The organism is Microvirga arabica (genome assembly GCF_016811235.1).
Taxonomy (GTDB): domain Bacteria; phylum Pseudomonadota; class Alphaproteobacteria; order Rhizobiales; family Beijerinckiaceae; genus Microvirga; species Microvirga arabica.
Window position 1 is genome coordinate 1 of the sequence record NZ_JAFBID010000015.1, and the last position, 56,897, is coordinate 56,897.

50 protein-coding genes (1 of these 50 running past the window's edge) are annotated in these 56,897 nt (G+C 64.7%); 22 read left to right on the forward strand and 28 right to left on the reverse strand.

Going from position 1 to position 56,897, the window contains the following annotated elements; translation table 11 throughout:
- Positions 1-344 precede the first annotated feature (344 nt).
- Positions 345-1,640: an NAD(P)/FAD-dependent oxidoreductase gene (locus tag JQC81_RS10110; protein ID WP_203271697.1), complete on the forward strand. Its 1,296-nt coding sequence runs from the start codon at positions 345-347 to the stop codon at positions 1,638-1,640.
- Between the two features lie 27 nt (positions 1,641-1,667).
- Here JQC81_RS10110 and JQC81_RS10115 read toward each other — a convergent pair whose 3' ends face one another.
- From JQC81_RS10115 to JQC81_RS10125, 3 genes are all read right to left on the reverse strand, one after another.
- Positions 1,668-2,780, reverse strand: a complete 1,113-nt coding sequence (locus JQC81_RS10115) for an amino acid ABC transporter permease (protein ID WP_203271698.1) — start codon at positions 2,778-2,780, stop codon at positions 1,668-1,670.
- Between the two features lie 3 nt (positions 2,781-2,783).
- On the reverse strand, positions 2,784-3,956 hold the full coding sequence (locus tag JQC81_RS10120; protein WP_203271699.1) for an amino acid ABC transporter permease: 1,173 nt from the start codon (positions 3,954-3,956) through the stop codon (positions 2,784-2,786).
- A 66-nt stretch (positions 3,957-4,022) separates the two neighbouring features.
- Positions 4,023-5,060 carry an amino acid ABC transporter substrate-binding protein gene (locus JQC81_RS10125; RefSeq protein ID WP_203271700.1) on the reverse strand — a complete coding sequence of 346 codons (1,038 nt, stop codon included), beginning with the start codon at positions 5,058-5,060 and terminating at the stop codon, positions 4,023-4,025.
- A gap of 188 nt (positions 5,061-5,248) precedes the next feature.
- Here JQC81_RS10125 and JQC81_RS10130 point away from each other — a divergent pair, with 188 nt between their 5' ends.
- Positions 5,249-6,886, forward strand: coding sequence for an amidohydrolase (locus JQC81_RS10130; protein ID WP_203271701.1), 1,638 nt, complete (start codon positions 5,249-5,251; stop codon positions 6,884-6,886).
- An 86-nt stretch (positions 6,887-6,972) separates the two neighbouring features.
- On the opposite strand, the gene JQC81_RS10135 is transcribed toward JQC81_RS10130, so the two are convergent.
- The 4 genes from JQC81_RS10135 to hydA form a co-directional block, all read right to left on the reverse strand.
- Positions 6,973-8,424, reverse strand: a complete 1,452-nt coding sequence (locus JQC81_RS10135; RefSeq protein WP_203271702.1) for an amidohydrolase family protein — start codon at positions 8,422-8,424, stop codon at positions 6,973-6,975.
- A gap of 49 nt (positions 8,425-8,473) precedes the next feature.
- Complete coding sequence (locus JQC81_RS10140; RefSeq protein WP_203271703.1) at positions 8,474-9,145, reverse strand: aspartate/glutamate racemase family protein; 672 nt, start codon at positions 9,143-9,145, stop codon at positions 8,474-8,476.
- Between the two features lie 7 nt (positions 9,146-9,152).
- Positions 9,153-10,601, reverse strand: coding sequence for an amidohydrolase family protein (locus tag JQC81_RS10145; protein WP_203271704.1), 1,449 nt, complete (start codon positions 10,599-10,601; stop codon positions 9,153-9,155).
- A gap of 69 nt (positions 10,602-10,670) precedes the next feature.
- Positions 10,671-12,134: a dihydropyrimidinase gene (gene hydA / locus JQC81_RS10150; RefSeq protein ID WP_203271774.1), complete on the reverse strand. Its 1,464-nt coding sequence runs from the start codon at positions 12,132-12,134 to the stop codon at positions 10,671-10,673.
- A 1,519-nt stretch (positions 12,135-13,653) separates the two neighbouring features.
- On the opposite strand from hydA, the gene JQC81_RS10155 reads away from it, so the two are divergent.
- A complete protein-coding gene (locus JQC81_RS10155) occupies positions 13,654-13,914 on the forward strand; it encodes a hypothetical protein (RefSeq protein ID WP_203271705.1) in 261 nt (86 codons plus the stop codon).
- A 92-nt stretch (positions 13,915-14,006) separates the two neighbouring features.
- On the opposite strand, the gene JQC81_RS10160 is transcribed toward JQC81_RS10155, so the two are convergent.
- The gene (locus JQC81_RS10160) at positions 14,007-14,576 is read right to left on the reverse strand and encodes a M10 family metallopeptidase C-terminal domain-containing protein (RefSeq protein ID WP_203271706.1); all 570 of its coding nucleotides are present in this window, start codon (positions 14,574-14,576) and stop codon (positions 14,007-14,009) included.
- 187 nt (positions 14,577-14,763) lie between these two features.
- On the opposite strand from JQC81_RS10160, the gene JQC81_RS10165 reads away from it, so the two are divergent.
- Positions 14,764-16,068 (forward strand): NAD(P)H-dependent oxidoreductase, encoded by a 1,305-nt coding sequence (locus JQC81_RS10165; protein WP_203271707.1) that lies wholly within the window; start codon positions 14,764-14,766, stop codon positions 16,066-16,068.
- 1 nt (position 16,069) lies between these two features.
- Here JQC81_RS10165 and JQC81_RS10170 read toward each other — a convergent pair whose 3' ends face one another.
- The 12 genes from JQC81_RS10170 to rpsF form a co-directional block, all read right to left on the reverse strand.
- On the reverse strand, positions 16,070-16,813 hold the full coding sequence (locus JQC81_RS10170) for an SDR family NAD(P)-dependent oxidoreductase (RefSeq protein WP_203271708.1): 744 nt from the start codon (positions 16,811-16,813) through the stop codon (positions 16,070-16,072).
- Between the two features lie 6 nt (positions 16,814-16,819).
- Entirely contained in the window at positions 16,820-18,307 is a 1,488-nt protein-coding gene (gene purF / locus JQC81_RS10175) for an amidophosphoribosyltransferase (RefSeq protein WP_203271709.1), read from the reverse strand.
- 111 nt (positions 18,308-18,418) lie between these two features.
- Positions 18,419-19,027: a CvpA family protein gene (locus JQC81_RS10180; protein WP_203271710.1), complete on the reverse strand. Its 609-nt coding sequence runs from the start codon at positions 19,025-19,027 to the stop codon at positions 18,419-18,421.
- Between the two features lie 226 nt (positions 19,028-19,253).
- On the reverse strand, positions 19,254-20,270 hold the full coding sequence (curA, locus tag JQC81_RS10185) for an NADPH-dependent curcumin/dihydrocurcumin reductase (RefSeq protein WP_203271711.1): 1,017 nt from the start codon (positions 20,268-20,270) through the stop codon (positions 19,254-19,256).
- 183 nt (positions 20,271-20,453) lie between these two features.
- A complete protein-coding gene (locus JQC81_RS10190; protein WP_203271712.1) occupies positions 20,454-21,695 on the reverse strand; it encodes a hypothetical protein in 1,242 nt (413 codons plus the stop codon).
- A 146-nt stretch (positions 21,696-21,841) separates the two neighbouring features.
- Complete coding sequence (gene radA / locus JQC81_RS10195; RefSeq protein ID WP_203271713.1) at positions 21,842-23,233, reverse strand: DNA repair protein RadA; 1,392 nt, start codon at positions 23,231-23,233, stop codon at positions 21,842-21,844.
- Entirely contained in the window at positions 23,233-24,399 is a 1,167-nt protein-coding gene (gene alr / locus JQC81_RS10200) for an alanine racemase (RefSeq protein ID WP_210347129.1), read from the reverse strand. The genes radA and alr overlap by 1 nt, the downstream gene beginning before the upstream one ends.
- Positions 24,396-25,889: a replicative DNA helicase gene (locus JQC81_RS10205; RefSeq protein ID WP_203271714.1), complete on the reverse strand. Its 1,494-nt coding sequence runs from the start codon at positions 25,887-25,889 to the stop codon at positions 24,396-24,398. Before JQC81_RS10205 ends, alr begins: the two co-directional genes overlap by 4 nt.
- A 258-nt stretch (positions 25,890-26,147) precedes the next feature.
- Complete coding sequence (rplI, locus tag JQC81_RS10210) at positions 26,148-26,714, reverse strand: 50S ribosomal protein L9 (protein WP_203271715.1); 567 nt, start codon at positions 26,712-26,714, stop codon at positions 26,148-26,150.
- A gap of 23 nt (positions 26,715-26,737) precedes the next feature.
- The gene (locus tag JQC81_RS10215; RefSeq protein ID WP_203271716.1) at positions 26,738-27,700 is read right to left on the reverse strand and encodes a DUF2232 domain-containing protein; all 963 of its coding nucleotides are present in this window, start codon (positions 27,698-27,700) and stop codon (positions 26,738-26,740) included.
- 126 nt (positions 27,701-27,826) lie between these two features.
- Positions 27,827-28,087: a 30S ribosomal protein S18 gene (rpsR, locus tag JQC81_RS10220; RefSeq protein WP_036353512.1), complete on the reverse strand. Its 261-nt coding sequence runs from the start codon at positions 28,085-28,087 to the stop codon at positions 27,827-27,829.
- Between the two features lie 2 nt (positions 28,088-28,089).
- Positions 28,090-28,494, reverse strand: a complete 405-nt coding sequence (rpsF, locus tag JQC81_RS10225; protein ID WP_203271717.1) for a 30S ribosomal protein S6 — start codon at positions 28,492-28,494, stop codon at positions 28,090-28,092.
- A gap of 637 nt (positions 28,495-29,131) precedes the next feature.
- On the opposite strand from rpsF, the gene JQC81_RS10230 reads away from it, so the two are divergent.
- The 5 genes from JQC81_RS10230 to era all read left to right on the forward strand — a co-directional run bounded on the left by JQC81_RS10230 (position 29,132) and on the right by era (position 32,875).
- Positions 29,132-29,890 carry a pyridoxine 5'-phosphate synthase gene (locus tag JQC81_RS10230; RefSeq protein WP_203271718.1) on the forward strand — a complete coding sequence of 253 codons (759 nt, stop codon included), beginning with the start codon at positions 29,132-29,134 and terminating at the stop codon, positions 29,888-29,890.
- On the forward strand, positions 29,887-30,285 hold the full coding sequence (gene acpS / locus JQC81_RS10235) for a holo-ACP synthase (RefSeq protein WP_203271719.1): 399 nt from the start codon (positions 29,887-29,889) through the stop codon (positions 30,283-30,285). The genes JQC81_RS10230 and acpS overlap by 4 nt, the downstream gene beginning before the upstream one ends.
- A gap of 198 nt (positions 30,286-30,483) precedes the next feature.
- A complete protein-coding gene (lepB, locus tag JQC81_RS10240) occupies positions 30,484-31,260 on the forward strand; it encodes a signal peptidase I (protein WP_376772388.1) in 777 nt (258 codons plus the stop codon).
- Positions 31,261-31,263: 3 nt separating this feature from the next.
- On the forward strand, positions 31,264-31,974 hold the full coding sequence (gene rnc, locus JQC81_RS10245; RefSeq protein WP_203271720.1) for a ribonuclease III: 711 nt from the start codon (positions 31,264-31,266) through the stop codon (positions 31,972-31,974).
- Positions 31,961-32,875: a GTPase Era gene (gene era / locus JQC81_RS10250; RefSeq protein WP_203271721.1), complete on the forward strand. Its 915-nt coding sequence runs from the start codon at positions 31,961-31,963 to the stop codon at positions 32,873-32,875. The genes rnc and era overlap by 14 nt, the downstream gene beginning before the upstream one ends.
- 203 nt (positions 32,876-33,078) lie before the next feature.
- On the opposite strand, the gene JQC81_RS10255 is transcribed toward era, so the two are convergent.
- Positions 33,079-34,827, reverse strand: a complete 1,749-nt coding sequence (locus JQC81_RS10255; protein ID WP_203271722.1) for a methyl-accepting chemotaxis protein — start codon at positions 34,825-34,827, stop codon at positions 33,079-33,081.
- Positions 34,828-35,144: 317 nt separating this feature from the next.
- Here JQC81_RS10255 and JQC81_RS10260 point away from each other — a divergent pair, with 317 nt between their 5' ends.
- Entirely contained in the window at positions 35,145-36,935 is a 1,791-nt protein-coding gene (locus tag JQC81_RS10260; RefSeq protein ID WP_203271723.1) for an adenylate/guanylate cyclase domain-containing protein, read from the forward strand.
- Positions 36,936-36,985: 50 nt separating this feature from the next.
- Here JQC81_RS10260 and JQC81_RS33045 read toward each other — a convergent pair whose 3' ends face one another.
- Complete coding sequence (locus JQC81_RS33045) at positions 36,986-38,926, reverse strand: OmpA family protein (protein WP_246520339.1); 1,941 nt, start codon at positions 38,924-38,926, stop codon at positions 36,986-36,988.
- 196 nt (positions 38,927-39,122) lie between these two features.
- On the opposite strand from JQC81_RS33045, the gene recO reads away from it, so the two are divergent.
- Positions 39,123-39,854 (forward strand): DNA repair protein RecO, encoded by a 732-nt coding sequence (recO, locus tag JQC81_RS10270; protein WP_203271724.1) that lies wholly within the window; start codon positions 39,123-39,125, stop codon positions 39,852-39,854.
- A gap of 66 nt (positions 39,855-39,920) precedes the next feature.
- Positions 39,921-42,167, forward strand: coding sequence for a DNA topoisomerase IV subunit A (parC, locus tag JQC81_RS10275; protein ID WP_203271725.1), 2,247 nt, complete (start codon positions 39,921-39,923; stop codon positions 42,165-42,167).
- Positions 42,168-42,425: 258 nt separating this feature from the next.
- Here parC and JQC81_RS10280 read toward each other — a convergent pair whose 3' ends face one another.
- From JQC81_RS10280 to hemB, 6 genes are all read right to left on the reverse strand, one after another.
- On the reverse strand, positions 42,426-42,659 hold the full coding sequence (locus JQC81_RS10280) for a hypothetical protein (RefSeq protein ID WP_203271726.1): 234 nt from the start codon (positions 42,657-42,659) through the stop codon (positions 42,426-42,428).
- Positions 42,660-42,795: 136 nt separating this feature from the next.
- Positions 42,796-43,542 carry an arginyltransferase gene (locus tag JQC81_RS10285; protein WP_203271727.1) on the reverse strand — a complete coding sequence of 249 codons (747 nt, stop codon included), beginning with the start codon at positions 43,540-43,542 and terminating at the stop codon, positions 42,796-42,798.
- A 121-nt stretch (positions 43,543-43,663) separates the two neighbouring features.
- Positions 43,664-44,143 carry an RDD family protein gene (locus JQC81_RS10290; RefSeq protein WP_203271728.1) on the reverse strand — a complete coding sequence of 160 codons (480 nt, stop codon included), beginning with the start codon at positions 44,141-44,143 and terminating at the stop codon, positions 43,664-43,666.
- A 10-nt stretch (positions 44,144-44,153) separates the two neighbouring features.
- Positions 44,154-45,398 carry a threonine ammonia-lyase gene (locus JQC81_RS10295; protein WP_203271778.1) on the reverse strand — a complete coding sequence of 415 codons (1,245 nt, stop codon included), beginning with the start codon at positions 45,396-45,398 and terminating at the stop codon, positions 44,154-44,156.
- A gap of 25 nt (positions 45,399-45,423) precedes the next feature.
- Positions 45,424-46,755 carry a branched-chain amino acid ABC transporter permease gene (locus JQC81_RS10300; RefSeq protein ID WP_203271729.1) on the reverse strand — a complete coding sequence of 444 codons (1,332 nt, stop codon included), beginning with the start codon at positions 46,753-46,755 and terminating at the stop codon, positions 45,424-45,426.
- 51 nt (positions 46,756-46,806) lie between these two features.
- Positions 46,807-47,850: a porphobilinogen synthase gene (gene hemB / locus JQC81_RS10305; protein ID WP_203271730.1), complete on the reverse strand. Its 1,044-nt coding sequence runs from the start codon at positions 47,848-47,850 to the stop codon at positions 46,807-46,809.
- A gap of 438 nt (positions 47,851-48,288) precedes the next feature.
- Here hemB and JQC81_RS10310 point away from each other — a divergent pair, with 438 nt between their 5' ends.
- The 10 genes from JQC81_RS10310 to thiL form a co-directional block, all read left to right on the forward strand.
- Positions 48,289-49,341, forward strand: coding sequence for an enoyl-CoA hydratase/isomerase family protein (locus JQC81_RS10310; protein ID WP_203271731.1), 1,053 nt, complete (start codon positions 48,289-48,291; stop codon positions 49,339-49,341).
- Entirely contained in the window at positions 49,341-49,799 is a 459-nt protein-coding gene (locus JQC81_RS10315) for a DUF6163 family protein (RefSeq protein WP_203271732.1), read from the forward strand. The genes JQC81_RS10310 and JQC81_RS10315 overlap by 1 nt, the downstream gene beginning before the upstream one ends.
- Positions 49,800-50,055: 256 nt before the next feature.
- The gene (locus tag JQC81_RS10320; RefSeq protein WP_203271733.1) at positions 50,056-51,327 is read left to right on the forward strand and encodes a L,D-transpeptidase family protein; all 1,272 of its coding nucleotides are present in this window, start codon (positions 50,056-50,058) and stop codon (positions 51,325-51,327) included.
- Positions 51,328-51,503: 176 nt separating this feature from the next.
- On the forward strand, positions 51,504-52,808 hold the full coding sequence (gene glyA, locus JQC81_RS10325) for a serine hydroxymethyltransferase (RefSeq protein ID WP_203271734.1): 1,305 nt from the start codon (positions 51,504-51,506) through the stop codon (positions 52,806-52,808).
- 15 nt (positions 52,809-52,823) lie between these two features.
- The gene (nrdR, locus tag JQC81_RS10330; RefSeq protein ID WP_203271735.1) at positions 52,824-53,333 is read left to right on the forward strand and encodes a transcriptional regulator NrdR; all 510 of its coding nucleotides are present in this window, start codon (positions 52,824-52,826) and stop codon (positions 53,331-53,333) included.
- On the forward strand, positions 53,330-54,478 hold the full coding sequence (ribD, locus tag JQC81_RS10335) for a bifunctional diaminohydroxyphosphoribosylaminopyrimidine deaminase/5-amino-6-(5-phosphoribosylamino)uracil reductase RibD (protein WP_203271736.1): 1,149 nt from the start codon (positions 53,330-53,332) through the stop codon (positions 54,476-54,478). The genes nrdR and ribD overlap by 4 nt, the downstream gene beginning before the upstream one ends.
- A complete protein-coding gene (locus JQC81_RS10340; protein WP_203271737.1) occupies positions 54,478-55,113 on the forward strand; it encodes a riboflavin synthase in 636 nt (211 codons plus the stop codon). The genes ribD and JQC81_RS10340 overlap by 1 nt, the downstream gene beginning before the upstream one ends.
- Positions 55,114-55,290: 177 nt before the next feature.
- On the forward strand, positions 55,291-55,779 hold the full coding sequence (gene ribH, locus JQC81_RS10345) for a 6,7-dimethyl-8-ribityllumazine synthase (RefSeq protein WP_203271738.1): 489 nt from the start codon (positions 55,291-55,293) through the stop codon (positions 55,777-55,779).
- Positions 55,780-55,783: 4 nt separating this feature from the next.
- Positions 55,784-56,266 (forward strand): transcription antitermination factor NusB, encoded by a 483-nt coding sequence (gene nusB / locus JQC81_RS10350; protein ID WP_203271739.1) that lies wholly within the window; start codon positions 55,784-55,786, stop codon positions 56,264-56,266.
- 25 nt (positions 56,267-56,291) lie between these two features.
- Positions 56,292-56,897, forward strand: partial view of a thiamine-phosphate kinase gene (gene thiL, locus JQC81_RS10355; protein ID WP_203271740.1) — the 5' portion only. 384 nt of this gene lie beyond the right edge of the window; the window shows 606 of its 990 coding nt (coding positions 1-606); the start codon lies at positions 56,292-56,294; its stop codon lies off the right edge, out of view.

A 56,897-nucleotide genomic window follows, 5' to 3' on the forward strand; every position in this document is an offset into this window, starting at 1 on the left:
CCGGCGGCTGGCGTCCTGAGGTTCTGGTCATCCCGCACCTCCTCACAGGCACAGAAGACCCCCACCACCGCACTCTATCAGACAGCCGGCTTTGCCGTCCTAGTTTTTTTTGGATTTTGTCGGCTTCAACGCTTCTGCGCTTACATCCGTTTGGCTAAAAGACATCGAAAGTCTGATCGAAAGCAGCCTTTCAATCCTCGTACGCAGTGACGGGCATGATGCTGATTGCCGAGTTGCCGGGAAGATTGCATCACTTTCGGCTGTGTACATGACTGTTCAAAGGGCCTTTGCAGCAGAGGGCTCTCCCGTTACGCTCTTGATTAAACTCAAGGAGCGGGGCGTTCATGACCGGATATGGAGATACCTACTACGCCCGCACGCTCGCTGATGGGTCGCAGCGGCCTTCTCTCAAGGGAGCAGTGACCTCCGACGTAGCTGTCGTCGGCGGTGGTCTCGCGGGTCTTACGGCGGCACTCGATCTGGCACGGGCAGGGCGCTCCGTGGTGGTTCTGGAGGCTGAAAAGGTCGGCTGGGGCGCGTCCGGACGGAACGGGGGCTTTGTCGGGCCCGGATATGCGACGGGTCATGCCAATATTGCACGCATGGTGGGGCAAGAGAGGGCGCAGGTTCTGCACCGTCTCTCAATCGAGGGAGCCGGGATTGTCGAGGAGAATATCGACAGCCTTGCCATGAGCGGCAACAAGCGGGTCTACGGCAAGATGAGCGTGCTCCGGTATCATGATCCGGATAGTCTCGAGCGCCATTGCGAGATGATGCAGAGGGAGTTCGGCTACCATCTCGAAGTGATGCCGACCGATGCCGTGCGGGCCGTCCTGCGGTCGCCAAAATACTATCAGGCGGTTTACGACCCGGCGAGCTTTCACTTTCACCCTCTCAACTATGCGCGCTCTCTGGCACAGGCCATCGAGGCCCTGGGCGGACGGATCTTCGAGAAGTCCCGCGTTACGGGATGCGATCTCGACCAGGCGGAGAAAACCGTCAGGACGGCGCAGGGTGAGGTGAAGGCGCGAGACGTGGTCTTGGCCGGAGGAGGGTATACGGACGCTCTGGTGCCCCGCTTGCGCCGAAGCATCCTGCCGATTGCAACTTACGTGCTCCTGACGGAGGAGGCCCCCGAGAAGCTCGCGGAGGCCGTGCGCACGCCTATGGCGGTCAGCGACAACAGGCGTGCCGGAGACTATTACCGCCTGGTCGACGATGGACGGCGCCTTCTCTGGGGCGGCCGGATCACGACGCGCACCACCGAACCCCGCCGTCTTGCAGAGATGATGCAAAGGACGATGGTCTCCACTTATCCTCAGCTCAACGGCGTTCGCGTCGACACGGCATGGTCCGGCCTCATGGCCTATGCCCGTCACCTGATGCCGCTCATCGGGCAGCTTCAGCCTGGGGTGTGGTATGTGTTCGGCTTTGGCGGGCGCGGCATGAACACGACGGCCATCGGAGGGCGCGTGATCGCGGAGGGGATCCTGGGATCTAGCGACCGCTACCGGCTCTATGAACCCTTCGGCCTCACATGGAACGGCGGTCCGTTCGGCGTCGCCGCAGCGCAGCTCACCTACTGGACCTACCAAGCCATGGATCTCGCCAAGGAGCGTCGTGCCTCCCGAGCGGCCTGACAAGGATCTCGGCTTTGGCAGGGGGCTCTAGTCGTAGCCGAGACGCATGCGGCGCTCCAGGAACCGGCTGTAGGCGCCCATCCCGTAAGAGAAAACCAGGAACACGACGGCTGCAAAGACGTAGCCTTCCAGCACGGCGATACCTACCCAGTTGGGATCCGTCATCGCCGTGCGCACGGTGGAGAGAAAATCCAGAAGGCCGATGATCGTGACAAGGGTCGTATCCTGAAAGAAGCCGATGGAAATGTTCACCAGCGGCGGGATCGCGATCTTCAGGGCCTGAGGCAGAACAACGAAACGCATGGACTGCCAGTAATGCAGTCCCATGGCGCTGGCGGCTTCATGCTGCCCCCGTGGAATCGCCTGCAGCCCGCCGCGCACGGCCTCTGCGATATAGGCGGCGGCGAAGATGATGATCGCGATCTGGGCCCGCAGCAGCTTGTCGACAGTGATCCCGCTCGGCATGAAGAGCGGCAGCATGACCGATGCCATGAACAGGATGCTGATGAGCGGCACGCCTCGGACCACCTCGATGAACACGATGGCGATCACCCGGATGGCGGGAAGCTTCGAGGAGCGTGCCAATGCCAGCACGACGCCGAGAGGAAAGCCGAGGGCCAGGCCGACAGCCGAGAGCAGGAACGAGAGCGGCAGGCCGCTCCATTGCGTTGTGGGCACATAGGAGAGGCCGAACACCCCGCCGCTGATCAGCACTCCCGTCGCCGCAATGACAAAGGCCCAGAGAACGAGGAGCTTGCCGGTCCAGAAGCGCGGGATCATGGAGATCGCAATCGCGCCGAGAAAAAGGATCATCGCGAGCGCAACGCGCCAATGCTCGTCGTAAGGGTAGACGCCGAAGATCATGAAGCGGATCTTGGCTTCATAGTAAGGCCAGCAGGCACCTTGACCCACTTTGCAGGCCTGGGCGCCTCCTTCAGTCACGGCCCGGGTCACGAGCCAGCCCCAGGCGCCCTTGACTCCGAGCCACATGACCCAGAGGCAAACCAGTGTGATCACCGCATTGACCGGGGTGCCGATGAGGGGCTTGAGCGTGCGATGGAACAGGCGGCGTTCCACGCTCGGGTCGCGCTGAACCGGCATCTTCAATTGCGCTTCGGCAATGTCGGTTGCAGTCGTCATAACCTAGCGCTCCTTCAGCGCGACGCGGCTGTTGTACCAGTTCATGAACAGGGAGATCGCAATCGACAGGCCAAGATAGACCAGCATGAAGATCGCAATGCCTTCGATCGCCTGCCCGGTCTGGTTCATGGTCGTGTTCGAGACCATCACGAGATCCGGGTATCCGATCGCGATGGCGAGCGACGAGTTCTTGAACAGGCTCAGGTAACTGCTGGTGAGCGGAGGAATGATGACCCGCAGCGCCTGGGGAAGAACGACGAGCCGCATGGTCAGGCCGTCCCTCAGACCCAAAGCACGCGACGCCTCCCATTGCCCCTTGCGCACCGACAGGATGCCGCTTCGCACGATCTCGGCGATGCCGGCCGAGGCGGAGAGGGCGAGACCGACCAAGAGGGCCGTGAATTCCGGAGTGAGCTGCGAACCGCCGGTCAGGCGGAAACGCCCTTTCTCGGGTATGCTGACAGTGAATTCAGGCTGCAGGATCAGCAACGCGAGAACTGGCGGTATCAGGAGAGCAGAGGCAACCCATGGCCACGTGGCTCGCGCCCTGCCGGTTCTGATGCGCTCTGCGGTCATGCGGCGGTGAACGGCAACCGCAAGAACTCCCCCGAGAACCAGCGCGGCGAAGATGATCGTATGAGCACGGGTCCAGACCAGGGAAGGCACCGTCAGTCCGCTATTGCTCACGAACACGTGGGGAAGAACCTCCCATGCCTCCCGGACCGCCGGCAGGCCGGTGACGATCAGGGCATACCAGAGGAAGAGATAGAGGAGGAGAGGAACGTTCCGCAGCGCCTCCACGTAGACGAAGGCGAGGAGGGCGAGCAGCGGATTGCGTGACAGACGCGCGATGCCGACGACGAGGCCCAGGAGTGTCGCAAGCACGACGCTCCAGGCGGAAACCCAAATGGTGTTGACGATGCCTGCGAGGATGGCACGGCCATAGGTATCCGTCGGCTTGTAGTCGAGCATGGTCTGGCTGATGACAAAGCCTGCCTCACGGCTCAGGTACTCGAAGCCGGTGGCGATGTTCTGCTCTGCAAGCTTCTGCGAAACGTTCGAAAACAGATAGAGTCCTAGAAGGACGATGCTCCCGACAGCGAGAACCTGATAGAGAATGGCTCGGAAGCGAAGATTATAGAGAAGCCTCGTCCCGCTCATCGAATCTGCCCGCATGTCGATCCTTTCCGGGGAGCGCTGAAGAGGATACGGGCGGCCTTGCGGCCGCCCGCGGGTCTCAGATTAACGGAACGGCGGCGAGTAGAGCAGGCCACCTTTGTTCCAGAGCTCGTTCGGTCCGCGAGATAGGCCGAGACGTGTCTCAGGGCCGAGATTGCGCTCAAAGACTTCCGAGTAATTTCCAAGGGCCTTGATAACGTTGTAGCCCCACTTGTTGTCGAGACCGAGCATCTTTCCGAGGTCGCCGTTCACGCCGAGCATGCGCTGGACTTCTGGATCCTGGCTCTTGAGTTGCTCGTCCACATTGGCCTGGGTGATGCCCTTCTCCTCGGCGGCAATGAGAGCATAGACCGTCCAGCTCAGGATATCGCGCCAGTTCGGATCGTTCTGGCGAACGGTCGGAGCGAGCGGCTCCTTCGAGATCGTCTCCGGAAGGACCACATATTCCGAAGGATTGTTGGCGATCGCCCGCACAGAGGCGAGGTCCGACCGGTCCGAGGTGATGGCATCGCAGCGCCCGCTAAAGAATGCATTGCGCCATTCGTCGGAATTCTCGAACACCACGGATTCATATTTGATGTTCTTTGGCCGAAAGAAATCCTCCAGATTCTGGAGTGTGGTCGTGCCGGGCAGGAGACAGATCGCGGCATCGGCAAGTTCGCTGGCGCTCTTCACATTGAGCTTGGTCGACACCATCAACCCCTGGCCGTCGTAGAACACCACGGGGCCGAAATCGAGACCGAGGGACGCGTCGCGCGAAAAGCTCCAGGTGTTCTGGCGGGACAGCACGTCGACTTCACCGGATTGCACGGCCTGGAAGCGAACGTTCGTATTGAGCGGGACGAATTCGACCTTGTCGGGATCGGCGAAGATCGCCGCCGACATGGCACGGCAGACATCGACGTCGAAGCCGCGCCGGGCGCCCTTGTCGTCGGCATAGGAGAAGCCGGGAGAGACGGGCGAGACGCCGCAAAGGATCTTGCCGCGCTTCTTGACCGTGTCGAGGGTGGCCTGCGCAGAAGCCGGCGTGGCCGAGACAGCGGCAACACCGGCGATGAGGCCCATCGCGAGCAAACGGGTCAAAGATCTGGATTGTGTCATTGTATTCCCTCTTTCCGTGCGCCTTATCCGGCCGCTACCCTTCAAAGCTAGACCCTAAACAACCGAGGTTTCAAGGGTAGAATTTCCCAACGTCAGGCATTCCGGAACTTGCCGGTTGACCAAAAGGGATGCACAGTCGCGTTCCTTCCGCGGTAAGTCTTGCCGCTGCTCATCGTTCGCGAGTTGTCATGCCGATCCTGCCCAAAGCCGATATCGTCCTCACCAACGGCCGCGTCTTTCGTGGCCTTGCGGAACAGGTGACCGAAGCGGTCGCCCTCTGGGCCGGGCAGGTTCTGGCGGCGGGGTCGGCATCCGACATGGAGCCCCTCATCGGGCCGCGAACACGTGTGATCGATCTCGCCGGCCGCCTTGCCACCCCGGGATTGTGCGACTCGCACATGCATCTTCTCCCTTATGGTGTCATCATGGGACACGTGGATGTGCGCGCTGCCTCCGCGCCCACTCTTGCGGCATTGCTCGAAAGGGTTAGGCAGCGCGCCTCGGTTACGCCACCCGGCCAGTGGATCCAGGGACGCGGATACGATCAGTTCGAGCTCGACGTCAGGCGTCATCCCCTTCGCGAGGAACTCGATGCCGTTGCGCCCGATCATCCCGTTGCAATCGTGAGAGCCTGCGGTCACGTGACGATCTGCAACTCAAAGGCGCTCGAACTGGCAGGAATCGACGAACGGACTCCCGTTCCGCAGGGCGGCGCCATCGAGCAGCGGGACGGGCGTCTGACGGGCCTGCTGGCCGAAACAGGACGCGACCGTCTCAAGGCCGTTCTGCCGGAGCCGACGGATGAGGAGCTCGTTCAGGCCATCGACGATGCCGGCCGCGCATGCCTGTCTTACGGGATCACCAGCGTCATGGATGCGGGCGTCGGCATGAGGGCAGGCTACCGCGAGGTCGCGGCCTACCGCACTGCTCAGCGCCTCGGCCGCCTGCCGGTGCGGACGACGCAGTGCCTGCTTGGAGGTCCGGGCGGCATCCTGGAGCAGGCCTATGCGGACGGCGTGGTGACGGGCGTGGGCGACTCCATGCTGCGTGTCGGTCCCGTGAAGATCTTCACCGATGGCAGCGCCGGCGGCCGGACGGCCGCCATGAGCGAACCTTATGTCGGAGAACCGAAGACCACCGGCTTGATGCTCCTGCACGACAACGAGATGAACGACCTCGTGCATGACTATCACGCGAAGGGCTATCAACTGGCCGTTCACGCCATCGGGGATGCAGCCATCGAGCAGACCCTGAATGCCTTTGAGCGCGCTCTTCAAGCCATGCCGGATCCTGATCGCCGCCACCGGATCGAGCACGCAGGCTATGCAAGGACGGACCAGAACGCCCGCATGAAGCGCCTAGGCGTTCAACCGGTGCCGCAGCCTGTGTTCATCTACGATTTCGGGGACCTGTACGTTTCCGTCGTAGGCGAGGAGCGGGCAAAGCCATCCTATCCGCTCAAGACCTGGATCGATCTCGGCTTCAAACCTGCCGCCGGCAGCGATGCGCCGGTCTGCGACATCAATCCATTCCCGAACTTCTTCTCGATGCTCACCCGCAAGACGTCCCATGGCACCGTCATGGACGAGCGGGAGGTGGTTTCAATCGAGCAGGCCATCACTGCCTTCACGGAGTTCGGCGCCTACGTGAACAAGGCCGAGCATGAATGGGGCCGCCTCATGCCGGGCCTCGCGGCGGATGTGGCAGTGTTCTCGCGCGATCTCCTGACGGCCTCACCCGAGGAGATCCTTCACGACACCCGCTGCGACCTCACGATTCGCGGGGGCGAAATCGTGTTCGATCGCCACGGAGAGGCCGCCCGCTGACGCGACCTGTTTCGAAAGCTGCTGCCCTGACAAAGCAAAAGGCCCCGGGAGATCCCGGGGCCTTTCTGGTGTTGTGAGCCTGCCTCTTAATTGCGGATCGGGAAAACGCGTGGGCTCAATTCTTCGAGGGTCCGTCCCGCCCAGTCGCGCTGGGACGCCGATGCGATCGCTTCGGCTTGTCCCCGGCGCAGCATCTCGATGTCGTCGCTGATGTCGAAGTCCAGAACCTCACCATCGCGGACAACTTGGCGACCGTCGACATAGACGTCCCTGATGGCTCTGTCGTTGGCCGAGTACACGAGGCTGCGGATGGGCTCGTAGTCGGGCTGCATGTAGGGATTGCTCATATCGACGACCGAGAAATCCGCCTTGCAGCCGGGAGCAAGGCGGCCCAGGTCCGGGCGGCGGATCATGTCCGCGCCGACGGCCGTGGCCGCCATGAACGCATCTCGCGTGGTCGCAGCCGTGAAGCTGCACGCGATGATCCGGCCCGCGTAGCAGGCCATGCGCAGTTCATCGAGCATGTTGTGAGGGAAGCTGTCCGTGCCGATGCCGCAGCGGATGCCCGCCTTCATATAGCGGCTCAGGGTGTTCAGGGCGATGCCGCGCCGGGCGAAGACCACGGGGCAATGTGCGACCTGCGCGCCGCTGTCCCGCAGGCGCTCGAAATCGTTGGCATGTGGCCAGTGCAGCCAGGGATGGTCGTTCAGGAAGATGCAGTGGCCGATGATCGTGTCAGGCCCGAGCGCACCGATCTTGTCGAGCCATTCGATGGGCGTGCAGCCATAGCGCCGCATGATCTCCTGAAATTCTACAATGCTCTGAGCGGCATGGATTTGGATCGGCTGACCTCGCTCGCGCGCCGCATCGAGCGCATCGCGAATCTGCCCCTCCGTGCAGGTATCGATCTGGGCGGGGCCGATAAAGCCCGTGATGCGCCCGCTCGGATGCTTCGAGGCTGCATCGGCGATGTCGATCGCCTCGCGCAGCAAACGGTCTCCGGTGGCCGGATCGAGGCTGTATTCAACCGAGTGGCCGTTGGTTGTTTTCCAAGGGCCAGACCGGAACATCCCCCAGAGGACAGCGCGGATGCCTGTTTCCGCATATTCGTCAGCCCAGGTCTCGCGTGGCCTGCCGAGATCGCAGATGGTCGTGACGCCGCTCTTCAGGAGTTCGGATGCAGACACGCGAAGCGCAGGGCGCGTGTATTCCGGGCCGATCTGGAACACCGGCATGAACTCGTAGAGAGAGCTCTGGCCGAGGCGCGGGCTGCCCAACTCCTCCAGCATGCCCTTCCATCCGGGCTCATGGCCGGGATGGCTGTGGATGTCCACGAAGCCGGGGATGATCATCATGCGGCTGGCATCGATCTCCGCATCGGCCGAGCCGGAATACCCGCTCCCCACATGGAGGATGTCCGCGCTCTGGATCACGAAATCGGCGTTGCGTAGATAGACATGGGATTGAGCCGCCTCGTCCCAGGCGACGATCCAGTCGCAATTCCGGAAAAGGGTCGTCTTGGCGACGGCGCCGGTCATTTCAAACTCCATAGAAAGAGGGAAGGCCGATCAGAAGGTGTAAGTGTCATCAAAGCGCAGGAGTTTGCGTGAGACGGACATGGCCGACCGCCATAGTAACGGCTGCCTGGGTCGGCTCAACAACGGGAATTCCAACAGCATCCTCCAGGGCGGCGCGATAGCGAGCCATTCCGGCACAGCCCATCACGAGGACGTCGGCTCCATGGGCAGTCTTCAGCGTGCGGCCGACCTCGATCATCCGGCTCAGGGTCTTTCCCTCGTCGGACAAGTCGCCGACGCCCAGCCCGATCGGGAGGTCGGCCGCGAAGCGATCCATGACGCCCATCGCGCCGAAATAGCGCAGATGCCTTGGAACGGAGGCTGGCAGAATGGCGATGACCCCGAACCGCTGCCCGAGCGTGAGTGCCGTCAGCACGCCGCATTCGGCAATCCCGAAGACGCGACGGCGGCTCTGCTCGCGCAAGGCATGGAGGCCCGGATCCGAGAAGCATGCGATCACGAAGGCGCCTGCGCTCTCCTCTAGCTCGGACGCCTTGCGCAGCATCGGCATGATGACGCCATCGACGTCTCGTTGCGACTGGATGCCGGGCGGGCCTTCGGCCAGCGAGAGGCATACGATGCCTGGCCCATCGGCGCTGCGGAGAGGCGACACGGCCTTGTCGATTTCTGCCGTGACACTTTGAGAGGAATTCGGATTGATCACATAGACTGACGAACCCATGACGATCTTATCCTCGGCGGGCGAGCGGCAGGGAGTAGGGGACGAGAGTGGCGAGCGAGCGGCCTTGAGGATCGTCCTGCTCAGCTCGTCGGCAGGCGCGCCTTTGCGCATCCTGCAGTTCGCGAACGGCTCCATCGTAGTCCAGGTTGAGGACGCGATGGTCCTTCACGACGGCTTGACCGTCCACATAGACGTCGCGGATGGCCCGTTCTGCCGCGCAATGGATCAGGTTTCGCAGGGGATCGTGGACCGGCTGCATGGCGGGATGGCTCAGATCCACAAGGGTCAGGTCCGCCTTGGCGCCCTGCGCCAAACGTCCGATATCGCTGCGGCCAAGAGCTTTTGCTCCACCGGTCGTCGCGGCAGAAAACAGGCTGCCCGTGTCGAGATCGAAGACGCTGCGCCCGGCGACGCGCGAGCAGATCAGCGCCTCTCGAAGCTCCTCGAGCATGTTGAAAGGGTAACTGTCGGTGCCGATACCGACATTGACGCCCGCGCGCTGATAGGCGCCGAGGCTTTCCAGCGTCATGCCGCTGCGCGCGAAGGTGACGGGGCAATGGGCCACCGAGGTGCCGCTCCTGGCAAGTCGAGCAAGGTCGTCCCGGCTGCGCTGCCGGGTCCAGGAATGATGGTCGAGGAAAATGCAATGTCCGAGGATCAGATCAGGCCCCAAGACGCCGAGGCGCTCCAGCATGACGGGCGCCGTCTCTCCCGTCCGCCGAAGCAGTTCCTCGTGCTCGGCCATGGTCTGCGCCGCATGGATGGTGATCCGCATCCCGCGACGGCGCGCCTCAGTTACCGCATCGACGATCAGTTCTTCCGAGCAGGTCTCGATCTGCGACGGTGCAATCACACCGTCGATGCGGCCGCTGGGGTGAGCGCGCGCCTCGTCCACAAAGGCGAGTGCTTCCGCATAGCGCTCCCGTCCTCGCGCCTCGTTCCATTCGAAGTCGAGACGATGGCTGCCGGCCATGCGCCATTGCGCCTCGCGGAAGCCGGGAGCGAGATAGGCCCGCAATCCGCTTTGGACCGCCAGGGCGAGCCATTGCGCATGGGGCGATGCGATGTCGAGATGCGTGGTGACGCCGCTGCGCATCAGGTCGCCCAGCATGATCGTCTGGCACGCGGCCTTGGCATCCTCATCGGAGTCGATCAGAGCCGAATACTCATAGAGCGCATTGCCCCAGAGCGCCGCGGTGCCGACATCCTCGAACAGGCCTTTGGCGATAGGCTCGTCCCCGGAATGGCAGTGAACGTTCACGAAGCCGGGCATCACCATCATGGAGGCGCCGGCAACTTCCTCGTCGGCACGATCTTTGTAGGCGGGGCCCACATACAGAACTCCCGCCTTGGAGAAAGCCACGTCGGCATCCTGCATGTAGACGTGCTGCGAGGCGCCTTCGTCCCAGGCAACCACCCAGGCGGCCCTTCGAATAACCGTTACCGTGTCAGTCATGTTATCGGGCACCGATGCGGAGAGATGAATGCTCATGGGCCGGAAGGCCGTTTGAGTTTGATGGGGAGATCACAGGAGGTGAGCTCCGAAATTGGTTTCCGGATTGAATTCCGGGCTCAGGCGTCCGGTCGGGCGCATTGAGGCGGCCCGCTCGCGCAACTGCAGCTGGCCCGATCCAGGCGCAGCCTGGAGCATTCCGTCCGCAATGATCACCTCACCCCGGCGCAGAACAGTCTCCGGCCAGCCCCGCAGGGTGAGGCCGGCGAAGGGATTGTAGCCGACATTGTCGTGCAGCCCGTCGTCGGTGAGCACAACCTCCCGGTCCGGGTTCCAGATTGCGATATCGGCATCGGCTCCGACAGCGATGGCGCCCTTGCGTGGGTGAAGGCCGTAGATCTTCGCCGGTGCCGTCGCCGTCAGCTCGACGAATTTTTCCAGGCTCGACCTCCCCTGGCTCACCATGGCGTCGAACAAAAGCGGCAGGCGCGTCTCGAGGCCGGGAAGGCCGTTGGCGATCTGCTTGAAGTCGGAGTTTGGACCAGCGGAAAGCTTGCCGCTTTCGTCGTACCTATAGGGCGCATGGTCGGAGGAGACGACCTGAAGGTCGCCGAGCTCGAGCGCGTGCCACAATGCGTTCTGATCCTCCGTCGAGCGGGGCGGAGGGCTGCACATCCACTTGGCGCCCTCCAAACCCGGCCGGTCCAGATCCTGCGCTCTCAGGAACAGGTATTGCGGGCATGTTTCAGCGAAGACTTTGATGCCCTCGCCGCGCGCGCGCCGGATGACGGCAGCGCCTTCGGCGGTGGAGACATGGAACAGCATGATGGGCTGATCAAGCAGCTGGGAGAAGCGGATGAGACGCTCGAACGCCTCGATCTCGCACACCCGCGGATGGCTCACACCGTGAAATTTGGGCTCGATATAGCCGCGGGACACGAGCCTGTCGGCCATCCACTTGATCATCCCGTGGTTCTCGGCATGGGCGCAGACCAGGGCGCCGTGCTTACGGGCCACCATCATCACGTCCAGAACCTGCTCGTCGAGAAGGCGAACGCGATCGTAGGTCATGAAGATCTTGATCGACCGGTGGCCGGCCCCAATCAGCTCCGGCAGGTCACGTTCCAGCGTTTCCGGGGTGGGATCGGAAATCCAGAGATGAAAGGCATAGTCTGTCACGGCGCCGGACGAAGCAAGGCGCGAGTAGTTCTCGACAACGCCGCGTAGGCTGTCGCCCCGATGCTGGGCTGCGAAGGAGATGACCGTGGTCGTGCCGCCAAAGGCAGCAGACCGGGTCGCCGTCTCAAAGGTGTCGGCATTCATCAGCCCGCCGCCCGAGAGCTGCTGGATGTGGCAATGCGCATCCACGCCGCCGGGAAGAATGAGCTTGCCCGTGGCGTCGATGGTATGCCGACCGGGCGGAAAGTTGCGGCCAAGCGCGACGATCTGGCTGCCTTGAACAGCGACATCGGTGACCGAGACGCCTTCGGTAGTCGCAAGGCTTCCGCCTTTGATGACCAGATCGTACACGGTCAGTCGCTCCCCGGACCTTGAGACTAAGCTATGGCTCAATTTGTCCTCTGCGAGCAATTTAGGCAGATGGGTTGAAGCTGAGCAAGGGGGGAGCCATGAGTTCGGAGCTTCTTCTCGAATTCATCCTTCGCCTAAAGTTCTGGTCGCCAAGCTATCTCGGGCGCATTCCGGCATGACACTGTCCGCTTGGGTCATATGGATAATGTTACTACAAGCGTTGGGACTGAGTGATCGGCTGAGACGGCGAAGAAGGGTAGTGAAAAGCCAAGACCGGAGTGGAGCTGCGTCAGTACAAGTCGCCTGAGAGCCGATGCCGAGAATCGCCAGGATATCGGCGGGCTTGACCGACGGAAAGACGATGGTTGTGAGGACCAGCAGGCCATTGCGACGATGGACGACCGAACAAAGCCGGCAAGATGGGCGGCGAGATCCGAAGGCTTCTGAAACAGGTCATACCGGGGATGAACTCGGCTGCGAACCAAAGCTTGGAAAAGTTGGTATGACAGCGTTCCCGTGAATTGCCACTCCAAACGTGCTTGAGGTGGAAGCACACAACGCTGCTAGCGCGCAGCCTCCCGTATTCCAAAAGCCGAAAAGCAAACGAATAATCTGCTACTATGCCACTTGCTGAATTAACTTCTGATAGAGCTTGGTGAAATTCACTCATCAGATCGGGAGCATCCATCAATAGCTGCTGGTCGATCGCCTGAACAAAATCCTCGAAATCATCTACCTTAAAGTCAAATGGCATCTTATAACACGAAAACGATGGCCCGCTCCATCGCCAGATTTCAAGATGATCATTTGAACACTTGCCACATTGCCGGGCCAATAGCGTGTACTCTCGATCATCTATATTAATTGATTTTATGATCTCCGGTGAGCTTATTTATTATTAGACATCATTTGCGCTCCAGGAAATTTGCTAATGTTTGCTTAGGTATTGGCTTACAACTGATGAGAGTATCATAACCTTGATTTGCCAGTTGGATCATAAATCTTTATGAATATTTTCACCAGCCCGGCCTGACTCATCAGTTTCCACCTATGTATCCGCCCCCAATCAGGAAACAGGGCAAACGCTCAACTGTTCTCATTTTGTTCTTGTCAATCCTCCTAACTTCGGCTATATCATTGCCTTAGACCTGCCTCTGTTGAGGGGCGCGCTCGCGAGGCGTCGCAGTGTGGAGGCAGGCACGGTCTCGCAGGCTTGCCTCGCAAGCGGGTCTGGCGGGAGGCCCAGGCTGTGGGCCGGTGGTCGGAATCGGTCTCAGGCCCCCGTCGAGCAGACGGACCCCGCCTGAGGCGGTCACCGGGCTGGTCTCGCCTGAACGCCTAAAGAAGCCGTGCGCGAAGAGGCATTCCGGCTCTTCCCTTTCACCATTCATCATCGAGCCGGGCTGCCTGTCGCGCCACCCTCGATTGCCTCAAAGGCTCGGAGCCGAAACGGCTCCGGAGCCCGCAAGGTCATGCCTTGTTCTCCATCACTTCCATTCAGCTCTTTCATGCACGAGGTTTCATCATGAGCCGTGTTCGCACCATCCTGTCCCGCATGCCCGATGCCGACGATGTTCTGAGGCGTCTCGCCGACGTGATCCGGGTGCCGTCCACCTTCCGCCGGCGCCGGTGCCGCGAGCAGGGCTGCTGCCAGGGCGGCTATGGCCCGCCATGCTATTTCGAAGACCGCAAGCGCTTCGCCGATGCGGTGCTGGAGGACATGCACGGGCACCGGGAGTTCTGGATCGCCCAGCGCACCAGCTTCGAGGCCGTGCTGCGTCGGTGAGGGCGGGGGCACATGCCCATCGTTCGCTTACCCGTCCAACAAAAAAGCCCCTCCGTTGCCGGAGGGGCCTGTCTCCCTGCGCGATGGTAGGTTCAGTAAGCGATCACGAAGTCGTCGTGAACGAGTTTGACCTTGTTCGCGATCGTCGCAAACTTGATCTGCGCCGTGCCGCCGATGCCGTCCTTGTCGGAGTAGAGCGAGCCGGTTTTCTTGTCGTAGATGATCCGGTCGTCCTTATCGTGGGCTTTCTTGCCCGCGTAGAAGGCTGCTTCCTTCAGCTCAAGGCCCGCCTTGCCGGCTCTGCCGAAAATGGAGCGGGCCAGCTCGATCACGTCGACGCCGGACTTGAAGTCCATGATCTTGTCGACATTGGTCTTGGCGTTGAGCCGGGTGTCGAAGCGGAAGTGGTCCGAGCCGGCGCCGCCGTAGAGCCTGTCGTTGCCTGCGCCACCCATGATGGCGTCATTGCCGCCATAGCCATAGATGGTGTCGTTGCCGCCGAAGCCCGGAATGCCGTTGACGCCGCTGTCGCCCTTGAGCACGTCGTTGCCAGGGGTGCCGATGGGCGGAAGCGCGAAGGCGGCTGCGCCCCACAGGGTGGTGTTCTGCTCGTCCACGGCCGGCATGGTCCAACCGGTGCGCGAGGTGGTCCTGGTGCTCATGTCATGGTCCTCCAAATTTGGTCTGCCCGAATTCGAATCGGTTTGAATGAAAACAGACGCTGATTAACAGAATGCTATTACCTAACGAAAGATATGTGTCCAGGCGCACAGAGGAACCGATTGACACAGGGGGCGCCAGCTTCGAGCCTGGGGGATCACGGAACCCCCAGGCAGGAGCCCAAGGCCCATGAACCTGCACGAAATGCTTCGCCAGCGCTCCGACACCGGCCAGCCCGTTCGCGTGGCCCTGATCGGGGCGGGAAAATTCGGCTCCATGTTTCTCGCCCAGGTGCCGACCATTGCCGGGCTTGAGGTCGCGGTGATCGCGGATCTCGACCCGGACCGGGCCAGGGAGGCCTGCCGCAACGTCGGCTGGGACGAGGCGCGGATCGCCGGTACGCGCTTCGCGGCCGACGGGCTCGACGCCTGTCGGGCGGACGGCGTCGAGGTGGTGATCGAGGCGACCGGCCACCCGGAGGCCGGCATCCGCCATGCGCTTGCCGCCATCGAGGCAGGCCGGCACATCGTCATGGTCAACGTGGAGGCGGATGTGCTGGCAGGACCCCTGCTGGCCGAGAAGGCGCGGGAACGGGGCGTGGTCTATTCCATGGCCTATGGCGACCAGCCGGCCCTGGTGGCCGAGATGGTTGACTGGGCTAGGGCTGCGGGCTTCACCGTGGCGGCGGCCGGCAAGGGCACAAAGTACCTGCCGCATTTCCATCAGGTCACGCCGGACGACGTCTGGACCCATTACGGCCTTACGCCCGACCAGGCCAAGGCCGGGGGCATGAACCCGCAGATGTTCAACTCGTTCCTGGACGGCACCAAATCGGCCATCGAAATGGCGGCCATCGCCAATGCCTGCGATCTCGGCGTGCCGGAGGAGGGCTTAAAATTTCCGCCCTGCGGGGTGGACGATCTCGCCCATGTGCTGCGGCCGAAGAGCGTCGGCGGGCAGCTCGACCGCGACGGCATGGTGGAGGTGGTGTCGTCCCTGGAGCGTGACGGCCGGCCGGTATTCCGCGACTTGCGCTGGGGCGTCTATGTGGTGCTGAAAGCCCCCAACGATTATGCCGCCGCCTGCTTCAGGCAATACGGCCTCCCCACCGACTTAACCGGCCGGTATGCCGCCATGCACAAGCCCTTCCATCTGATCGGCCTGGAGCTGTCGATCTCGGTGCTCAGCGCGGCCCTGCGCGGCGAGCCGACGGGCTCCACCCGCGCCTGGCGCGGCGATGCGGTGGCGGTCGCCAAGCGCGATCTGAAAGCGGGCGAGATGCTGGACGGGGAGGGCGGCTACACGGTCTATGGCCGGCTCGCGCCGGCGTCGCGGAGCAAGGCCGGGCGCATGCTGCCGATCGGGCTGGCGCACGGCGTGCGCCTGACCCGCGATGTCGCCGCGGGCGCCGTGGTGACGGAGGACGATGTGGCTTTGGATGCCGAGCGGCTCGCCGTCCGGGTGCGCCGGGAGATGGTGGGCCGCTTCGGCTGATTTAAGCCGGCGGCTGCGGCTCGATGACTTTGCCGTCTTGCGTGAAGTCGTAGATCTTGCCGGTCTCGGTCCACGAGGGCAGGGCGAGCTTCACGATGTGAGGGGCGAGCTCTTCCGGCGTCTTGAGGGTCAGCGGATCCTCGCCCGGCATGGCGGCGCGGCGCATGTTGGTGCGCAAGGGGCCGGGGTTGAGCAGCATGACCTTCACGGGCGTCGTCACCGTCTCGGCCGCATAGGTGCGCACCAGGGCCTCCAGCGCGGCCTTCGAGACCGCATAGACGCCCCAATAGGCCTTGTGCTTGTGGGCCGCACCCGAGGTGATGAAGATCGCGCGGCCGGCGTCGGAGGCGCGCAGCAGCGGATCGAGGGAGCGGATCAGGCGGTAATTGGCCGTCACGTTCACCGCCATCACCTCGTCCCACACCGGCTGGTCGATATGGGCGAGCGGCGCGAGCTCGCCGAGCTGGCCCGCATTGCCGAGCAGGATGTCGAGCTTGCCCCAGCGCTCGTGGATCGCCGCACCCAGACGGTCGAGGGCCTCGAGGTCCTTCAGGTTCACCGGCACCAGGGTGGCGGAGCCGCCCTTGGCGCGGATCTCGTCATCGAGGGATTCGAGCGCGCCTTGGGTGCGAGCAAGCGCAATCACATGGGCGCCGGCCTCCGCCAGGGCGAGCGCCGCCGCGCGGCCGATGCCGCGAGACGCGCCGGTGATGACCGCGACGCGGTTCTGAAGAGGCTTGTCCATGGTTCCTCAGTCGGCTTCGGCGAGAACCGCGAGACGGCGCGGGGTGGCGACGGTGAGGTCCGTCAGCGGCGTCGGGTAATCGCCCGTAAAGCAATGGTCGGTGAATTGCGGCTGCGCGGCATTGCGGCCCGTCTCGCCCATGGCGCGGTACACGCCCTCGATGGACAGGAAGGCGAGCGAGTCGGCCCCGATATACTGGCGCATCTGCTCCAGGTCATGGGTGGCGGCGAGCAGCTTCTCCTTCTCCGGCGTGTCGATGCCGTAGAAATCCGGATGCGTGATCGGCGGGCTGGAGATGCGGAAGTGCACCTCCTTGGCGCCGGCCTCGCGCATCATGCGCACGATCTTCACCGAGGTGGTGCCGCGCACGAGGCTGTCGTCCACGAGCACGATGCGCTTGCCCGCAATCGCCGCGCGGTTGGCCGAGTGCTTCATGCGCACGCCGAGCTCGCGCACCGACTGGGTCGGCTGGATGAAGGTGCGGCCGACGTAGTGGTTGCGGATGATGCCGAGCTCGTAAGGCAGCCCGCAGGTCTGGGCATAGCCGAGTGCGGCCGGCACGCCGGAATCCGGCACCGGAATCACCACGTCCGCATCGGCCGGGGACTCCATGGCCAACTCGCGGCCCATGCCCTTGCGGATTTCATAGACGCTGCGGCCGTTCACGATGGAATCCGGCCGGGCGAAGTAGATGTACTCGAAGATATCGGGGCGGGGCGCCACCTGCGGCGCGTAGCGGAAGGACTCGATGCCCTCATCCGAGATCACCACGCATTCGCCGTTCTCGATGTCGCGGACGAAGCGGGCGCCGATGATGTCGAGGGCACAGGTCTCGGAGGCGAGGATGTAGCGGCCGTCGAGCTCGCCCAACACCAGCGGGCGAATACCCAAGGGATCGCGGGCGCCGATCAGCTTCTTGTTGGTGAGCGCCACCAGGGCGAAGGCGCCCTCGATCTTCTGGATCGCCTCGACGAAGCGGTCGATGACCCGCTCCTTGCGGCTGCGGGCGACCAGGTGGACGATCACCTCCGTGTCGGTGGTGGACTGGCAGATGGCTCCGTCGCGGATCAGGTTGCGGCGCAGCGTCAGGCCATTGGTGAGATTGCCGTTATGGGCCACCGCGAACCCGCCGCCGTCAAGCTCGGCGAAGAGCGGCTGCACGTTGCGCAGCACCGTCTCGCCGGTGGTCGAGTAGCGGGTGTGGCCGATGGCCGAGATGCCTTCCAGGCGCTCGATGGTCGCCCGGTCGGAGAAGTTGTCGCCCACGAGGCCGAGCCTGCGCTCGGAGTTGAAGACCGACCCGTTGAAGGTGACGATGCCGGCCGCCTCCTGGCCCCGGTGCTGCAGGGCATGGAGGCCCAGCGCCGTGATGGCCGCCGCGTCCGGGTGCCCGTAGATGCCGAAGACGCCGCATTCTTCGCGCAGGGTATCGCCGTCGAGGTCGAGGTTCACCTGCTTCGGGGTGACCTGCCACGTCTCAGACAAAGCAGACATCGATCATACCTTTGGGATTCGCGCCCGCACCGGCGCCGCCCCTATGTAGTCATCCTCAGCCCAAACGCCAACGCCTATTCTGGCGCTGTTCGAAACGTGATTGTCTCGAACTCAGCTGCGCCGTTGCGGAGCCTGGGGTGCCGGAGAAGTCGGAGCAGGCTGTGCCGGACGCTGCGGATCGGGCTCGGTCGGTTCGGCTTCTGGCGCAGCATCCTTGTTGCGCAGGCGCTGGATCAGGGCCTCGGCGTTCTCCGGCAGCATGGCGATGATGTTGTCGCGGGTGTTCTCCATGGCCGGGCGGGTCTTGGAGGCGGTCGCCCATTCGGGCTCCTTGCCCTGGAGCAGCCAGCTCAGGAAGGCCCAGCCGATCACGCAGATCAGGAAGCCGCGCGCCGCGCCGAAGAACAGGCCGAGCGTCCGGTCGAGGGCGCCGATGCGGGAATCGAGGATCAGGTCGGAGATCTGCACCGTGATGATCGACACGATGATCAGGGTGATGACGAAGATCGCCCCGATGGAAGCCACCAGCGCAACCGTGTTGCTGCTGATGTACTGCTGGGCGATGGGCAGGGCGGTCGGGTGCAGATACCAGGCAGCCGCAGCGGCCACCACCCAGGCCACGATGGCGAGCACCTCGCGGGTGAAGCCGCGCACGGCAGCAAGAAGAGCCGAGATCAGGACGATACCGATGACGACGAGGTCCAGAACGGAAAAGGGCATGGGCCGGGCCTACGCAGGTGAACAGGGGTGGAGCCGCCTTTGCGGGTTCGAAGCCTGGCTCTATAGCGTTAAGAAAGGCTTTCGTCACCCCGGGGAAACTCGGCAGACAACGCTCAGGCGTCATTCCCGTGAGGATGCGAAGCGGAGAGGAAGGGAATCGACGATCAGGCTCAGCGCCATGGATCCCCTTCCCGGACTACACCCGCCGGGGATGACACAGAGCAAATCAGCCTAACTCAATGATCAGCTTGCCGAAGTTCCGGCCCTCCAGCAGGCCGATGAAGGCTTCCGGCGCGCTCTCAAGCCCTTGGACGATGTCCTCCTTGTACTTGACCCGCCCGTCCGCGATCCATCCGCCCATGTCCCGCAGGAACGCGGGATACTGGGCGCTGAACTCGCGCTGGATGAAGCCGCGGATGGTCAGGCTCTTGGTGAGCACGTCGCGCATGAGGACAGGCAGGCGATCCGGGCCTTCGAACGGCCCCGTCGCATTGTATTGTGCGATCAGACCGCAGACCGGAATGCGGGCGAAGGTGTTGAGTAGGGGAAAGACCGCGTCCCAGACCTTGCCGCCCACATTCTCGAAATAGACGTCGATACCGTCCGGGCATGCCGCCCGAAGATCCTCGGCAAAGGTGGGCGAACGGTGGTCGAGCGCGGCATCGAAGCCGAACTCGTGCCGCACCAGTGCGCATTTTTCAGGTCCGCCGGCGATGCCGATAGCCCGGGCTCCCATGATCTTCGCGATCTGCCCGACGGCGGAGCCGACGGGGCCGCTCGCTGCAGCCACGACGACTGTCTCGCCCGGCTTGGGCTGCCCGAGGGTCAAAAGACCTGCGTAAGCCGTGAAGCCCGGCATGCCGAGAACGCCAAGCGCCGTCGTGACGGGTGCCTGGTTCGGGTCGAGCTTGCGAAGGGCCTTGGCATCCGCAACCGCATAGGACTGCCAGCCGGAATAGGACAGGACCATGTCGCCGGGCTTGTAGTCGGGATGGCGGCTCTCCAGAACCTCGGCCACCGTGCCGGCCTCCATGACCTGACCGATCTCCACCGCCGCCGCGTAGGATTTCGCAGCACTCATGCGGCCCCGCATGTATGGATCGAGGGAGAGGTAGCGGATTTTCAGCAGCACCTGACCGTCGTCGGGAGTGGGAACGGGCGTGCGCACGAGCCTGAAATTATCGTGGGAGGGGCGGCCGGTGGGACGTGAGGCGAGGAGGATCTGGAGATTTTGTTCTGACACCGATGAGGCTCCTGAAACCGTGCTGATGCTGCGATTGCCGCAGAGGCATGCAACGAAAGGCCTCTTAACGGTTGGGGGCGCAGGGCAGCAGCGTCAAGCCACGAACGTCGCCGAAAGCCGCCGTCACAAAGAAGAAGGCCCCGGCATGCCTGCCGGGGCCTGGAAAGGCCTGAACGCTCTTGCTTACATGAACAGGAAGTCGTCGGCGGTGAGCGTGGTGCCGGGCTTCACCTTGAGGATCTCGATGCCCTTGCCTTTGCCCGAGCCATCCACGTCCAGGTAAACGAAGCCGTTCTTCTTGTTGTAGAAGACGTAATCGTTCGAACCGTCCGGGGTGTCGTTGAGCTTGGTCCCGACGTTGAAGAACTTCTTCTCGAGCTTCTCGCCCTTTTTGAAGATCTTGTCGAAGCCGACGGATTTCTTCGAGCCCTTGTCGGGGCGACCGCCGCCCTTATCGTCCGGCTTGCCCTTGTCGTCGGAACCCTTCTTCGCCTGGACATCGCTCACCTTCGGACCCTTCACCTTGAAGGCCTTGAGGGCCGCCAGGCTGATCTGGATCGTGTCGTCGGATGCCTTGAAGTCCATGATCTGGTCGAAATGACCCTTCTTCACGGCCGTATCAAACACGAAGGTGTCCTGGCCGTCACCGCCGTAGAGCTTGTCCTTGCCTGCGCCGCCATTGATGATGTCGTTGCCGGCAAGTCCGAAGATCGTGTCGTTGCCGCCGAGGCCGTTGAGAATGTCCATATCGGCAGTGCCGACGAGCCGGTCGTTCTTGTTCGTGCCTGTCTTCGCCTCGGGAGAGTTCGTGACGGTGATTGTGACCTGCTCGATGCGGAAGAGGCTGGAATCCTGCGGATCGGCAACCTTCACGTACAGAATCTGAGGGCCGACTTGGTCGTCGAGGCTGGCGCTCAGCTTGATCGAATTGCCCTCGAGCGTGAAGAAGGGGCTGGTGGCTGCATTGCCCTGCGCATCGACGAGGCTGTAGGTGAAGGTGGCGCCCTGGTCGGCGGCATCGGGATCGACGGTCGCTAGCGTAGCGACGACGGTTCCCACGGACGTGGCTTCGGAGATGGTGCCGCCGGTCACTACGATGTCGGTCGGGGCTTCATTGACGTCGATGACGTTGACGGTCGTCAACGCTGTCTCATCGACCGTGCTCGGGTTCTCTGTAGCCTTGCTCGTTGCCTTGATCTCAAGTTCGAAGGATTTCGAAGTCAACGTTTCGAAATTGAACAGAACTCCATTCTTAATGCGGAGTTCTTTGCCCTGGATGTAGAAATAATCGCCTAGCTCTCCAATGAGTTCGTAGTCAAAATCTTCATTCCCTACGCCGCCGGTGACGCTAAGTGTCGCGATAACCTTACCGGTTTCTGGATTTTCTTGAACGTCTATATTCGGCTGAATAACGATCGAAGCCATTGTTGTTCCTTATAAACTTTCTCAATGTTACCAGTTGCCCCGCCGAGGTAGCCGAAAGGGTAGGGTCCTCAGTAAAGGTCTATCGAACTGTTCTAATGTGCCAACTTGGCTAAACAGCCTAGTCGTGGCCACCCGGCCGAGTTCGCCTACGATGCCTTTCGACGCCGCGCTGCAATGCCTGCCACGAGATCGGTGATATGGCCTATCGCCGAGGTAGCCAGGGGAAGCCGCTCGCTCTTCGAGCCCTTGGCCTTGTCCAGCCTCGGCTGCGGCGAGACCGCACTCGAGAAACCGAGCTTGGCCGCTTCTTTTAGCCGCGCCTGCTCCTGGGCGACGGGTCGGATAGCGCCGGAGAGGCCCATCTCGCCGAAATAGACGGTATCGGGCGGCAGGGGATTGCCCGAGAGGGAGGAGACCAGGGCGGCGGCTGCCGCTAGATCCGCAGCAGGCTCGGTGATGCGCAGGCCGCCGGCGACGTTGAGATAGACGTCGTGCATGCCGAGCTTGAGGCCGCCATGGGCCTCCAGCACCGCCAGCACCATGGACAGACGGCTCTGATCCCAGCCCACCACGGCGCGGCGGGGTGTGCCGAGGGAGGATGGGGCGACGAGGGCCTGGATCTCGACGAGGAGCGGGCGCGTGCCCTCCATGCCGGCGAACACGGCCGTACCGGCCGTCGCCATGTCGCGGCCGGCGAGAAACAGCTCGGAGGGGTTCGGCACCTCGCGCAGGCCCTGATCGGACATTTCGAACACGCCGATCTCATCGGTTGGTCCGAAGCGGTTCTTCACGGCGCGCATGATCCGGAAGTGATGACCGGTGTCGCCCTCGAACGATACCACCGCATCGACCATGTGCTCGACCACGCGGGGGCCGGCGATCTGACCGTCCTTGGTGACGTGGCCCACCAAAATAACCGCAGTGCCGGTGGTCTTGGCGAAGCGGATCAGCGCCTGGGCCGAGCCGCGCACCTGGGTCACCGTGCCGGGGGCCGATTCCACCGTCTCGGTCCACATGGTCTGGATCGAGTCGATGATGGCGAGCGCGGGTGGGCGGCCCTGGCTCAAGGTGGCGATGATGTCCTCGACATTGGTCTCGGAGGCGAGTTCGACGGGCGCCTGACCGAGGCCAAGGCGCTCGGCGCGCAGGCGCACCTGGGCCACCGCCTCCTCGCCCGAGATATAGGCCACGCGCTCGCCGCGCATGGCCAGCGCCGCCGAGGCCTGCATCAGGAGGGTGGACTTGCCGATGCCGGGATCGCCGCCGAGCAGGATGATAGAGCCATGCACGAAGCCGCCGCCGGTCACCCGGTCGAGCTCGGCGATCCCCGAGGGCGTGCGCGGGGCTTCCTTGGTCTCGCCCTGGAGGCCTTCGAGGGGGAAGATCCGGCCCTTGGCGCGCGAGGGGCGGGTGGCGGCGGGCCCTGTCTCTTCGACGATGGTGTTCCAGCCGCCGCAGGCCTCGCACTTCCCCTTCCAGCGGTTATAGACCGCGCCGCATTCCTGGCACGTGAAGGCGGGGTGACGCTGCTTGGCCATCAGCCTTCTCCCCCGCGATAGGCACGGGCGTAGCGCGCACCGAGATTGGTCAGGATTTCGTACCCGATGGTGCCGGCGCGGCGGCCGACCTCGTCGACGGTCAGCTCGCCGCCGATCAGCGTGACCGTGTCGCCGCGTTTCACCCGGCCCTCCGGCACGTCCGTGACATCCACGGTGATCAGGTCCATGGAGACATTGCCGGCGAAGGAGCAGCTTTGTCCGGCGACCAGCGCCATGCCGGCGAGCAGCGCCTCGCCGCTCTTGCCCCGCGCGCTCGCCGCGCGCGGATAGCCGTCCGCATAGCCCACCGAGAGCGTCGCGATGCGGCGCTTCTCCAATGCGAGCCAGCGGCCGTTATAGCCCACGGTGTGCTCCGCCTCGACCCAGCGCAGCTGTACGATGCGGCCTTCGAGGCGAACGACCGGACGCATCGGGTTGTCGCGGCTTGGCGTCGGATTGCCGCCATAGAGGGCATAGCCGGGGCGCACCAGCTCGTAGGCGGGCTTGTTGCGCAGGAAGATGCCAGAGGAGTTGGGCAGCGAAGCCGGAATGTCCGGCAGCGACGAACGCACAGCCTCGAAGGCTTCGATCTGCTGAGCATTCAGCGGGTTGTCGCTCTCCTCGGCGCTCACGAAATGGCTCATGAGCAGGGCGTTCCCGAAGTCCTCAAGGTCGCCCCGGTCCTTCAGCGTCAGGCCCTGCTGTACCGTGAGCCCGAGGCGGTTCATGCCGGTATCCACATGGATCGCGGCCTTCAGCTTGCGGCTTTGAGCCCGGCAGAACCCGACCCATTCCTCGATCTCCTCGAAGGAGCCGAGCACCGGGCGCAGATCGTGTTCAGCGTAAGTGGGGGAGGTGCCGGTGAAGAGCCCGTTCAGCACATAGATCATCGCTTCAGGGGCAACCGCTCGCGCACGGATCGCCTCGCTCAAATGTGCCACGAAGAAGGTGCGGCAGCCAGCTTGGCTGAGGGCAGGAACGGCCTTCTCGATGCCGGTGCCATAGGCGTTCGCCTTGACGACGGCCGCTGTCTCGGCGCTACCGGCGTGGTCGCGCAGTGTGCGCCAGTTCGCCGCCAGGGCGTCAAGGTCGATGTGAAGGACACCGCCGGCAGCTTGTTCGCGGATGTCGCCGGTGCTGTTGGTCTGAGAATTAAGCTTGGTCAATCGCCAATCCGATCGGGAAGTTTGTCTTCATCCGCAAGGTCGGTGAAGCGGGTGATGTCGGCCTGGAAGGCCAGCTGCACGGTGCCGGTGGGTCCGTGACGCTGCTTGCCGATGATGACTTCGGCCTTGCCGTGAACCTGGTCCATCTCCGACTGCCACTTGAAGTATTCCTCGGTGCCGGGCTTCGGCTCCTTGTTCTTCAAATAGTACTCGTCGCGGTAAACGAACATGACCACGTCCGCGTCCTGCTCGATCGAGCCGGATTCACGAAGGTCAGCGAGCTGCGGCCGCTTGTCGTCGCGCGATTCCACCTGACGGGAGAGCTGTGACAGGGCGACCAGCGGAACCGACAGCTCCTTGGCGAGCGCCTTGAGGCCGGTGGTGATCTCCGTCAATTCCTGCACGCGGTTCTCGCCCTTCTTGGAGGAACCGGAGAGGAGCTGCAGGTAGTCGACGATCAGCACGTCGAGGCCGCGCTGGCGCTTGAGGCGCCGCGCGCGGGCGGCGAGCTGCGCGATCGAGATGCCGCCGGTCTGGTCGATATAGAAGGGAATCGACTGCATCTCGCGGGCGGCTTCGGTGATCTTGTAGAAATCATCCTCGCGCATGTCGCCGCGGCGGATCTTGTAGGAGGGCACGCCCGACTGTTCGGCGATGATACGGGTGGCGAGCTGCTCCGCCGACATTTCGAGGGAGAAGAAGCCCACGATGCCGCCATTGACGGTTTTCAGGTTGCCGTCCTGCTGCTTCTCGGCCCGGTAGGCCTTGGCGATGTTGAACGCGATATTCGTCACCAGCGAGGTCTTACCCATGGCCGGGCGTCCGGCGAGGATCACCAAGTCGGAGGGCTGGAGGCCGCCCAGGGCCTTGTCGAGATCCTTCAGGCCGGTAGAAATGCCCGACAGGGCACCCTCGCGCTTGTAGGCGGCGGCCGCCATGTCGATGGCGGCGGTGAGCGCATCGGAGAAGCGCTGGAAACCGCCGTCGTAGCGGCCGGTTTCGGCAATCGCATAGAGGCGCCGCTCGGCCTCCTCAATCTGTTCGCGAGGCGAGGAGTCCACAGGGGCGTCGAAGGCGACGTTCACCATGTCCTCGCCGATATTGATCAGGTTCCGGCGGATCGCGAGGTCGTAGATGGCGCGTCCGTAATCCTCCGCGTTGATGACGGTGGTCGCCTCGGCCGCAAGACGTGCAAGATATTGCGATACCGTGATGCCGCCGAGATCCTGATCGCCCAGGAACGTCTTCATGGTGATCGGGGTCGCGACCTTGCCGGCCTTGATCAGGCTCGTGGCGACCTCGTAGATCCGCCTGTGCAGATCCTCGATGAAATGGACGGCTTCGAGGAAGTCGGAGACCCGGTAATAGGCATCGTTGTTGACCAGGATCGCGCCCAGCAGGGCCTGTTCAGCCTCGATGTTGCTGGGGGGCGTCCGAAACTGCGGTTCGGCGGTCTCAAGACGGGCGATCAGGGCGTTGGCGGTGGCCATCCGGCGCTCCGGGAAACAGGAGAAGGGTTAGAGTCTCTTAGACCGCAATTGGTGTCCTAAAGGTTGCCGTGCGGACACGAAGCCGGAGTTGTGTCCGAACTGTCCTCGCTGTCCTCGATTCTCACACCGTCCATCTTTTCGCGGGCGTTCCGCCTTGACTCTCCCGCAAGCCGGAAACCGCAAAGAAAAACGCTCCCCGTCGAATCGACGGAGAGCGCCATTTTAGAACAAAGCAAGAACTGGATCAACCGCTCCAGCTTAGAGCTCGTCGTCGCCGCCAGCTTCGGCCAGGGCCGCGCCGACTTCAAGGCCGAGATCGTCGAGGTTGGTTTCCTCGCGGGTCGTGACCGCCTCGCCGCGCGCCTGGCGCTCGGCTTCCTCGGGGCTGCGGGCGACGTTGATCGTCACCTGAACCTCGACCTCCGGATGGAGGGCGACCGGCACAGCGTGCAGGCCGATGGTCTTGATCGGCTGGTTGATGGCGATCTGGTTGCGATCGACCGTGAAGCCGTTCTGGGTCATGATCTCGGCGAGGTCGCGGGTGGAGACCGAGCCGTAGAGCACACCGGTCTCGCCCGACTGGCGCAGGATGATGAAGCTCTGGCCGTTCAGCTTCTCGCCGACGGTCTCAGCTTCCTTGCGGCGCTCAAGGTTGCGGGCCTCAAGCTGGGCGCGCTGAGCGTCGAAGTGCTTCTTGTTGGCCTCGGTGGCGCGCAGAGCCTTGCCGCGCGGCAGGAGGAAGTTGCGGGCATAGCCCGAGCGGACCTTCACGGTCTCGCCCATCTGGCCGAGCTTTGCGACGCGCTCGAGAAGGATCACTTCCATGGTTGTCTCCTTTAGGTTCGTGATCAGGTGGAAAGGGTTGGAGGCGGAGTCGGCCGCGTGCCGAAGCGGCGGCGCAGGCCGAAGGTGGAATCGGCAATGCCGAAGAGGGCCAGGGCCACCATCAGGATGCCCTGGGTGACGAAGATCAGGACGTACATGGCGCTCAGAAGGAACGCCCGGCCCGACTTGCCGCGGGTGCGGTCATGGACTGCGGCGAGGCCCTGCAGGGCAAAGGCCATCAGGAACGCGCCCGACAGGGCCAGGCCCAGCGCGCCGATGAAGCCGTCGAAGTTTGCCAGAATGAGGGCCCCGATCAGGATCAGCCCGGCGGAGCGAGGCATCACCAGCTCCGGCACAGGCGGCCAGGGGCGCGGCAGGCGCTTGGACGCCAGGACAATCCGGCCGGCGGCCCAGAGATAGAGCGCCAGAATGGTCACGAAGCCCTGCGCCGACAGGAACGACGTCAGCCGCGAGAAGATGGCGATCAGCTGCTCGCGGGTCTCGGCATCGAGAGCCCCTTCGCCCGTGGCGGCGAACTGGGCGTTCACGAAGGCCTCGGCCACGTCGCGGGTGTTCTGGGCGAAGGCGCCGTAGTCGCCGCCCGTCGAGATCACGCCAGCAGCGATGATTGTCAGGGCAGCGGTTGCTGCGGCCCAGGCCAGAAGCCGTCCAACCGGGTACCATTCCATGGTCCCGTCCTGTCCGGGGCGCCCGAGCAGGGCGAGGTAGGACAGCCACCAGGCGGGCAGGGCGGTGATCAGCGCGAAGCCGATGCCGCTGAGGGGGGACAGGATGAGCGCGATGGCGAGGCCGCCCACGACGGCCGCTACGAGGCCGGAGCGGTGATCCCAGCCGAGGGACACGATTAGGACGGGAATGGGGGCGAGCAGGTACAGCATGGCCGCCAGCGGCGTCGCTTTCACGATCACCGCGGTCAGGAGGGCTGATACGAGGCCCGCGCCTATGCCTGTTGCTACAAAATTCATCGTCTCGCTGTCCCGCTGCTCATCGGCAGGGTTAGAGGCTTTTGCCTCAACTGACCCGGCGGAGTTTCACCGCTGGGCGATCTGGTTAAGGATGCGGGCCGCTCGTGGCGGCCCGCAGGGTCTTGCTTAGCGGATCACGTAGGGCAGGAGGCCCAGGAAGCGGGCGCGCTTGATCGCCTGGGCGAGCTCACGCTGCTTCTTGGCCGACACGGCCGTGATGCGGGACGGAACGATCTTGCCGCGCTCGGAAATGTAGCGGGACAGGAGCTTCGTGTCCTTGTAGTCGATCTTCGGCGCGTTGGGGCCCGAGAACGGGCAGGTCTTGCGACGACGGAAGAACGGACGACGGCCGCCGCCAGCGGCTCCACCGGTTGCACCAAATGCCATGATTAAGCCTCCTCGCCTTCGCCGGCGCCATCGAAGCCGCCGCCGTCGCGCTCACGGCGCTCGCGGTCCTTGCGCTCGTCGCGGTCGCGCTTCTGCATCATCACGGACGGCTCGGTCTCGAGCTCTTCGACCTTGATGGTCATGAAGCGAAGGATGTCTTCGTTGATGCGCATCTGACGTTCCATCTCGGCCACGGCCGGAGCCGGAGCGTTGAGGTTGAACATCGTGAAATGCGCCTTGCGGTTCTTCTTGATGCGGTAGGCGAGGGACTTCACGCCCCACATCTCGGTCTTGTCAACGCTGCCGCCGTTCTGCTCGATGACACCCTTGTACTGGTCGACCATAGCCTCGACCTGCTGCGGGGTGACATCCTGGCGAGCCATGAAGATATGCTCATAGAGAGGCATAGTGGGCCTTTCTCAGGGTTTGAGTTTCAAGCCTTGCACTGTTTTGACGAGTGTCTCGGCCGTTTCGCGCATCCGATCGGCGCCAAGCCCTTCGAGCCTGCAAGGCCCGAGCGATTGTCGAAGGCGGAGACACGGGACGACGGGACCGAAGTCCCTGCATGGCCAAGCCATACCGTCCGTTCAGCCCCCGGCCGGAGCGAACGCGAAGCGGGGGCTATAGGCGATTTGGGCCGGGAAGGCAAGCATCAGGCTACCAAGGCAATGGAGATGAGAGAAAAAAGCGCGAGGGCTAGGGCAAGCCCCACGAACCTTCTTCTCAAAGCAAGAGGAGGGCAGGCAAGGCGAACAAGAGGAATGGCCCGGTGGCCGCCATAGCAAGAGCCATGGCGAATCCATTCTCCTCAGGTCCCCAATTCGTCAGAACAGCTATCGCAACCATCCAAAGCCAGAAGGACGTCACAAGGCTGACGATGATCAATGTAAAAGTGCGTAGCATTGCCCCGGAACAACTCACTCTATCGTAACTTAGTTACTATAAACTGGGGCTTGCCGCTGCAACTGATAATTAGGTTGAGTGACATCCGCTCGGGTCCGGTAACATCTAGGAAATGAGCCGCTCTCTGCTACAAACACCCTTATGAACGCTCCTTCTCTGCGCCTCGGCGTCAACATCGATCACGTCGCCACCGTCCGGAACGCCCGCGGCGGCGTCCATCCCGATCCGATCCGGGCCGCCCATCTGGCGGTTCTGGCCGGCGCCGACGGGATCACGGCCCATCTGCGCGAGGACCGGAGGCATATCCGCGACCAGGACATGGAGCGGCTGAAGCGCCAGCTTTTCGTGCCGCTCAACTTCGAGATGGCCGCTACCTCCGAGATGGTGAGCCTCGCTACCCGGCTCCATCCTCATGCGGCCTGCCTCGTGCCGGAGAAGCGCGAGGAGCGCACCACCGAAGGCGGGCTCGACATCGTCGGTGGCCATGCCCATCTGCGTCCGGTGATCAAGGAACTGAAAGGCGAGGGCATCCGCGTGTCGCTGTTCGTCGAGCCGGAGGTGGAGGTCATGGACGCCGCCTGCGATTTGCAGGCGCCTGTCGTCGAGCTTCATACCGGCACCTATTGCGAGGCCGTTGTCGAAGGCGACGAGGCCAGAATCGCCCATGAGTTGGAGCGCCTGCGACGGGCGGCCGAGCACGGAGCGAGGATCGGCCTCGAGATCCATGCCGGCCACGGACTCGATCTCGCCTCGGTGCGGCCGGTGGCGGCCATTCCGCAGATCGTGGAGCTCAATATCGGCCATTCCCTCATCGGCGAGGCGATCTTCATGGGGCTCGACGAGGCCGTGCGGGCCATGCGCGCCGCCATGGACGAGGGCCGGGCACAGGTGCCGGCATGATCCTCGGCATCGGGTCCGATCTCTGCGACATCCGGCGGATCGAGAAGTCCATCGAACGCTTCGGCGACCGCTTCACGCACCGCGTCTATACGGAGGGCGAGCGGGCCAGGAGCGACCGCCGGGCCGCCCGGGCTCCTTCTTATGCCCGCCGCTTCGCCGCCAAGGAGGCCTGCGCCAAGGCCTTAGGGACAGGCCTTAGCCATGGCGTCTTCTGGCGCGACATGGAGGTGGTTAACCTGCCCGGCGGGCGCCCGACCATGCGCCTGACGGGAGGTGCCTTGGAGCGCCTGCAGGCTATGACACCCGAGGGGCACAAGGCGGTGGTCCACGTGTCCTTGACTGACGACCCACCCATGGCCCAGGCCTTCGTGATCATTGAGGCGCTGCCCGCCTGAAACGGGGGCTGCGTTGCGGCAGGGCGCGGCTTAGGTTAGAGCATGGCGCGGCAAAGCGGCCTTCCGGGTCGCAATCAGACGCCGTAACGACGATATCGAGAGAGGCTTGCACCCGGGGCTGAGTGCAAACCCCTCTCGACTGTCACAGCACAGGAAGGCGGCAGTGACTGCCCCTTCAAAGAGCATAGGTCGAGCGACGTGAGCGAAAAAACCGGCAAATACGTAGGTAGCACCGTGAAGAACGAAGAAGGCGGCCTCTGGGAAACGATCAAGGTCATCATCCAGGCCCTTCTGATCGCGGTGGTCGTGCGCACCGTGCTGTTCCAGCCCTTCAACATCCCATCGGGCTCTCTCATCCCGACCCTGCTGATCGGCGATTACCTGTTCGTCTCCAAGTATTCCTACGGCTATTCCAAGCACTCGATTCCCTTCAGCCCGGGCCTCTTCTCCGGCCGCATCTTCGGCTCCGAGCCCAAGCGCGGCGAGATCGCTGTGTTCAAGCTGCCGAAGGACAACTCGACGGACTACATCAAACGCGTGATCGGGCTGCCCGGCGACAAGATCCAGGTGATCAGCGGCGTGCTGCACATCAACGGCCAGCCGATTCAGCGCGAGCGCGTCGAGGATTACAAGACCACCGACCTCTACGGCCGCACCATCAGCGTTCCGCAGTTCCGGGAGACCCTGCCCGGCGGCGTGACCTACAACGTCATCGAGCGCGATGCCGACCGCGGCTACTGGGACAACACCAATGTCTACACGGTGCAGCCCGGCCACTTCTTCATGATGGGTGACAACCGGGACAACTCCACCGATTCCCGCGACGAGGCGAGCGTCGGGCAGGTGCCGTTCGAGAATCTCGTGGGCCGCGCCGAAATCATCTTCTTCTCGATCGACGAGACCGCATCCCTGTGGCGTCCGTGGGAATGGCCGCAGAAGATCCGCTGGAACCGTCTCTTCGAGGGGATCCGCTGACCCGTGGCACGTCGCAAGCCGAAACTCGATGAGCTTCTGAACAAGCTCGACTACCGCTTTGAAAACCCTGCACTCCTGGACGAAGCGCTGACCCATGTCAGCGCCCCCAAGGCCGATGGGCAAAGCTATCAGAGACTGGAATTCCTGGGCGACCGGGTGCTCGGCCTCGCCATCGCCGACCTGCTCTACCGCACCTTTCCGGGCGCCCCCGAGGGCGAGTTGTCCCGGCGTCTGGCGGAACTGGTGCGGCGCGAGAGCTGCGCCGAAATTGCCATCGCGTGGGATGTCGGACCCTACCTCAAGCTCGGCGCCGGCGAGGCGCATGCGGGCGAGCGGCGCAACCAGACCATTCTGGCGGATGTGTGCGAGGCCATCATCGGCGCCGTCTTCCTGGATGGCGGCTACGATGCTGCCCGCAGCGTGGTCGAGCGCGCGTTCCAGCCATTGCTGGAGGCGCCCCGCCGCCCCTTGCGCGATCCCAAGAGTGCCCTGCAGGAATGGGCTCAAGGGCGTGGCCTGCCGCCCCCGACCTACGCCATCGTCGAGCAGACCGGACCGGACCACGCGCCCAAGTTCCGCGTGATGGTGAAGGTCAAGGGAGCGGAAACCGAGTTCGGCCTCGGCACATCGAAGCGCATCGCGGAACAGGCGGCGGCGCGGAGCCTTCTCTTGAGAGAGGGTGTCTGGACGGAGGAAGAGCATGGAACAGCCTGAGCAAACCCAAACCAAGGCCGGTTTCGTCGCTCTCATCGGCGCCCCGAATGCCGGCAAGTCGACGCTGCTGAACTCGCTCGTCGGCTCCAAAGTCTCGATCGTGTCCCGCAAGGTGCAGACCACGCGCGCGCTGGTGCGCGGCATCGCCATCGAGGGCGAGGCGCAGATCGTGTTCGTGGACACGCCCGGCATCTTCAAGCCGAAGCGCCGTCTCGACCGCGCCATGGTCACCTCGGCCTGGGGCAGCGCGGGCGATGCGGACGTGATCGCCCTCCTGCTCGACGTGCGCAAGGGCATCGACGAGGAGGCCGAGGCGATCCTCGCCAAGCTGTCCGAGCTGAAACGCCAGAAGGTCCTGATCCTCAACAAGATCGACCTGATCGAGCGCTCCAAGCTTCTGGAGATGGCGGCCAAGCTCAACGAGCAGGTGCCGTTCGCCCATACCTTCATGATCTCGGCCCTCAAGGGCGACGGCATCGAGACCATGAAGCGCCAGCTTGCCCAGATGATGCCGGAAGGGCCATGGCTCTATCCGGAGGACCAAATTTCCGACGCGCCCCTGCGCATGCTGGCGGCCGAGATCACCCGCGAGAAGATCTACGAGCGCCTGCACGAGGAGCTGCCCTACGAGTCGACGGTCGAGACCGATCAGTGGCAGGTGCGGCCCGACGGTTCGGTGCGCATCGAGCAGACCGTGTTCGTGGAGCGCGACAGCCAACGCAAGATCGTGCTCGGCAAGGGCGGCCAGACCATCAAGGCCATCGGCCAGTTAGCCCGCAAGGAGATCGCCGAGATCGCCGAGACCCCCGTGCACCTGTTCCTCTTCGTGAAGGTGCGCGAGAACTGGAGCGACGATCCCGAGCGCTACCGGGAGATGGGCCTGGAGTTCCCGCGCGGTTAGCGCAGCATCTGGATTTCTGGTCCATCAACAAGACGCAGCTATAGGCTTTGCACGGATAGCTAGTTCCTTCGTCATCACGAGCCTTGTGCCGGTGATCCGATTGCTTGAAGCGCGGCGCCTCTCAGCATCGGGATGGCCGGGACAAGCCCGGCCATGACGTCAAAGGTTGTCGTATCAGGCTTCGTGCGTTCGGCTCGATGCCTTTAGGCCCGGTACGCCGTTCGCAAGCCGCCCCAGTGCCGGCCGAGAACACGGATCGGCGCGTCCACCTCCTGCATCATGACGATCTTGCCGCCGCCCATGTCGCGGGCATAGGCCTGCACGATGAAGGGCCGGGTGGAGCGGGCTGCCGTGATGCCGGCGCGGTCGTCGAAGATGCGCTTGTTGCGGGCATTCGCGGCGTTCCACACCGGATCGCCCGCCCGTTGCGGCTGCGAGTAGATCCGGTTGTGCACCGGGATATATCCGTTGCGGTCGATGGCAAGGCAGAAAGCCATCGCGGCATCCGAGGCCAGGACCTTTTCGAGGATCGGCGGCAGGAGCGTCTCGAACACCGGCAGATAGGCCGTGCCGTACTGGACCGGGTCCGTGCCCGGAATCAGCCGGTAATCCGTATCGAAGACGCTGTCCCGCGAGACTCGGCCGTCGGCCACCGCCTGCTCGATCAGCATCTCCACCTGACGGGCGGTCTCCTGGGCGAGCAGGATGCGCGGCCGGTAGCTTGCTTCCACCTGCGCGACGAAACCGTCGATGCGGACACGAGCCTCGTCGTTGAGCCGGTCGAAGCAGCAATGGATGCCCATGGGGCTGACAGCCACGATCCTGGCGCTGACGCGGCCCAGGTGCTGGATATCGATCTCAACCGGCGTACCGGTCCTCGCATCGACGCCCGTAACGGCCGCCATGAGCAGGCCACCGGAGCTGACGTCGATCAGCCGGGAGGAAACGCTGCGCTGCGCGATCCAGAGCGTCGCCGCGCGCTCGACGGGGAACCGGTCCGCCCTGCGCCTGTCGCCGATCTCGCTCTGGCGGATAACGGTGACGAAACGCTGCCCGAGGGCCTTGGCCAATCCGTCCGCCTTCCGGGTGGCCTGATCGGCCTCGTGGGCCCTGGCGCTGGCATTCAGGGAGATGGAATCCACGTCGCCTGCGCGCTCGCTCACCTTGGCGACGCTGGCGGAGGTCACGCCGGCCAAGCGTGACGCCTCGCTGATGGCGGAATTCTGCTCCCCGACGGCGCCGCGCACGGTGTCGAAGACAGGGCGGACGCCCTGGACCGCCTCCACTACCTCCGTCACCGCGCCAGTCGAGGCCTGGGCCGTTTCGCGCAGGCGGTCGATGCGCTGGCGGATGTCGTCGGCGGCCTTGCCGGTCTGGGTGGACAGCACCTTCACTTCGCTCGCCACCACGGCAAAGCCCTTGCCGGCCTCGCCGGCCCGGGCCGCCTCGATGGTGGCGTTGAGAGCGAGAAGGTTCGTCTGGCGCGCCACCGCCGAGATCGTGTCGACGATGCCGACGATTTCCGCAGTCGCAGCGGACAGTTGCAGGATCAAATCGCTGGCCTTCTGGGCAGCCTGGATCGCGTTGTCGATCCGCGCGCTCGCATGCTCCATCGAGCGGCCGATCTCGGACGACGTGACGGCGAGCTCCTCGGTCGACGAGGCGAGCGAGAGGCTTTCGGCCGATGCGGTCTTGCCCGAGGAGGCCAGCTCACCGGCATGGCCGCGGATCTCGGCTAGGTCCTTCTCCACGGCTGCCACGTCGGATGCCGCCACCGCGATGGCCCGCGTGACGCCCTCGATGGCTTTCAGAACATCGGCTTCCAGCGAGTCCACCACCTCGGTGTCGAGGCGGCTCTCGCGGGTGACCGGGGGCGTTTCTTCCTCCGATGCAGCCTGAACCGTCCCGCTCAGGGCATCTGTCTGTGGAGCACGCCGCAGAATACCAAACATCGCCGGGCTTCCATTCTTTTCATGCTTAACCCAGCGTCACCCGGAAACATTAAGGAAGAGACAATACTTCACGATGTTTCGTCTCTTTTCGCCACAACCTGCACATGGATGAGCAAGCGAGGGGCAGCTCTCGAGGTCCGGCTGTGTTCCCGCAGATGGAAATCCGTTGTTTTACGAGGTTTTCAGCGCTTTTTCGACGCAACCAGATGAACCCCAGGGCTTTAACATGAAAGTTGATGGAAAGCCGGTTCGTCCCCGGACACAGCCTTCCTGACGTTGCGTTCCTGCCGTTTCAGCGTCGACGTCCCGGAGAGGCCATGAGCAGCCCTTCTGACCAGACGGCGCAAAGGCGTCTCGCAGCTGTCCTTGCCGCTGACGTGGTGGGCTATTCCGATCTCATGTCCAAAGACGAGGAAGGCACTCTCAGCCGCCTCAGGGATCTCCGGCGTCAGATCATCGAGCCCCGCATTCGCGCCCATCACGGAAGACTGGTGAAAACGATCGGGGATGGGTTCCTGGTCGAGTTTGCAAGTCCCGTCGAGGCCGTTCGCTGCGCCGTCGACCTGCAGGAGGCCCTTGCCGGAAGTTCTGGGGCGGGAACCTCCGGCAAGGCGGACGCCAAGCCCCTTCAGCTTCGCGTCGGCATCAACATCGGCGACATCATGGTCGAGGAGGACGGCGACATCTTCGGCGACGGCGTGAACATTGCATCCCGGCTGCAGAAGATGGCGCTGCCCGGCGGCATCTGCCTGTCGGGAAAGGTCTATGACGAGGTCAGAGGCAAGCTTCCCTATGAGTTCGACGACAAGGGGGAGCATCAGTTCAAGAATATCGGGCGGCCGATCAGGGTTTTCTGCCTCCTGGAAGGAATGGACACGGCGCAGCGGTCGGGAGATCGTCGGCCCTCCGGCGCCCGCCAGGAAGGGCCTTCCATCGCGGTTCTGCCCTTCGTGAACATCAGCCGGGACCCCGAGCAGGAGTACTTCGCCGATGGCATCGTCGAGGACATCATCGCGGCCCTGTCGCGCTTCAAGTCGTTCTTCGTCATCGCCCGGAATTCCACCTTCACCTACAAGGGGCGTACGGTCAGCGTGCAGCAGATCGGCCGGGAACTCGGCGTCCGCTATGTGCTGGAGGGCAGCGTCAGGCGCTCGGGCCCGAGAATCCGGATCACCGCGCAGCTTGTCGATGCGAGCACCGGGATGCATCTCTGGGCCGAGCATTACGACGGCGTGGTCGAGGATGTCTTCGATCTCCAGGACCGGATCACCGCCAGTGTCGTGGGGTCGATCCAGCCATCGATCAGAAGCGCCGAGATCGAGCGGGCCAGGCGCAAGCGACCAGAGAATCTCGATGCCTACGACCTCGTCATGCGCGCGCTTCCCTATGTGTGGGCACTGGAATACGAGGCCAACAAGGAGGCGGCCCGGCTCCTGGACAAGGCGCTTCTCCTCGATCCAGGCTACCCGCTTGCCATGGCCATGGCGGCCTGGTGTCGTGGCCAGCGCATTGTCTACAACTGGTCGAAGAACCTGCAAGAAGACAAGCGCGAGACCCTGCGCCAGGCGCAAGCCGCAGCCGCCCTGGCCCACGAGGATCCGTTCATCCTCACCGTGCTTGGCGCGGCCCTGACGATCACCCGGGAATTCCAGCGCGCCACGGCGATGCTGGAGCGTGCGCTGTCGCTGGATCCGAACTCGGCCTGGGCCTGGAACCGCAGCGGCTGGCTGCACAACTACCATGACGACCCCGAGGTCGCGATCGAGCATTTCGAGCGGTCCCTGCGCCTGAGCCCGTTCGACCCGATGGCGTTCAATTGCGAGATGGGAATCGGCTGCGCCCACTTCATCGCCAAGCGCTACGACCTTGCCGCGCAGTGGCAGGAGAAGGCGCTCATGAGCAAGCCGAGGACCGCCTGGATTCATCGCACGCTCGCGCCGGCCTATGCCCTGGCGGGAGAGCCCGACAGGGCGCGGGAATGCGTCGCTGAGCTGGTGAAAGGCTATCCCGGGATCCGGATCGTCGACATCCTCCAGGCGATGGCCTTCAGCAAGGAAGTGATGAGCCGGTTCGCCGAGGGTCTGCGGCAGGCGGGCCTGCCGGAATAGAAGTCTCGAAATGAAAACCGGGAGGGTGAGCACCCTCCCGGTCCTTGTCGTTACTGCTGCTGGGCTTGTCCCTGGAGCAACGGGGTGATCCGGCGCAGGGTCACGCGGCGGTTCTCCCGCTCCGGTCCCTGCGACGCCACCTTCAGATACTGCTCGCCGTAGCCCTGAGTGGTCAGATTCTCGGCGGGGATCTGGAAGCGCTCCGTCAGGATCGTCGCGATGGTCTCGGCGCGACGGTCGGAGAGAGTCAGGTTGTCCTCGTCCGCCCCGACCGCATCCGTGTGACCTTCGACCAGGAAGATCTCGTTCGGGTTGCGGGAGATCGCCTCGCGCAGGCCCGCTGCAATTGTGCTCAGCGCATCGATCTGGTCCGGGGGAAGTTCCCAGGAGCCGAACTCGAAGGTGACGGCATTGAGATCCACCCGCCGCATGCGCTCACGCAGAGGCTGACTGCGGCGAACCTCGTCGAGGGTATAGGCCCGTTCGACGCGCTCCACGGGCGGAGCCGTGAAGGCTTCGACGATATCGGCCCGCGAGGCCCGCTCAGTCTCGACGATGTACTCCTCCCGCGGGATGCGCACCGTGGGAGGCGGCAGGCGGATGACCTCCTCCTCCATGTAGCCGTAGCCCGGGCGGCGCTCGACGCCGCGGCGCCGGTTCTCGATCAGCACGACCTCCTGTCCGGCGGGCTCGCGTCGGATACGGCGGATGAGGTTGCCGTCCTCGTCGCGCACGGTGACGATCTCCGAGCCGTCGGGGCGGCGCACGATGGTAACTTCCTCGTTCCCGGCGCGCCGCTCCACACGAACGTCGGCGTCGCGATAGGCCCGGCGGAAGCGCAGGGTCTCATCATGGCGGATGATGACCTCATCGCCCTGACGGATGATCGTCCGGTTGCCGGGCTCTTCGATGATCAGGCGGCCGCCTTCACGGCGCTCCCGGCGCTCGCGGCGCAGGTCCTCGATGCGGACGCGGGAGGCGTCCAGCGGCTGGGCCGCGGCAGGACCGGCCTGTTGAGGCGCGCTCTGGACCGGCGCGGCTGGAGCCGTCGGCAGGGCCCGTGTGGCCGGAGCGGGAGCTGCTGGTGCAGCCGTTGTCGGGGCTGCAGGCGCAGGGGTTGGAGCCGTGGGCGCTGCCGTCGGGGCCGAAGGTGCAGGCGTCGCCGGAGCCGTCGGGGCTGTGGTCGTGGCGGGCGTATCCTGACCCGGACGCTGGTCGCGGGCGCGCTGGCGGTCCTGCCGGTCACGGTCCGGACGATTACGGTCGGGCCGCTCGCTGTCGCCGGCACGGGCCGGCTGCTCTGCATCGGCTGGGCGAGGGGTTCCCGCGGCAGGCCGCTGCTGGGCCGGTGCCGGAGGCGTGGCCGGCTGGGCCGCCGGAGCAGGAGTGCTCGGCGGAGTTTCGGCCGCAGGCGACGGCTGGCGGGGCCGCTCGCGCTCGGCGGCGGGACGATCCCGGTTACGCTCACGCTCTTGGGCAGCCGGACGGTTCGGGCGGTCCGGCGTCTCGGCGGAAGGCCGGGCGCGTTCCGCAGGCTCTCCCTGGGCAGGACGCGCCGGCGTGGCCGGTGTGGTGCCGGAGGGGGGGGTAGGCCGCTCGGCAGGTTGGGCCGCGCCGCGACGCGGCGGCGGGGCATCCTCGGATTCGGTGGCGCGGGAGCCGCGCGGTCCGTCGGGACCGCCACGCTCCGCCGGGCCTGCGCCGCGCGGCGGGCGCTGGCCGCGCTCTTCGGAGGCGCCGGGGCCACCGGCATCTTGGCCGCCCTGCCTGCGCTCCTGCCGGCGCTCCTGACCCTCGCCGCCGCCGCGCGGCGAATCCGCGCCCTCTCGCGGTCTCCGACGGACGCCGGGTTGATCATCTTCCTCGGCGCTCGGTCCAGCCTGGGCGACGACAATGGGCGTCGCGGCTTCCGGCTGGAGAGCCGACACGTTCGCCGGCAGCAGCATCAGAGGAAGGGCGGTGCTCGCAAGAAACAGGTTGGAGAGTTTCATGGTTCTCGATTCATCACTAGACACACTAAGGTGTTCGACAATGTGAAGGGGGAATTTTGGTTCCCCTCGTGGCGGATTCCGCTTTTGCAACAGAATTTTAGAAGTTGCCGGATATCGTTGAAAAACATGGCTGAATGCCCCCTGAATGCTTACATCAGGATTCCGGCAGATCTCTTGTTCGAAGGCCCTGCGACCGATGCACTGGACTGACGACGGCGTCGTTCTCGGCGTCCGCAAGCACGGCGAGTCGAGCGTCATCCTCGAGCTGATGACGCGCGAGCACGGCCGGCATCTGGGGCTGGTCCATGGCGGGCGCTCCAAGACCCTTCAGGCCGTTCTCCAGCCGGGCAACACCGTGCAGGCGACGTGGCGGGCCAGGCTCGACGAGCATCTGGGCACCTATCAGGTGGAGGGCCTGAACCTGCGCGCCGCGCGCCTCATGGGCTCGTCCATGGCGCTCTATGGCCTGTCGACGCTGGCCCATCTCCTGCGCTACTTCCCGGAGCGCGACCCGCATTTCGCCCTTTTCGAGACGCTCACCGTCCTGGTGGACCATCTGGACGACCCCGATCTCGCCCCGGCTTTGTTCGTGCGCTTCGAGCTTGCCATGCTCACGGAACTCGGCTTCGGTCTCGATCTCACGAGCTGCGCAGCCACCGGGACCGAGCGGGACCTGACCTATGTGTCGCCCCGCAGCGGGCGGGCGGTCTGTGCGGAGGCGGGCGAGCCCTACAAGGACCGGCTGCTCAAGCTGCCCGGCTTTCTGATCGGCCAGACGAAGGCGAACCGGCCCCGGGAGGAGGACATCCGGGCCGGATTTGCGCTCACGGACTTCTTCCTGCATCAGAATGTCTTCGGCCCCCAGGGGCAGCGGGCGCCGGAGGAGCGGGCGCGTTTCGTCGCACTGGCCACGGCTGGGGACGAATGATGTTTGTTTCTGTTATGTTCTCTTTTCAGATGATAAGAAGCGATTCGCACTTAAGGATTTCGAGTTATGGGTAAGCCGGTCAATCCGCCGTCAGGGGGCGAGATCGAGAACATCAACCTCAAGGATGCCCTGGAGGAGCGCTATCTCGCGTATGCGCTCTCCACCATCATGCACCGGGCCCTGCCGGACGCCCGCGACGGGCTCAAACCCGTGCACCGGCGCATCCTGCATGCCATGCGGCTCCTGAGGCTCGACCCGAAGTCGGCGCCCAAGAAATGCGCCCGCATCGTCGGCGACGTGATGGGTCAGTTCCACCCGCACGGCGACCAGTCGATCTACGAGGCCCTGGTGCGCATGGCGCAGGATTTCGCCCAGCGCTATCCGCTGGCGGACGGGCAGGGCAATTTCGGCAACATCGACGGCGATGGTGCCGCGGCCATGCGCTACACCGAAGCGCGCATGACGGAAGTGGCGCGCCTGCTGCTGGAGGGCATCGACGAGGATTCGGTCGACTTCCGCGAGACCTACGATCAGGCGAACGAGGAGCCGGTGGTGCTGCCGGCCGCCTTTCCGAACCTGCTGGCCAACGGCTCGCAGGGCATCGCGGTCGGCATGGCGACCTCGATCCCGCCGCACAACGCCGCCGAACTCTGCGACGCGGCCCTGCACCTGATCGCGAAGCCGGGCGCCACCTCCGAACAGCTGATGCAGTACGTGCCGGGGCCGGACCTGCCCACCGGCGGCATCATCGTCGACACGCCCGCCGCCATGGCCGAGACCTACCGCACGGGCCGCGGCTCGTTCCGGGTGCGAGCCCGCTGGGCGAAGGAGGATCTCGGGCGCGGCAACTGGCAGATCGTCGTCACCGAGATTCCCTATGCGGTGCCGAAATCGCGCCTGATCGAGAAGATCGCCGAGCTGCTGCAGGAAAAGAAGCTGCCGCTGCTGGCCGACGTGCGCGATGAATCCGCCGAGGACATCCGCGTGGTGCTCGAGCCCCGCGCCAAGACGGTCGATCCGATCATCCTGATGGAATCGCTCTTCAAGCTCACCGAGCTCGAGAGCCGCGTTCCGATGAACGTGAACGTGCTCGCCGGCGGCAAGGTGCCGAAGGTTTTGAGCCTCGCCGAATGCCTGCGCGAATGGCTCGACCATCGCCGCGAAGTGCTGATCCGCCGTTCGGGCTTCCGCCTAGCTGCCATCGACCGGCGCCTGGAGATCCTGGGCGGCCTGCTCATCGTCTATCTCGACCTCGACCGGGTGATCAAAATCATCCGCGAGGAGGACGAGCCGAAGCAGGAGCTGATGCGCGTCTTCCAGCTCACCGAAGTGCAGGCCAACGCCATCCTCGACACGCGCCTGCGGAGCTTGCGCAAGCTCGAGGAGATGGAGCTCAAGCGCGAGCAGAAGAACCTGCAGGACGAAAAGGCGAAAATCGAGGAGCTTCTCGGCTCCGAAAAGGTGCAGTGGAAGACAATCTCTGCCGAGATCAAGGAGGTCCGCAAGACCTTCGGTCCCGATACCGCCCTGGGCAAGCGCCGCACCACCTTCGCCGAGGCGCCGGACACCTCCGACATCGACTTCGCGGAGGCCATGATTGAGCGCGAACCGATCACGGTCATCGTGTCCGAGAAGGGCTGGATCCGCGCCATGAAGGGCCATCAGGAGGACCTCTCCGGTGTCCAGTTCAAGGGTGACGACAAGCTGAAGACGGCCTTCTTCGCCGAGACCACGTCGAAGATCGTGGTGGCGGCGGACAATGGGCGGTTCTTCACGCTTGAAGCATCCAAGCTCCCCGGCGGCCGCGGCTTCGGCGATCCGATCCGCCTCATGGTCGATCTGGAGGAGGGCGCCGACTTCATCGCGGCCTTCCCGTACCGGGCTGGCTCGAAGCTGCTGGTGACAGGCACGGACGGTCGCGGCTTCATCGTGCCGACCGACGAGATCACGGCCAACACCCGCAAGGGCAAGCAGATCCTCAACCTTGATACGCCCGCCAGGATGGTGGTCTGCACCGAGGCCGAGGGCGACCATGTCGCGATCATCGGCGAGAACCGCAAGCTCCTGATCTTCCCCGCGAAGCAGGTGCCGGAGATGACCCGCGGCAAGGGCGTGCGCCTCCAGCGCTACAAGGACGGCGGCGTCTCCGACGCCAAGGTCTTCAAGCTCAAGGAAGGCCTGACCTGGAAGGATACTTCGGGCCGCACCTGGACGGTGGCTAGGGAAGACCTGCGCGACTGGATGGGCGACCGCACCGAGGCCGGCAGGCTGCCGCCGAAGGGCTTCCCGAAGTCGAACAGGTTCGGGGAGTAAATCAGGAGGCAGCGATCTCGGACGGCGCAAGCCGATCCGAGATCGCTTTCAGGACGTGGCGCTGAAACCTCAACCCTGTCATCCCCGCGAAGGCGGGGATCCATAGCCGCTGACGGTGCCACGCAAGGCGATGCGGCGATGTCTGTACCCCAATGCGATCCGTCGTGTTTATGGATCCCGGGCTCCGCTATGCGGCCCCGGGATCACAGCGCTGCGCTTCGTCCGGGATGACAGGTTAGGATCTACCCGTCTTTGGTCTCACCGCCGCCGAACCACAGAGCCGGTCGCGGTGGGAGCCTGACGCCGGCCTGGGTTGTCGAAAGCCTGTCTATTGGCCTGACCCTCGGCGATGAGCTGCTGCCAGCGTCCATCCCGCTGCATGGCTTCCACTTCACGGATGACCCGGTCGCGGTCCGTACCTCCGCCCGGCTCTGCCAGCGCCGCGCCCGAGAGGGAGGCGAGACAGAGAACCGCAATGAGGATCGTGCGCATAATGTTCTCCCAGAGCTGATCGGTCAGCTCTCGGAAGAGAAATTTAGCCATCCTGTGTGGCGTTTGAGAGGTTGCGTGGGCGCACTTTTTTGTGAGTGCGCAGACGTCAGATCTGCGCCCGCGCCGTCCGCAAGCCTCACCCCACCCGTGCCCAGCCTTGCGCCAGCAGCCGCTCCTGCGGCTTGAAGCGGGCCTTGTAGCCCATCTTCTTGGAGCCCTCGACCCAGTAGCCGAGATAGAGGTACGGCAGGCCCATCGCCTTGGCGCGGCGGATGTGGTCGAGGATCATCCAGGTGCCGAGGCTGCGGTGCTGCATCTCCGGGGCGTAGAACGAATACACCATGGAGAGGCCGTCGCTCATCTCGTCGGTGAGGCACACGGCGATGAGATCGCCCGACCCCTTGCCCGTGATGCCGCTGTCGATGCCGCGCCGGCGGTACTCGATGAGCCGCGTGTCCACATGGCTGTCCTCGATCATCATGGAATAATCGAGCACGGTCATGTCGGCCATGCCGCCATCCGCGTGGCGCGTGTCCACGTAGCGGCGGAACAGGGAATATTGCTCGGAGGTGGGGCGGTTGGGCAGGGCGTTCCCGATCAGGTCGGCATTGTCCTTCAGGACGCGCTTGAGATTGCCCGAGGGCTCGAACTCGTCCACGAGAACCCGCACCGACACGCAGGCCCGGCATGAATCGCAGGCGGGCCGGTAGGCGATGGTCTGCGACCGGCGGAAACCGCCCTGCGTCAGGATCTCGTTCAGCTCCCGCCCGCGCCGTCCCACGATATGCGTGAAGACTTTCCGCTCCTCCTTGCCCGGCAGGTAGGGACATGCGGACGGGGAGGTGAGGTAGAACTGCGGGGCGTCGCGGGGCTGGCTCGTCAATCGGGAAAGCCTTGTGGAGAAACCTTGAGCGCTACGTCAACGCTCGAAGGATAACATTGGTGTCCCGCACGTCCAGGAAAAGAGGGCGTATGTCACAGGGGTGTGTTCACGCCCCTTCGGATCATGCCCTCACCACCATCATGCCGGTGAGCAGGTCGCGGATGAAGCGGCGGTCCTCGCGGACGAAGCCGACGAACACGTCGCAGGCCCAGAGCAGGAAGGTCGAGATGGCCACGTAGAAGAACAGCGCGTGCACGGCGGCCGACAACGGGGATGCGCCCCGGCCGGTGCGCGGATCGATCACCCGCAGGCCCATATAGCGCATCCCGACCGTCGCCTGGGACGCGCCGCCGATGGTCACCGCGTTGTAGACGATGAAGATCAGCGCCGTGAGCGGAAGCGCGAAGAACAGCCCCCAGCCGAGGCCGAGCGTGATAAGCCCCAAGAAGAAGATCCCGATGGAGATCAGCACGACCCAGAGGGCGATGACGACAAGGTCGATCAGGTAAGCCCAGAAGCGCCGGCTGATGACGCCATCCGTCACCCGGTCGACCTCGTAGGACGGGTAGTTCAGGGTCGGCGGGTAGGGGCGATTGACCATGGATCTCTCCTCAGAAGGCGGTTGCAGGCAGGCTGCGGGACACGATCCGCTGCGGAGCGAGCCCCTCGGCCGCCAGAACCTCGAACACCTCCAATGTATGTTGTCTGTCGCGCGTTTCGATAGTGATGTCGATGGAAACGCCCTTGGCCGGCACGTCCAGGAACAGGCGGCCGTGCGACACCTCCAGGATGTTGGCCCCAAGCTGGCCGAGCAGGCTCGCCACGCGGCCCAACAGGCCCGGCCGGTCATTGGAGGTGATGCGGAAGGAGGTGATGCGGTCGTCTCGCTCCAGTTCGCGCACCATGACGGACGCGAGGATCCGGGCGTCGATGTTGCCGCCGCAGAGCACGAGGCCCACGCGCTTGCCCTCGAACCGTTCAGGAGCCGCCATCATGGCGGCAAGCCCCGCCGCGCCTGCGCCCTCCGCCATGGTCCGCTGCAGGGTGGCATAAGCGTTGACCGCGCGCTCGATTACGGGCTCCTCGACGGCAATGATGTCGGACACCAGATCGCGCACGATGGGCAGCGGCAGCTGCCCGACGGTCTTCACCGCGATGCCCTCGGCGAGCGTCGCGCCGCCGATGGGCTGGTTCTCGCCCCGGATGGCGTTGCGGAAGGACGGGTAGAGGGCGGCCTCCACGCCGATGATCTCGATGCTGGGCTTGAGCGCCTTCACGGCGACCGTGATGCCGGAAATGAGCCCGCCGCCGCCGATGGGCACGATGATCTGGTCGAGATCCGGCGCGTCGGCCAGCATCTCCAACCCGATGGTGCCTTGGCCGGCCATGACCTTCGGGTCGTCGTAAGGGTGCACGAAAACGAGGCCCTCGGCCTCCGCGATCTCGCGGGCGCGGGCAGCCGACTCATAGAGCGTCTCGCCGAACAGGATCACCTTGGCCCCGTAGGAGCGGGTGTTCTCCGCCTTCACGAGAGGCGTGCCCTCCGGCATGACGATGGTGGCCGGGATGCCGAGACGGCGCGCATGATAGGCCACCGCCTGGGCGTGGTTGCCCGCCGACATGGCGATGACCCCGCGGGCGCGCTCGTCGGCTTTCAGGCTCTCCAGCTTCGTCACCGCGCCGCGCTCCTTGAAGGAGCCGGTCGGCTGCATGTTCTCGTGCTTCACGCAGACGGTGGCGCCGGTGAGCTGCGACAGGCGAGGGGCGGGAACAAGCGGTGTCCGCAGCACCTGACCGCGGATCGTCTCCGCAGCACGGGTCACATCGTCGATGGTGATGGCGTAATCGGCCACGATTTCCTCCGGAGACTTATTATACGCCTTAAACAGGTCTTGGTGTTGGATCCTTGAAACCCAGCAGGCCGCCGGGCCGGAAGATCAGGAACACGACGAGTGCCGCATAAAGCGCCATGTCGCGAATCTCGATGGGCAGATACGCCGACCACAGGGTTTCGAACAAGCCCACGGCGAAACCTCCTAACATCGCCCCGGGGATGGAGCCAATCCCGCCGATGATGGCCGCGATCAGCGCCTTGAGGCCGTACTGGAAGCCTCCCGCGAAGCCGAGGCCGCCATATTGGGCGACGATCAGCATCCCTGAGAGACCCGCCATAGCGCCGGCCAGAGCCAGAGTTTGGGTCAGCAGGCGAGGGCCGTTGACTCCCATAAGCGCTGCGGCTTTCGCATCATCCGCATAGGCCCGCCAGGCTCGCCCGAAGGTGGTCGCCTGAACGAGCCAGAGAAGGCCCAACGCTGCGATCAGGCCGATGCCGCTGGTGATGGCGGTGATCGGCGTCAGGCTGACGAGAAAATCCTGTGCACGGGCCAGCGGCCAGGCCTCGGACCAGATCGGCGGCAGCCAGACGGTCACGGGACTCTGCACGAGCCGCAGGTATTCCATGAGAAACAGGGAGAGGCCGACGGTCGCGATGAGGCTCGGCTGCGGGCTCTGGGCCTCGATCCGCCCGATGGTGAAGTGACCCCCGACCGCGCTGTGGATCGCGCCGGCGAAGAGCGCGGCGGCAAGGCCTGCCGCCAGCCCGCGCACAGGCGCACTGCCGCCGGAGGCCAGCACCACCGAAGCGCCGGCAATGGTGGCCGCCGAGCCCACGGCCGCGAGTTCTCCGAAGGCGAGGTTGATCCGCCCGCTCAGGCCGAACACCAGGGCAAAGGCGACCGAGAGCAGGGCATAGATAGCGGTTCGCGGCAGGCTCACGAGGATCTGCTGCAGCCAGTATGCCACCGCCATCGGAATCTCGGTCACGTCCGCGTCGGCCCGGCTGCCCGGATCGCCCGCTGTGCCCTCGGGCGTCTCGAGATAGAAGCGCTTGAGCATGTAGAGGCTGGCGCCGGAGAGCAGTCCTTCCTCGGTGCCGAGGCCCGTCAGCTCTGCCTTGTTGGGCGACAGCCCCTCGGCGGCGAACTGACAGATGGCGAACCGCTCCAGCACCGGGCGGTCGGGGTATTGGGCGATGTAGTCGATCCGCAGGCTTCGCGCGACCGGCCCCTCGCGGACTCGCTCGACGGCGATCACCGCACCTGGATTGAGCGCCGGCAGGGCCGATCGGCAGACCCGCGTCTGTTCGGCGTCGATGGCAAGCCCGCAGGCCGATAGGAGACTCAGACTCCACAGGAGGATGGCGAGCCGCCACACCCTGACGAGTCCTGAGCCTGACACGGGCGGGCCTGGGTTGTTATCGAAGGGTCAGCCCTGGTGCTTCAGCTTCTCCGCGACCCGGGGGGCGAAGTAGGTGAGGATACCGTCCGCGCCGGCACGCTTGAAGGCCAGAAGGCTTTCCATCATCGCCCGCTCCCCGTCGATCCAGCCGTTCATGGCCGCAGCCTGGATCATCGCATACTCGCCGGAGACCTGGTAGGCGAAGGTCGGAACCGCGAAGGTGTCCTTGGCCCGGCGCACGATGTCGAGATAGGGCAGGCCGGGCTTGACCATGATCATGTCGGCGCCTTCCTCGAGGTCGAGCGCGATCTCGCGCAGGGCCTCGTCGGAATTGGCCGGGTCCATCTGGTAGGTGCGCTTGTCGCCCACAAGGCAGGCGCTGGTGCCGATGGCATCGCGGAACGGGCCGTAGAAGGCCGAGGCGTATTTCGCCGCGTAGGCCATGATCTGCACGTCCTGGAACCCTGCGCCATCGAGGCCTTCGCGGATCGCCGCGACGCGCCCGTCCATCATGTCGGAGGGCGCGATGATGTCGGCCCCGGCCTCGGCCTGGAGCAGGGCCTGGCGGACCAGCAGGGCCACGGTCTCGTCGTTGAGAATGCGCTCGCCCTCGAGTACGCCGTCATGGCCGTGGCTGGTATAGGGATCGAGGGCCACGTCGCAGATGATGCCGATGGTCGGCACCGCCTTCTTGATCTCGCGCACGGCGCGGCAGACGAGGTTGCGGCTGTTGAGCGACTCGGATCCGGTCGGATCGCGCAAGGACGGATCGGTGTAGGGAAAGAGCGCAATGGCCGGGATGTCGAACGATGCGGCACGCTCGGCCTCGCGTACGGCCTCGGCGATGGTGAGCCGCTCGACGCCCGGCATGGAGCCAACCGGCGTGCGGCCGCTCGCGCCCTCGACGATAAAGACCGGCCAGATCAGGTCGTTGGCCGTGAGCACGTTTTCGCGCACCAACCGCCGCGCCCACTCGGCCTTGCGGTTGCGGCGCGGGCGGTAGGACAGGCTCAGGGAGGACGATTGAGCTTCCTCTGAAGCAGGGCGGGGGAACGGCGACAGCTTCGACATGATCCTCATCCAGCCCCAGCTTCGCTGCGCCGGCGGCTGGTCAGAGGGTTAGCACATTTAAATCGCTCTAAAAAAGGGTTCGAGGTCGCAGTTCCGCAGGTTCTGCGTCATTCTCAGGCCAAGCGGAGCGAAGGAAGGGGATCCATAGCGCTGAGGGTGTGAGTGGATTCCCTTCCCCTCCGCTACGCTCCGGCCGGGTATGGCACCGGTGCATTGATGCCCGCGCGCCTCTGTGTCTCTCCCTCGTCATGGCCGGCCTTGTGCCGACCATCCCGATTGGAAAGGTGCTACGCGTCCGTATCGAGATCACCCGCAAAAGGCCAGTGATGACGGAGTAGGTGTCAGGTTCGGTCGGGCGTCCTTACGGGAATGACAGTGTGTCCATTGACGGCCGGCCCCGGCCTTGTTTTAAGCCGCAGCCAGATGAAGGAGTGGTCCATGGACGAGAGCGTCGAAATCGTCTGCGAGAAGCAGGGGGAAGCCGGGCTCATCACGCTCAACCGTCCCAAGGCGCTCAACGCCCTCAACCTCGCCATGGTTCGCGAGATGCGCCGGGCGCTCGATGCCTGGGAGCGGGACTCGTCCGTCACCCGGGTGATCGTGAAAGGCGCGGGTGAGAAGGCCTTCTGCGCCGGCGGCGACATCCGGCAGCTCACCGAGAGCCTGAAGGCCGGAAAGCGCGACGAGGCGCTCGCCTTCTGGCGTGAGGAATACCAGCTCAACATCCGCATCAAGCGCTATGCCAAGCCCTACATCGCCCTCATCGATGGCATCGTCATGGGCGGCGGCGTCGGCGTGTCCCTGCACGGCTCGCACCGGGTGGCGGGCGAGCGCTACCTCTTCGCCATGCCTGAGGTCGGAATCGGCTTCTTCCCTGACGTCGGCGCCACCTATGCCCTGCCGCGCCTGCCGGGCGAGACCGGCATGTACCTCGCTCTCACCGGCGAGCGCGTGAAGCGGGCCGACGCGGTGATGCTGAGGCTGGCGACGCATGCGGTCGCGAGCGAAAGCATCCCGAAATTGCGGGCGGCGCTGATCGCCGGCGCGCCGGTGGACGAAGCGTTGGCCCAAGCCATGGCCGATCCGGGCCCGGCCCCGCTGGAGGCGCACCGGGCCGTGATCGATTCCTGCTTCTCGGCGGAGAGCGTCGCCGCTGTGATGCAGCGTCTCGACGAGGCTGCCGCGAAAGGCTCGGAGTTTGCCGCCAAGACCGCCGCAGGCATGCGCACCAAGTCGCCGACCAGCATGAACCTCGCCTTCGAGCAGGTGCGCCGGGGCGCCACCCTCGATTTCGAAGAGGCCATGAAGGTCGAGTTCCGCATCGTCTCGCGCATCGGCGACGGCCAAGACTTCTACGAGGGTGTCCGGGCGGTGATCATCGACAAGGACAACCAGCCCCGCTGGCAGCCCGCCTCCTTTGAGCAGGTGGACAGGGCCGCGATCGAGCGGCACTTCGCGAGCCTCGGCGATCGCGAACTGGAGACTGCCTGATGCCCCACAGAGGCAGCCAGTCGTCCGGCCACGCGGCCCGGGAATACCTTTCCGACCGGATCGAGGAGCGCCCCGCACCCCAGGGCTTCATGCGCTGGAGCTTCGTGCTCACCTGCTTCATGCGCATCCTGGCGATTCTCTGGATCATGAAGGGCCTGAGTTCCTGGGCGGTGATCCTCGGCATCTGGACTCCGGCCGGCCAGTTCGAGGCGCGCTCCACGGGCTATCAGGCCACCATCATCTATTTCGCCCTGATCGACCTGATCGCGGCCGTCGGCCTGTGGATGGCGAGCACTTGGGGGGGAATCATGTGGCTTCTCGCCATCATGAGCCATCTCATCCTAGCAGCTTTCTTTCCGGGCATCCTCGCAAGCGGCATGGTGACCGTGGCGTTCTTCCTTACGCTCATGGCGGTCTATCTAGGGATTTCCTGGCTCGCTGCCCGAGAGGGCCACTGACCGGCTGTAAGGCCAAGCTCCTCACGCAGAAGTGTATCCTCAGGACAACACTCGAAGGTTACATCGTGCTCAGGAGCGGTTCCGGGCTGCGAGGGACGGCCGGTTGGGCGCTTTGCCATAAAACGGCCCCGATGTTCCTCGTTTTCGATACCATTCCTTAATCCAATCCGGGCACTTATCGCCAGGAGAGGAGGGAGCCGGGCACCTGTCCGCCGCTCCCGCCGTGACCACTTCTAACCGGGAAGAGCCTGCGCTCATGTTGTCTCGCCGTACCCTACTGACTGGATCGCTCGCCCTGATCTTCACGCCGGCCACCGGGGCCATGGCGCAGCAGTTCGCCCAGAACCAGGCCGAGTGGTCGCAGAATTACGAGGCGGTCTCCCGCACCCGCGTGCAGCGGACTTCGACCCCCATGCTTTCGGCCGAGTCGCTCGCCGCCACCGAGCAGATGATCGAATACTACCGCAACATTGCGGCCCGCGGCGGCTGGCAGCCCGTGCAGGGCGTTCAGGGCCTGCGCGTCGGCTCCAAGAGCCCGGCCGTCATGGCCCTGCGCCAGCGCCTCATCATTTCCGGCGATCTCGATCCGGCCGCCGGCGAATCGCCGATTTATGATTCCTACGTCGAGGCGGCCGTCCGCCGCTTCCAGGCCCGCCACGGCATCAGCTCCACGGGCACCATGACGGGCCCAACGGTCGTCGCCATGAACGTGCCGGTCGACCTGCGCATCCGCCAGCTCGAGATCAACGTGGCCCGCCTGCGCAGCCTCGTGGGCTCCGGGCTGCCCGGCCGCTATGCGGTGGCCAACATCCCGGCCGCTCTCGTCGAGGCGGTGGAGGGCGGCGTCGTGCACTCCCGCCACGCGGCCGGCGTCGGCAAGATCGACCGCCAGTCGCCCCTGCTGAACTCGAAGGTGGTCGAGGTCAACTTCAACCCGTTCTGGACGGCTCCTGCCTCGGTGGTGAAGAAGGACCTCATCCCGAAGATGCAGAAGGAGCCGAACTATCTCGCCGAGAACAAGATCCGCATCTTCAATGCGGCCGGCCAGGAAATTCCCTCCAGCCAGATCAACTGGTTCTCCGACGAGGCGACCCGCTACCGCTTCCGCCAGGATCCGGGCGGCGACCTGAACTCCATGGGGTTCGTGCGCATCAACATCCCGAACCAGCACGGCGTCTACATGCACGACACGCCCTCCAAGGGCATCTTCGGCGACGACTTCCGCTTCGTCTCCTCGGGCTGCATCCGCATCCAGAACGTGCGCGACTACATCGAGTGGCTCCTGAAGGACACCCCCGGCTGGAGCCGCGAGCAGATCGACGCTACCTTCCGGTCCGGCGAGCGCATCGACGCCCGCCTGGCTCAAGCCGTTCCGATCCACTGGATCTATGTCACCGCCTGGGCGACCCCGGACGGCCTCGTGCAGTTCCGCGACGACATCTACAACAAGGACGGCCTCGGCAATGCCATCCCGGTCGCGAGCCGCGTGCCGACCGAGCCGGACCAGGAGATGTTCCTGCAGAACTGAGGTTCTTTTCTCACCAAGCTTCGACAGCCCGCCCTCCGGCGGGCTGTTGCATTTCCAGGGCTGGGTAGGCATGTCTCCGGAGCAGTTGGCGCGGCGAAGCCCGCCATGTTAAAGGCCACGGCACGTGCAGATCGAGCGGCCGTTTCGGCATAGACTCCAGGAAGGCGAGGGTACCCATGAGCGCCAGTGAAGCGGCACACAGCCATCTCTCCAACAGCTTCTTTTCGGCAAGCCTCGCGGACAGCGATCCCGAAATTGCCCGCGCCATCGGGCTGGAGCTCGGCCGCCAGCGCGACGAGATCGAGCTGATCGCCTCCGAGAACATCGTTTCGCGCGCCGTCCTTGAGGCTCAAGGCTCGGTGATGACCAACAAGTACGCGGAGGGCTACCCCGGCCGCCGCTACTACGGCGGCTGCCAGTTCGTCGACATGGCCGAGGAACTGGCGATTGAGCGCGCCAAGCGCCTGTTCGACTGCCGGTTCGCCAACGTTCAGCCGAACTCCGGCTCCCAGGCCAACCAGGCCGTGTTCATGGCCCTCATGAAGCCGGGCGACACCTTCATGGGCCTGGATCTCGCCTGCGGCGGCCACCTGACCCACGGTTCGCCGGTCAACATGTCCGGCAAGTGGTTCAACGTGGTGAGCTACAAGGTGCGCGAGAGCGACCAGATCATCGACATGGATGAGGTGGCGCAGTTGGCCCGCGAGCACAAGCCGAAGGTGATCGTCGCCGGCGGCTCGGCCTATTCCCGCTTCTGGGACTTCGCCCGCTTCCGCGAGATCGCCGACGAGGTCGGTGCCTTCTTCATGGTGGATATCGCGCATTTCGCGGGCCTTGTTGCCGGCGGCGCTCATCCGTCGCCGTTCCCACATGCCCATGTCGTCACCACGACCACGCACAAGACCCTGCGCGGTCCGCGCGGCGGCATGATCCTCACCAACGAGGAAGACTTGGCGAAGAAGTTCAACTCGGCCATCTTCCCCGGCCTTCAGGGCGGCCCGCTCATGCACGTCATTGCCGCCAAGGCGGTCGCTTTTGGCGAGGCCCTGCGCCCCGAGTTCAAGCTCTATGCCCGCTCGGTTGTCGAGAACGCCAAGGTGCTGGCCGACACCATGCTGGCGAATGGCTATGCCATCGTGGCCGGCGGCACGGACAACCACCTCATGCTGGTGGATCTTCGCCCGAAGAAGCTCACCGGCAAGGCGGCGGAAGCATCCCTCGGCCGCGCCCACATCACCTGCAACAAGAACGGCGTGCCGTTCGACCCCGAGAAGCCGATGGTCACCTCAGGCGTGCGCCTTGGGACGCCCGCCGCCACGTCCCGCGGCTTTGGTGTGGCCGAGTTCAAGCGGGTGGGCGAGCTGATCGTCGAGACCCTGGACGGCTTGGCGAAGAACGGCGACGAGGGCAACGCCTCGGTCGAGGAATCGGTCAAGCAGCGCGTTCACGAGCTGACCCGCCGCTTCCCGATCTACGGGTGAGGGTATAGCTGATCCATGCGTTGCCCTTATTGCGGGGGCCTGGACACCCAGGTGAAGGATTCCCGCCCCACGGACGATTCCTCGTCCATCCGCCGCCGCCGCATCTGCCCGGATTGCGGCGGTCGCTTCACGACCTTCGAGCGCGTGCAGCTGCGCGAACTCACGGTAGTGAAGCGCTCAGGCCGTCGCGTGCCCTTCGACCGGGACAAGCTCCAGCAATCGGTGGACGTGGCGCTGCGCAAGCGGCCGGTGGAGCCCGAGCGCGTCGAGCGCATGATCAACGGCATCGTGCGCCAGCTTGAGAGCATGAGCGACGGCGAGGTGTCCAGCGAACAGGTGGGCGAGCTCGTCATGGAAGGGCTGAAAGGCCTCGACGATGTGGCCTATGTGCGCTTCGCTTCCGTCTACAAGAACTTTCGCGAAGCCAGGGACTTCGAGGAGATTCTTGGCAAGCTGGCTGAAGGCGAGACCGAGGAGGATCTGCCGCCTCCGCCGAAGAAAAAGCGCGCTTCGAGCGAGCCATGACCGACCCCGGCGCCAGGGGGCTGCCGCCTGACCGGAACGGCCACGACGAGCGCTTCATGCGCCTCGCGCTTGCGCTCGGGTCTCGCCATCTCGGCCTGACTTGGCCCAACCCGTCCGTGGGAGCCGTGCTGGTCGATGAGAGCGGCAAGGTGCCTGTCATCGTCGCGCAAGGCATCACCCAGGCGGGCGGCAGGCCTCACGCCGAGCGCGTGGCCCTCGAGGCGGTAGGCAGGCGTGCCCGTGGAGCGACGCTCTACGTCACCCTCGAGCCCTGTGCCACCCGCAGCAGCCGGGACCACGGCCCGTCCTGCACCGACCTCATCGTGGCGGCCGGAGTCGGACGCCTCGTGGTCAGCGTCGCCGATCCGAGCCCGCACGCCGCCGGCCAAGGCCCGGAGCGCTTCAGCCATGCGGGCATCCCGATGAATGTCGGCTGCCTCGCCGAGGACGGCGCGAGGCTCCATCGCGGCCACATCACGCGGGTCACCAAGGGGCGTCCCGCCGTGACCGTGAAGCTCGCCCGCAGCACGGAAGGCTTTGCCGGTTCGCGCCATGGTCCGCGCCTGATCCTCACGGGAGAGATCGCCCAGGCGAAAGTCCACCTGATGCGCGCCCATGCGGATGCGATCATGGTCGGTGTCGGGACGGTGCTGGCGGACGATCCTCTGCTGAACGTGCGCTTGCCCGGCCTGGAGAGCCGCTCGCCGGTCCGCATCGTGGTCGATTCTCAACTGAGGACTCCGGCAACGTCTCGGGTCGTCACCGGAGCCGGCGCAATCCCGACCTGGATCCTGACGACGGTGGAGGCCCCCGTTGAGGCTGAGAAAGCGCTGACCGCCCAGGGTGTCGAGGTCCTGCGAGTAGCTGCCGATGAAGCTGGCCGCGTTTCATTACCTGAGGCCCTGGGGCTTCTCGGCACGCGCGGGGTCACGCAGGTATTCTGCGAGGGCGGTCCGGATCTGGCGGACGCGCTGGCAAAGGCCGATCTCATTGACGATCTGATCCTGATCACGGGCCGCTCCGCGCGGGGGCAGGGCGACGTTCCGGCGCTCGGCCTGTCGCTGCAGGACCGCATGGATCAACTCTCGTTATGGGCCGAGGAGCAGATCGGCCCCGATCTTTTCATGTTCTGGGAGAGACCCTGATGTTTACTGGTATCGTCACCGACGTCGGTGAAGTGGCGGCGGTGGAAGGGTCTCAAGACACCCTCAAGCGCCTGCGCATCCATTCATCCTATGATCCCGCCACGATCGTGCTCGGCGCGTCCATCGCCTGCGGCGGGCCGTGCCTGACTGTCGTGGCCTTCGGCCCTCGGGAGGGCGGCAGCTGGTTCGACGTGGATGCTGCGGCCGAGACGCTGGAGCGCACCACCGTCGGCGAGTGGCAGGCGGGCACCAGGGTTAATCTGGAGCGCTCCCTGAAGATTGGCGACGAACTCGGCGGCCATATCGTGACCGGGCATGTGGACGGCTTGGCCACCATCGTGGCCAAGGAGGCGATCACGGCGGGCGACGATCCCTGGGGACCGACGGCCCGCTTCACCCTGAAGGTGCCGCCGGCGCTTGCCCCGTTCATTGCCGAAAAGGGCTCGGTCTGCCTCGACGGCACGTCGCTCACCGTGAACACGGTCAACGACGACATGTTCTCCGTGCTCATCATCCCGCATACGCTCGCCGTGACGACCTGGGGCGACCGGCAGGTGGGCGACAAGCTCAACCTCGAAGTCGACCTCATGGCCCGCTACGCCGCGCGGCTTGCGGACGCGCGCCGGGCGGGGTAGGGGAACGCCTAACGTTTCCCGTATTCCATACGCAGCCCTCATCCTGAGGAGGCCGCCAGGCCGTCTCGAAGGATCAGGGCGTTTCCAGTCCTCTCTGGAACCTCCTTCGAGACGCCTGCTCCGCAGGCTCCTCAGGAAGAGGTCAGAGGAGCTGTCAGAGTTCTGAACGGATTTCTCATGGTCGCCCATTCCGACAAGCCGAAAAGCCCGCGTCCGCCGGTTCCCGGTGCCCGCATCCTGGTCGTCGAAGCTCGCTTCTACGACGACATCGCCGATGAGCTTCTGCGTGGCGCGCAAGGGGCCGTCGAGGCGGCGCAGACCAGCATGGACGTGCTGACGCTCGACGGCGCCCTCGAAATCCCGGCCACCATCGCCATCGCGCTCGACGCCGCCGAGAAGGCCGGCAAGCCTTACGACGCCGTCGTGGCCCTGGGCTGCGTGATCCGCGGCGAGACCGGGCACTATGACATCGTTGCCGGCGAGAGCGCCCGCGCCCTCATGGATCTGTCGGTCCAGCGCCGCATCCCGCTCGCCAACGGCATCCTCACCGTCGAGAATGATCAGCAGGCCTGGACCCGTGCGAGCGTGAATGAATTGAATAAGGGTGGGGGCGCGGTGGAAGCGGCTCTCGCCGTCCTGCGCATCAAACAGAAACTGGAGGCCTGATATCATGACGAAGCCAGCAGAGCGCTCGGCCGCTCGCCTCGCTGCCGTCCAGGCCCTCTACCAGATGGACATTTCCGGCAAGACCGTCATCGACGCGCTCGCCGAATTCGAGGCCTTCTGGATCGGCCGCGAGGTCGAGGGCATCGAGTTCAAGCCATCGGACAACAATTTCTTCCGCGACATCCTGTCGGGCGTGGTCAAGAACCAGCGCGACATCGACGTCAGGATCGACAACGCGCTCGCCACCGACTGGCCCCTCAAGCGTATCGAGGCGGTGCTGCGCGCCATCCTGCGCGCCGGTGGCTACGAGCTGATGTTCCGCAAGGACGTTCCGGCCCGCGTCGTCATCACCGAGTATGTGGACGTGACCCACGGCTTCTACGGCGACGACGAGCCGGGTCTGGTCAATGCGGTGCTCGACAAGGTCGCCCGCGAGGTCCGCCCCGGCGAACTGGAGAAAAAGGCCGCCGGCCAGGGCGGGCGATAACGCAAACGGGCAAGGTAATCGGCCGATGAGTGCGAGCGAACGCCCGAGCGAGGACAGCCTCATCGCGCGCTTCTTCGCCCCCATCGCCGGAGACGGCGCCCTCGGCCTCAAGGACGATGCGGCCCGCCTGACGCCGAAGCCCGGTCACGATCTCGTCCTCACCACGGACGCCCTGGTCGAGCGCGTTCATTTCCTGCCCGAGGACGCCCCCGGCTCCATCGCCCGCAAGGCGCTGGGCGTGAACGTGTCCGATCTCGCCGCCAAAGGCGCCGATCCGGCAGGCTTTCTCCTGAGCCTTGCCCTGCCTGACGGCTGGACCGAGACTTGGCTCGCCGATTTCGCGGCCGGGCTCGGAGGTGCCTCACGGGACTTCGCCTGCCCGCTCCTCGGTGGCGATACCGTGAAGGCGAGGGGGCCGCTGACCTTGTCGGTCACCGCCGTCGGCCAGGTTCCGACCGGCGGCATGGTCCAGCGGACCACGGCGCAGGTGGGCGATCTCGTCTGCGTCACCGGCACCATCGGCGATGGAGCCTTGGGCCTCAAGCTCCGCTCCACGCCGGCCTGGAGCGAGGGCCTCTTGCCGGGCGAGAAGGCCCATCTCGCCGACCGCTATCTCCACCCCCAGCCTCGC

Excerpts from the sequence above, each read along its gene's own strand:
- JQC81_RS10315 (WP_203271732.1), top strand. The coding sequence starts at position 49,341 with ATGCCCCACAGAGGCAGCCAGTCGTCCGGCCACGCGGCCCGGGAATAC.
- JQC81_RS10130 (WP_203271701.1), top strand. The coding sequence starts at position 5,249 with ATGCCGATCCTGCCCAAAGCCGATATCGTCCTCACCAACGGCCGCGTC.
- JQC81_RS10255 (WP_203271722.1), bottom strand. The coding sequence starts at position 34,827 with ATGTTTGGTATTCTGCGGCGTGCTCCACAGACAGATGCCCTGAGCGGG.
- JQC81_RS10340 (WP_203271737.1), top strand. The coding sequence starts at position 54,478 with ATGTTTACTGGTATCGTCACCGACGTCGGTGAAGTGGCGGCGGTGGAA.
- JQC81_RS10290 (WP_203271728.1), bottom strand. The coding sequence starts at position 44,143 with ATGGTCAATCGCCCCTACCCGCCGACCCTGAACTACCCGTCCTACGAG.
- purF (WP_203271709.1), bottom strand. The coding sequence starts at position 18,307 with ATGTCTGCTTTGTCTGAGACGTGGCAGGTCACCCCGAAGCAGGTGAAC.
- glyA (WP_203271734.1), top strand. The coding sequence starts at position 51,504 with ATGAGCGCCAGTGAAGCGGCACACAGCCATCTCTCCAACAGCTTCTTT.
- era (WP_203271721.1), top strand. The coding sequence starts at position 31,961 with ATGGAACAGCCTGAGCAAACCCAAACCAAGGCCGGTTTCGTCGCTCTC.
- JQC81_RS10155 (WP_203271705.1), top strand. The coding sequence starts at position 13,654 with ATGAGCCGTGTTCGCACCATCCTGTCCCGCATGCCCGATGCCGACGAT.
- JQC81_RS10170 (WP_203271708.1), bottom strand. The coding sequence starts at position 16,813 with ATGGACAAGCCTCTTCAGAACCGCGTCGCGGTCATCACCGGCGCGTCT.
- JQC81_RS10140 (WP_203271703.1), bottom strand. The coding sequence starts at position 9,145 with ATGGGTTCGTCAGTCTATGTGATCAATCCGAATTCCTCTCAAAGTGTC.
- rplI (WP_203271715.1), bottom strand. The coding sequence starts at position 26,714 with ATGGAAGTGATCCTTCTCGAGCGCGTCGCAAAGCTCGGCCAGATGGGC.
- JQC81_RS10215 (WP_203271716.1), bottom strand. The coding sequence starts at position 27,700 with ATGAATTTTGTAGCAACAGGCATAGGCGCGGGCCTCGTATCAGCCCTC.
- JQC81_RS10125 (WP_203271700.1), bottom strand. The coding sequence starts at position 5,060 with ATGACACAATCCAGATCTTTGACCCGTTTGCTCGCGATGGGCCTCATC.
- ribD (WP_203271736.1), top strand. The coding sequence starts at position 53,330 with ATGACCGACCCCGGCGCCAGGGGGCTGCCGCCTGACCGGAACGGCCAC.
- JQC81_RS10180 (WP_203271710.1), bottom strand. The coding sequence starts at position 19,027 with ATGCCCTTTTCCGTTCTGGACCTCGTCGTCATCGGTATCGTCCTGATC.
- ribH (WP_203271738.1), top strand. The coding sequence starts at position 55,291 with ATGGTCGCCCATTCCGACAAGCCGAAAAGCCCGCGTCCGCCGGTTCCC.
- JQC81_RS10115 (WP_203271698.1), bottom strand. The coding sequence starts at position 2,780 with ATGACGACTGCAACCGACATTGCCGAAGCGCAATTGAAGATGCCGGTT.
- JQC81_RS10280 (WP_203271726.1), bottom strand. The coding sequence starts at position 42,659 with ATGCGCACGATCCTCATTGCGGTTCTCTGTCTCGCCTCCCTCTCGGGC.
- JQC81_RS10320 (WP_203271733.1), top strand. The coding sequence starts at position 50,056 with ATGTTGTCTCGCCGTACCCTACTGACTGGATCGCTCGCCCTGATCTTC.
- JQC81_RS10160 (WP_203271706.1), bottom strand. The coding sequence starts at position 14,576 with ATGAGCACCAGGACCACCTCGCGCACCGGTTGGACCATGCCGGCCGTG.
- JQC81_RS10310 (WP_203271731.1), top strand. The coding sequence starts at position 48,289 with ATGGACGAGAGCGTCGAAATCGTCTGCGAGAAGCAGGGGGAAGCCGGG.
- JQC81_RS33045 (WP_246520339.1), bottom strand. The coding sequence starts at position 38,926 with ATGAAACTCTCCAACCTGTTTCTTGCGAGCACCGCCCTTCCTCTGATG.
- hemB (WP_203271730.1), bottom strand. The coding sequence starts at position 47,850 with ATGTCGAAGCTGTCGCCGTTCCCCCGCCCTGCTTCAGAGGAAGCTCAA.
- rpsF (WP_203271717.1), bottom strand. The coding sequence starts at position 28,494 with ATGCCTCTCTATGAGCATATCTTCATGGCTCGCCAGGATGTCACCCCG.
- nrdR (WP_203271735.1), top strand. The coding sequence starts at position 52,824 with ATGCGTTGCCCTTATTGCGGGGGCCTGGACACCCAGGTGAAGGATTCC.
- JQC81_RS10260 (WP_203271723.1), top strand. The coding sequence starts at position 35,145 with ATGAGCAGCCCTTCTGACCAGACGGCGCAAAGGCGTCTCGCAGCTGTC.
- JQC81_RS10135 (WP_203271702.1), bottom strand. The coding sequence starts at position 8,424 with ATGACCGGCGCCGTCGCCAAGACGACCCTTTTCCGGAATTGCGACTGG.
- acpS (WP_203271719.1), top strand. The coding sequence starts at position 29,887 with ATGATCCTCGGCATCGGGTCCGATCTCTGCGACATCCGGCGGATCGAG.
- recO (WP_203271724.1), top strand. The coding sequence starts at position 39,123 with ATGCACTGGACTGACGACGGCGTCGTTCTCGGCGTCCGCAAGCACGGC.
- JQC81_RS10230 (WP_203271718.1), top strand. The coding sequence starts at position 29,132 with ATGAACGCTCCTTCTCTGCGCCTCGGCGTCAACATCGATCACGTCGCC.
- JQC81_RS10165 (WP_203271707.1), top strand. The coding sequence starts at position 14,764 with ATGAACCTGCACGAAATGCTTCGCCAGCGCTCCGACACCGGCCAGCCC.
- JQC81_RS10120 (WP_203271699.1), bottom strand. The coding sequence starts at position 3,956 with ATGCGGGCAGATTCGATGAGCGGGACGAGGCTTCTCTATAATCTTCGC.
- JQC81_RS10205 (WP_203271714.1), bottom strand. The coding sequence starts at position 25,889 with ATGGCCACCGCCAACGCCCTGATCGCCCGTCTTGAGACCGCCGAACCG.
- parC (WP_203271725.1), top strand. The coding sequence starts at position 39,921 with ATGGGTAAGCCGGTCAATCCGCCGTCAGGGGGCGAGATCGAGAACATC.
- JQC81_RS10110 (WP_203271697.1), top strand. The coding sequence starts at position 345 with ATGACCGGATATGGAGATACCTACTACGCCCGCACGCTCGCTGATGGG.
- rpsR (WP_036353512.1), bottom strand. The coding sequence starts at position 28,087 with ATGGCATTTGGTGCAACCGGTGGAGCCGCTGGCGGCGGCCGTCGTCCG.
- radA (WP_203271713.1), bottom strand. The coding sequence starts at position 23,233 with ATGGCCAAGCAGCGTCACCCCGCCTTCACGTGCCAGGAATGCGGCGCG.
- nusB (WP_203271739.1), top strand. The coding sequence starts at position 55,784 with ATGACGAAGCCAGCAGAGCGCTCGGCCGCTCGCCTCGCTGCCGTCCAG.
- JQC81_RS10145 (WP_203271704.1), bottom strand. The coding sequence starts at position 10,601 with ATGACTGACACGGTAACGGTTATTCGAAGGGCCGCCTGGGTGGTTGCC.
- JQC81_RS10190 (WP_203271712.1), bottom strand. The coding sequence starts at position 21,695 with ATGGCTTCGATCGTTATTCAGCCGAATATAGACGTTCAAGAAAATCCA.